This window comes from Acuticoccus sp. MNP-M23 (assembly GCF_031195445.1).
Taxonomy (GTDB): Bacteria; Pseudomonadota; Alphaproteobacteria; order Rhizobiales; family Amorphaceae; genus Acuticoccus.
In genome coordinates this window covers 857,227-912,991 of sequence record NZ_CP133480.1, presented here as the reverse complement: position 1 = coordinate 912,991, position 55,765 = coordinate 857,227, and the positions used below count along the sequence as shown (strand labels likewise).

The 55,765-nt window shown below is 66.3% G+C and carries 55 protein-coding genes (2 of these 55 running past the window's edge); 24 read left to right on the top strand and 31 right to left on the bottom strand.

What is annotated here, in order from left to right:
- A protein-coding gene (locus RDV64_RS04340) for a DUF3108 domain-containing protein (RefSeq protein WP_309198053.1) crosses the window boundary here: on the top strand, nucleotides 1-692 show its 3' portion. Its footprint begins 118 nt before the window's first position; the window shows 692 of its 810 coding nt (coding positions 119-810); its start codon lies beyond the left edge, outside the window; it ends in the stop codon at nucleotides 690-692.
- 33 nt (nucleotides 693-725) lie between these two features.
- Here the strand turns inward: RDV64_RS04340 and RDV64_RS04335 are convergent, their stop codons facing one another.
- From RDV64_RS04335 to mtnK, 3 genes are read right to left on the bottom strand one after another with little or no spacing between them, the layout of a single operon-like run.
- Nucleotides 726-1,400: a class II aldolase/adducin family protein gene (locus RDV64_RS04335; RefSeq protein ID WP_309198052.1), complete on the bottom strand. Its 675-nt coding sequence runs from the start codon at nucleotides 1,398-1,400 to the stop codon at nucleotides 726-728.
- On the bottom strand, nucleotides 1,400-2,512 hold the full coding sequence (gene mtnA / locus RDV64_RS04330; protein WP_309198051.1) for an S-methyl-5-thioribose-1-phosphate isomerase: 1,113 nt from the start codon (nucleotides 2,510-2,512) through the stop codon (nucleotides 1,400-1,402). Before mtnA ends, RDV64_RS04335 begins: the two co-directional genes overlap by 1 nt.
- Complete coding sequence (gene mtnK / locus RDV64_RS04325) at nucleotides 2,509-3,789, bottom strand: S-methyl-5-thioribose kinase (protein WP_309198050.1); 1,281 nt, start codon at nucleotides 3,787-3,789, stop codon at nucleotides 2,509-2,511. Before mtnK ends, mtnA begins: the two co-directional genes overlap by 4 nt.
- Nucleotides 3,790-3,989: 200 nt before the next feature.
- On the opposite strand from mtnK, the gene RDV64_RS04320 reads away from it, so the two are divergent.
- The 3 genes from RDV64_RS04320 to RDV64_RS04310 all read left to right on the top strand — a co-directional run bounded on the left by RDV64_RS04320 (nucleotide 3,990) and on the right by RDV64_RS04310 (nucleotide 7,676).
- Nucleotides 3,990-5,462 carry a sugar ABC transporter ATP-binding protein gene (locus RDV64_RS04320; RefSeq protein ID WP_309198049.1) on the top strand — a complete coding sequence of 491 codons (1,473 nt, stop codon included), beginning with the start codon at nucleotides 3,990-3,992 and terminating at the stop codon, nucleotides 5,460-5,462.
- Nucleotides 5,463-5,565: 103 nt separating this feature from the next.
- Nucleotides 5,566-6,597 carry an ABC transporter permease gene (locus tag RDV64_RS04315; RefSeq protein ID WP_309198048.1) on the top strand — a complete coding sequence of 344 codons (1,032 nt, stop codon included), beginning with the start codon at nucleotides 5,566-5,568 and terminating at the stop codon, nucleotides 6,595-6,597.
- 23 nt (nucleotides 6,598-6,620) lie between these two features.
- Complete coding sequence (locus tag RDV64_RS04310; protein ID WP_375143811.1) at nucleotides 6,621-7,676, top strand: substrate-binding domain-containing protein; 1,056 nt, start codon at nucleotides 6,621-6,623, stop codon at nucleotides 7,674-7,676.
- A 4-nt stretch (nucleotides 7,677-7,680) separates the two neighbouring features.
- Here RDV64_RS04310 and RDV64_RS04305 read toward each other — a convergent pair whose 3' ends face one another.
- Nucleotides 7,681-8,790, bottom strand: a complete 1,110-nt coding sequence (locus tag RDV64_RS04305; protein WP_309198047.1) for an ABC transporter ATP-binding protein — start codon at nucleotides 8,788-8,790, stop codon at nucleotides 7,681-7,683.
- Nucleotides 8,791-8,906: 116 nt separating this feature from the next.
- Here RDV64_RS04305 and RDV64_RS04300 point away from each other — a divergent pair, with 116 nt between their 5' ends.
- The 3 genes from RDV64_RS04300 to RDV64_RS04290 all read left to right on the top strand — a co-directional run bounded on the left by RDV64_RS04300 (nucleotide 8,907) and on the right by RDV64_RS04290 (nucleotide 12,157).
- The gene (locus tag RDV64_RS04300; RefSeq protein WP_309198046.1) at nucleotides 8,907-9,437 is read left to right on the top strand and encodes an SRPBCC domain-containing protein; all 531 of its coding nucleotides are present in this window, start codon (nucleotides 8,907-8,909) and stop codon (nucleotides 9,435-9,437) included.
- Nucleotides 9,438-9,505: 68 nt separating this feature from the next.
- Nucleotides 9,506-10,549: a sugar phosphate isomerase/epimerase family protein gene (locus tag RDV64_RS04295; protein WP_375143789.1), complete on the top strand. Its 1,044-nt coding sequence runs from the start codon at nucleotides 9,506-9,508 to the stop codon at nucleotides 10,547-10,549.
- Nucleotides 10,550-10,573: 24 nt separating this feature from the next.
- A complete protein-coding gene (locus RDV64_RS04290) occupies nucleotides 10,574-12,157 on the top strand; it encodes a 5'-nucleotidase C-terminal domain-containing protein (protein WP_309198044.1) in 1,584 nt (527 codons plus the stop codon).
- A gap of 15 nt (nucleotides 12,158-12,172) precedes the next feature.
- Here the strand turns inward: RDV64_RS04290 and RDV64_RS04285 are convergent, their stop codons facing one another.
- From RDV64_RS04285 to RDV64_RS04260, 6 genes are all read right to left on the bottom strand, one after another.
- Nucleotides 12,173-12,952, bottom strand: a complete 780-nt coding sequence (locus RDV64_RS04285) for an aldolase/citrate lyase family protein (protein ID WP_309198042.1) — start codon at nucleotides 12,950-12,952, stop codon at nucleotides 12,173-12,175.
- Nucleotides 12,939-14,459: a tripartite tricarboxylate transporter permease gene (locus RDV64_RS04280; RefSeq protein ID WP_309198041.1), complete on the bottom strand. Its 1,521-nt coding sequence runs from the start codon at nucleotides 14,457-14,459 to the stop codon at nucleotides 12,939-12,941. The genes RDV64_RS04285 and RDV64_RS04280 overlap by 14 nt, the downstream gene beginning before the upstream one ends.
- Nucleotides 14,460-14,494: 35 nt before the next feature.
- Nucleotides 14,495-14,974: a tripartite tricarboxylate transporter TctB family protein gene (locus tag RDV64_RS04275; protein ID WP_309198040.1), complete on the bottom strand. Its 480-nt coding sequence runs from the start codon at nucleotides 14,972-14,974 to the stop codon at nucleotides 14,495-14,497.
- A gap of 43 nt (nucleotides 14,975-15,017) precedes the next feature.
- Nucleotides 15,018-15,992, bottom strand: a complete 975-nt coding sequence (locus RDV64_RS04270) for a tripartite tricarboxylate transporter substrate binding protein (RefSeq protein WP_309198039.1) — start codon at nucleotides 15,990-15,992, stop codon at nucleotides 15,018-15,020.
- Between the two features lie 59 nt (nucleotides 15,993-16,051).
- Nucleotides 16,052-16,570, bottom strand: a complete 519-nt coding sequence (locus RDV64_RS04265; protein WP_309198038.1) for a GAF domain-containing protein — start codon at nucleotides 16,568-16,570, stop codon at nucleotides 16,052-16,054.
- A gap of 104 nt (nucleotides 16,571-16,674) precedes the next feature.
- On the bottom strand, nucleotides 16,675-17,640 hold the full coding sequence (locus tag RDV64_RS04260; RefSeq protein ID WP_375143810.1) for a polyprenyl synthetase family protein: 966 nt from the start codon (nucleotides 17,638-17,640) through the stop codon (nucleotides 16,675-16,677).
- 193 nt (nucleotides 17,641-17,833) lie between these two features.
- Between RDV64_RS04260 and RDV64_RS04255 the strand changes: the two genes are divergently transcribed.
- On the top strand, nucleotides 17,834-18,049 hold the full coding sequence (locus RDV64_RS04255) for a DUF2007 domain-containing protein (RefSeq protein ID WP_309198037.1): 216 nt from the start codon (nucleotides 17,834-17,836) through the stop codon (nucleotides 18,047-18,049).
- A 16-nt stretch (nucleotides 18,050-18,065) separates the two neighbouring features.
- Here the strand turns inward: RDV64_RS04255 and RDV64_RS04250 are convergent, their stop codons facing one another.
- Nucleotides 18,066-18,998, bottom strand: coding sequence for a 4-(cytidine 5'-diphospho)-2-C-methyl-D-erythritol kinase (locus RDV64_RS04250; RefSeq protein ID WP_309198036.1), 933 nt, complete (start codon nucleotides 18,996-18,998; stop codon nucleotides 18,066-18,068).
- Between the two features lie 15 nt (nucleotides 18,999-19,013).
- Nucleotides 19,014-20,747 carry a tetratricopeptide repeat protein gene (locus RDV64_RS04245; RefSeq protein WP_309199429.1) on the bottom strand — a complete coding sequence of 578 codons (1,734 nt, stop codon included), beginning with the start codon at nucleotides 20,745-20,747 and terminating at the stop codon, nucleotides 19,014-19,016.
- Nucleotides 20,748-21,056: 309 nt separating this feature from the next.
- On the opposite strand from RDV64_RS04245, the gene ppdK reads away from it, so the two are divergent.
- From ppdK to RDV64_RS04220, 5 genes are all read left to right on the top strand, one after another.
- A complete protein-coding gene (gene ppdK / locus RDV64_RS04240; RefSeq protein ID WP_309198035.1) occupies nucleotides 21,057-23,723 on the top strand; it encodes a pyruvate, phosphate dikinase in 2,667 nt (888 codons plus the stop codon).
- A 13-nt stretch (nucleotides 23,724-23,736) separates the two neighbouring features.
- A complete protein-coding gene (locus RDV64_RS04235) occupies nucleotides 23,737-24,687 on the top strand; it encodes a CorA family divalent cation transporter (RefSeq protein ID WP_309198034.1) in 951 nt (316 codons plus the stop codon).
- Between the two features lie 125 nt (nucleotides 24,688-24,812).
- Nucleotides 24,813-25,322, top strand: a complete 510-nt coding sequence (gene dps / locus RDV64_RS04230) for a DNA starvation/stationary phase protection protein Dps (RefSeq protein ID WP_309199428.1) — start codon at nucleotides 24,813-24,815, stop codon at nucleotides 25,320-25,322.
- A 114-nt stretch (nucleotides 25,323-25,436) separates the two neighbouring features.
- Nucleotides 25,437-26,504: a cell wall hydrolase gene (locus tag RDV64_RS04225; protein ID WP_309198033.1), complete on the top strand. Its 1,068-nt coding sequence runs from the start codon at nucleotides 25,437-25,439 to the stop codon at nucleotides 26,502-26,504.
- A gap of 67 nt (nucleotides 26,505-26,571) precedes the next feature.
- Nucleotides 26,572-27,777 carry an MFS transporter gene (locus tag RDV64_RS04220; RefSeq protein WP_309198032.1) on the top strand — a complete coding sequence of 402 codons (1,206 nt, stop codon included), beginning with the start codon at nucleotides 26,572-26,574 and terminating at the stop codon, nucleotides 27,775-27,777.
- Here RDV64_RS04220 and RDV64_RS04215 read toward each other — a convergent pair whose 3' ends face one another.
- Entirely contained in the window at nucleotides 27,778-28,257 is a 480-nt protein-coding gene (locus RDV64_RS04215; protein WP_309198031.1) for a PaaI family thioesterase, read from the bottom strand.
- A gap of 64 nt (nucleotides 28,258-28,321) precedes the next feature.
- Between RDV64_RS04215 and RDV64_RS04210 the strand changes: the two genes are divergently transcribed.
- On the top strand, nucleotides 28,322-28,816 hold the full coding sequence (locus RDV64_RS04210) for a MarR family transcriptional regulator (protein ID WP_309198030.1): 495 nt from the start codon (nucleotides 28,322-28,324) through the stop codon (nucleotides 28,814-28,816).
- A 22-nt stretch (nucleotides 28,817-28,838) separates the two neighbouring features.
- Here RDV64_RS04210 and RDV64_RS04205 read toward each other — a convergent pair whose 3' ends face one another.
- The 5 genes from RDV64_RS04205 to RDV64_RS04185 all read right to left on the bottom strand — a co-directional run bounded on the left by RDV64_RS04205 (nucleotide 28,839) and on the right by RDV64_RS04185 (nucleotide 32,685).
- Nucleotides 28,839-29,393, bottom strand: a complete 555-nt coding sequence (locus RDV64_RS04205; RefSeq protein ID WP_309198029.1) for a hypothetical protein — start codon at nucleotides 29,391-29,393, stop codon at nucleotides 28,839-28,841.
- Nucleotides 29,394-29,427: 34 nt separating this feature from the next.
- Entirely contained in the window at nucleotides 29,428-30,588 is a 1,161-nt protein-coding gene (dapE, locus tag RDV64_RS04200; protein ID WP_309198028.1) for a succinyl-diaminopimelate desuccinylase, read from the bottom strand.
- Between the two features lie 22 nt (nucleotides 30,589-30,610).
- Entirely contained in the window at nucleotides 30,611-30,985 is a 375-nt protein-coding gene (locus RDV64_RS04195; protein ID WP_309198027.1) for a DUF805 domain-containing protein, read from the bottom strand.
- Between the two features lies 1 nt (nucleotide 30,986).
- Complete coding sequence (gene dapD, locus RDV64_RS04190; protein ID WP_309198026.1) at nucleotides 30,987-31,841, bottom strand: 2,3,4,5-tetrahydropyridine-2,6-dicarboxylate N-succinyltransferase; 855 nt, start codon at nucleotides 31,839-31,841, stop codon at nucleotides 30,987-30,989.
- Between the two features lie 85 nt (nucleotides 31,842-31,926).
- Entirely contained in the window at nucleotides 31,927-32,685 is a 759-nt protein-coding gene (locus RDV64_RS04185; protein ID WP_309198025.1) for a pyrimidine 5'-nucleotidase, read from the bottom strand.
- 206 nt (nucleotides 32,686-32,891) lie between these two features.
- On the opposite strand from RDV64_RS04185, the gene RDV64_RS04180 reads away from it, so the two are divergent.
- Nucleotides 32,892-33,767, top strand: coding sequence for a mechanosensitive ion channel family protein (locus RDV64_RS04180; RefSeq protein WP_309198024.1), 876 nt, complete (start codon nucleotides 32,892-32,894; stop codon nucleotides 33,765-33,767).
- Between the two features lie 261 nt (nucleotides 33,768-34,028).
- Here RDV64_RS04180 and RDV64_RS04175 read toward each other — a convergent pair whose 3' ends face one another.
- Nucleotides 34,029-35,408: a glutamine synthetase family protein gene (locus RDV64_RS04175; RefSeq protein WP_309198023.1), complete on the bottom strand. Its 1,380-nt coding sequence runs from the start codon at nucleotides 35,406-35,408 to the stop codon at nucleotides 34,029-34,031.
- Between the two features lie 105 nt (nucleotides 35,409-35,513).
- On the opposite strand from RDV64_RS04175, the gene RDV64_RS04170 reads away from it, so the two are divergent.
- The 8 genes from RDV64_RS04170 (at nucleotide 35,514) to argE (ending at nucleotide 44,364) form a co-directional block, all read left to right on the top strand.
- Nucleotides 35,514-36,893 (top strand): aspartate aminotransferase family protein, encoded by a 1,380-nt coding sequence (locus RDV64_RS04170; RefSeq protein ID WP_309198022.1) that lies wholly within the window; start codon nucleotides 35,514-35,516, stop codon nucleotides 36,891-36,893.
- A 131-nt stretch (nucleotides 36,894-37,024) separates the two neighbouring features.
- Nucleotides 37,025-38,110 (top strand): polyamine ABC transporter substrate-binding protein, encoded by a 1,086-nt coding sequence (locus RDV64_RS04165; RefSeq protein WP_375143788.1) that lies wholly within the window; start codon nucleotides 37,025-37,027, stop codon nucleotides 38,108-38,110.
- Between the two features lie 42 nt (nucleotides 38,111-38,152).
- Nucleotides 38,153-39,334: an ABC transporter ATP-binding protein gene (locus RDV64_RS04160; protein WP_309198021.1), complete on the top strand. Its 1,182-nt coding sequence runs from the start codon at nucleotides 38,153-38,155 to the stop codon at nucleotides 39,332-39,334.
- 1 nt (nucleotide 39,335) lies between these two features.
- Entirely contained in the window at nucleotides 39,336-40,247 is a 912-nt protein-coding gene (locus RDV64_RS04155; protein ID WP_309198020.1) for an ABC transporter permease subunit, read from the top strand.
- The gene (locus tag RDV64_RS04150; RefSeq protein WP_309198019.1) at nucleotides 40,244-41,038 is read left to right on the top strand and encodes an ABC transporter permease subunit; all 795 of its coding nucleotides are present in this window, start codon (nucleotides 40,244-40,246) and stop codon (nucleotides 41,036-41,038) included. The genes RDV64_RS04155 and RDV64_RS04150 overlap by 4 nt, the downstream gene beginning before the upstream one ends.
- Nucleotides 41,035-41,982, top strand: a complete 948-nt coding sequence (speB, locus tag RDV64_RS04145) for an agmatinase (protein WP_309198018.1) — start codon at nucleotides 41,035-41,037, stop codon at nucleotides 41,980-41,982. Before RDV64_RS04150 ends, speB begins: the two co-directional genes overlap by 4 nt.
- A 26-nt stretch (nucleotides 41,983-42,008) precedes the next feature.
- Nucleotides 42,009-43,181, top strand: a complete 1,173-nt coding sequence (locus RDV64_RS04140) for a Xaa-Pro peptidase family protein (RefSeq protein WP_309198017.1) — start codon at nucleotides 42,009-42,011, stop codon at nucleotides 43,179-43,181.
- A complete protein-coding gene (gene argE / locus RDV64_RS04135) occupies nucleotides 43,168-44,364 on the top strand; it encodes an acetylornithine deacetylase (RefSeq protein WP_309198016.1) in 1,197 nt (398 codons plus the stop codon). Before RDV64_RS04140 ends, argE begins: the two co-directional genes overlap by 14 nt.
- Before the next feature lie 4 nt (nucleotides 44,365-44,368).
- On the opposite strand, the gene RDV64_RS04130 is transcribed toward argE, so the two are convergent.
- Nucleotides 44,369-44,959 carry a malonic semialdehyde reductase gene (locus RDV64_RS04130; protein ID WP_309199426.1) on the bottom strand — a complete coding sequence of 197 codons (591 nt, stop codon included), beginning with the start codon at nucleotides 44,957-44,959 and terminating at the stop codon, nucleotides 44,369-44,371.
- A gap of 296 nt (nucleotides 44,960-45,255) precedes the next feature.
- Between RDV64_RS04130 and RDV64_RS04125 the strand changes: the two genes are divergently transcribed.
- A complete protein-coding gene (locus RDV64_RS04125) occupies nucleotides 45,256-46,086 on the top strand; it encodes a 3-keto-5-aminohexanoate cleavage protein (RefSeq protein WP_309198015.1) in 831 nt (276 codons plus the stop codon).
- 3 nt (nucleotides 46,087-46,089) lie between these two features.
- Here the strand turns inward: RDV64_RS04125 and RDV64_RS04120 are convergent, their stop codons facing one another.
- The 11 genes in view from RDV64_RS04120 to RDV64_RS04070 are tightly spaced (at most 11 nt apart) and all read right to left on the bottom strand, a layout consistent with a single transcriptional unit that may run on beyond the window.
- Nucleotides 46,090-47,112 (bottom strand): aldo/keto reductase, encoded by a 1,023-nt coding sequence (locus tag RDV64_RS04120; RefSeq protein ID WP_309198014.1) that lies wholly within the window; start codon nucleotides 47,110-47,112, stop codon nucleotides 46,090-46,092.
- An 11-nt stretch (nucleotides 47,113-47,123) separates the two neighbouring features.
- Complete coding sequence (locus RDV64_RS04115; RefSeq protein ID WP_309198013.1) at nucleotides 47,124-47,888, bottom strand: SDR family oxidoreductase; 765 nt, start codon at nucleotides 47,886-47,888, stop codon at nucleotides 47,124-47,126.
- On the bottom strand, nucleotides 47,888-49,015 hold the full coding sequence (locus RDV64_RS04110) for a mandelate racemase/muconate lactonizing enzyme family protein (protein WP_309198012.1): 1,128 nt from the start codon (nucleotides 49,013-49,015) through the stop codon (nucleotides 47,888-47,890). The genes RDV64_RS04115 and RDV64_RS04110 overlap by 1 nt, the downstream gene beginning before the upstream one ends.
- A complete protein-coding gene (locus RDV64_RS04105; protein WP_309198011.1) occupies nucleotides 49,012-49,764 on the bottom strand; it encodes an SDR family NAD(P)-dependent oxidoreductase in 753 nt (250 codons plus the stop codon). The genes RDV64_RS04110 and RDV64_RS04105 overlap by 4 nt, the downstream gene beginning before the upstream one ends.
- Entirely contained in the window at nucleotides 49,761-50,078 is a 318-nt protein-coding gene (locus RDV64_RS04100) for an L-rhamnose mutarotase (protein WP_309198010.1), read from the bottom strand. Before RDV64_RS04100 ends, RDV64_RS04105 begins: the two co-directional genes overlap by 4 nt.
- 2 nt (nucleotides 50,079-50,080) lie before the next feature.
- On the bottom strand, nucleotides 50,081-50,857 hold the full coding sequence (locus RDV64_RS04095) for an acetoacetate decarboxylase (protein ID WP_309198009.1): 777 nt from the start codon (nucleotides 50,855-50,857) through the stop codon (nucleotides 50,081-50,083).
- The gene (locus RDV64_RS04090) at nucleotides 50,854-51,903 is read right to left on the bottom strand and encodes a Gfo/Idh/MocA family oxidoreductase (protein WP_309198008.1); all 1,050 of its coding nucleotides are present in this window, start codon (nucleotides 51,901-51,903) and stop codon (nucleotides 50,854-50,856) included. The genes RDV64_RS04095 and RDV64_RS04090 overlap by 4 nt, the downstream gene beginning before the upstream one ends.
- Nucleotides 51,896-52,618, bottom strand: a complete 723-nt coding sequence (locus tag RDV64_RS04085; RefSeq protein WP_309198007.1) for a FadR/GntR family transcriptional regulator — start codon at nucleotides 52,616-52,618, stop codon at nucleotides 51,896-51,898. Before RDV64_RS04085 ends, RDV64_RS04090 begins: the two co-directional genes overlap by 8 nt.
- Nucleotides 52,615-53,595 carry an ABC transporter permease gene (locus RDV64_RS04080; RefSeq protein WP_309198006.1) on the bottom strand — a complete coding sequence of 327 codons (981 nt, stop codon included), beginning with the start codon at nucleotides 53,593-53,595 and terminating at the stop codon, nucleotides 52,615-52,617. Before RDV64_RS04080 ends, RDV64_RS04085 begins: the two co-directional genes overlap by 4 nt.
- Nucleotides 53,592-54,650: an ABC transporter permease gene (locus RDV64_RS04075; protein ID WP_309198005.1), complete on the bottom strand. Its 1,059-nt coding sequence runs from the start codon at nucleotides 54,648-54,650 to the stop codon at nucleotides 53,592-53,594. The genes RDV64_RS04080 and RDV64_RS04075 overlap by 4 nt, the downstream gene beginning before the upstream one ends.
- A protein-coding gene (locus RDV64_RS04070; RefSeq protein WP_309198004.1) for a sugar ABC transporter ATP-binding protein crosses the window boundary here: on the bottom strand, nucleotides 54,647-55,765 show its 3' portion. 387 nt of this gene lie beyond the right edge of the window; 1,119 of the gene's 1,506 nt are visible here — the last part of the coding sequence; its start codon lies off the right edge, out of view; it ends in the stop codon at nucleotides 54,647-54,649. The genes RDV64_RS04075 and RDV64_RS04070 overlap by 4 nt, the downstream gene beginning before the upstream one ends.

Sequence of the window (55,765 nt, the reverse complement as noted above, 5' to 3'; positions counted from 1 at the left end):
CGATTGCCGGCTGGGGCCTTGCCCGCGCCACACTCGACCTTTCCGTCAACAACGGAAAATATGTGGCAGACCTTCAGATGCGGCCCAAGGGCGTTGCGCGGATCGTCACTGCCGTGCGGACCGCGGTCGGGGCGGCGGGGCGTGTGCGCGGCAAGGCGGTGGAGCCTTCGTCCTACAGCGTCCGCGCGACGGAAACCGACAAGCCCGTCACAGTGGACATGTCCATGCGCGCGGGCACGGTGACTGGCGTGAAGGCCCGCCCGCCGCTGAAAGAGCGCCCCGGCCGCGTGCCGGTCACCAGCGCCCACAAGCGCGGCATCGTCGACCCGCTGTCGGCCGGCCTCTTTCCGATCAGCCGGCCCGACGCGCGCGATGCCTGCAACCGCACGCTGAAGATCTACGACGGCTGGACCCGTTATGACGTGAAGCTGCGCTACAAGGGCCAGCGCAACGTGTCGACCGAAGGGTTCAAGGGGTCGGTTGCCGTGTGTGCCGCGCGCTGGGTGCCTGTTGCCGGCCATCGCCCGCGCAAGCCCGAGGTGGAGTACCTGCGCAAGAACAAGGACCTGGAGGTTACGATGGTGCCCGTGGGCAATGGTCTTGCCATTCCCTACAGCGTCGCCATCGGTACGCCCAACGGACGCATTGCAATCGAGCCGAGTTCGATGCGGATTTCGCCGAACGGGGTCTGACCCGCACATTGGCAATCTGACCTGGCCGGCGCCTCAGGCGCCGGCTTTCTGTTTTGCCGATGGCTGCTTGCCGTAGTCCTTGAACGCGGCGAGGACCTCGGCCATCGCGTCATCGTCCAGGATGACCGGGTCGCCGATCTGGCTGGCGGCAACCAGCTGTGCCGCAAGCGTCTCGATCTCGCCCGCAAGCCACAGCGCCTTGCCGAGCGTTGGGGCAAAGGCGATCTGGCCGTGGTTGGCGAGAAGGCACGCGCTCCGGTCCTCCAGCGCTTTCAGCATCGCATCGGACAGCGCCTGCGTGCCGAACAGCTTGTAGTCGGCGCAGCGCACATCCGTCCCACCTGCCACCGCCACCATGTAGTGGAACGGCGGAATGCCGCGGCGCAGGCACGAGAGCGCGGTTGCCATGGTGGAGTGGACATGAACCACCGCACCCGCTTTTGCGCGGCCCGTGTAGATGTCCCGGTGCATCCGCCATTCGGACGAAGGGCGCCACGGCCCGTCCGCCCGGCCGTCGTCGCGCACGAAGACGATCTGGTCGGGCGCAAGGTCGCCGTAGGGAATGCCGGAAGGGGTGATCAGCATCCCGCCGCGCACCCGCGCCGAGACGTTGCCGGACGTGCCCTGGTTGAGCCCGCTGGCGTTCATTTCCAGACAGGTCTCGATGATCGCCTTGCGCAGGTTGACGTTGGTGAGCCGCGCCGCCATCAGGCCGCCGCGCGCACGCGCTCGGGGAACAGCGCGGCAATGGCCTCGCGGTTGGCCGCGGCAACGCCCTTTTCGGTGACGAGCCCCGTGACCAGCCGGGCGGGCGTCACGTCGAACGCGTAGTTCGCCACCGGCGAGCCGTCGGGCGTGATCTGCACGGTGGTGATTTCGCCGGACGGGGTGCGGCCCCAGATGTGGCTCACCTCGTCGCCGGACCGTTCCTCGATGGGAATGTCGAAGCCCGAGGAGAGGCCGAAGTCGATGGTGGGCGAGGGGAGTGCCACATAAAACGGCACGCCGTTGTCGTGGGCCGCCAGCGCCTTGAGGTAGGTGCCGATCTTGTTGCAGACGTCGCCGTCGGCGGTGGTCCGGTCGGTGCCGACAATCACCATGTCGACCATGCCGTGCTGCATGAGGTGGCCGCCAGTATTGTCCGGGATCACATGGTGCGGGACGCCGTGGTTGTTCAGCTCCCACGCCGTCAGCGCAGCGCCCTGGTTGCGCGGCCGCGTCTCGTCCACCCACACATGCACGGGGATGCCGGCATCGTGCGCGTGGTAGATCGGCGAGGTGGCGGTGCCCCAGTCCACAGTCGCCAGCCAGCCGGCGTTGCAGTGGGTGAGAATGTTGACCGGCGCGCCATTTTTCCGCGCGGCAATTTCCTTGATGATCTCAAGGCCGTTGAGGCCGATCTGGCGGCAGATCTCGACATCCTCGTCCGCAATCTCACCGGCTCTGGTCCATGCGGCGGCCTCGCGGGCGGCGGGGTCGAGCGGCGTCAGGACGCGGACCATCTCGTCCAGCGCCCAGCGCAGGTTCACGGCGGTGGGGCGGGTGGCATACAGCGTGTCGTAGGCCGCCGTGAGGCGCGCGTCGGACGCGTTGCCATGGAGCGCGAGGGCGAAGCCGTAGGCGGCGGTGGCGCCAATCAGCGGCGCGCCGCGCACCAGCATCGCCTTGATGGCGTGGGCCGCATCTTCCAGCGTCGTCAGCGTGACGGTTTCGAGGTGGTGGGGCAGGCGGGTCTGGTCGATGATGCCGACCGCGCCAGGGCCGCCTGCGGGCGCCGCTTCGACCCAGATGGTCCGGGTCGGTTTGCCGTTGACCTTCATTTCACGTCCTTCAGAATTCGCTCTGCATGTTCCAGCGTGCGGCCAAGCGAGCCGAGCTCCACGCGCTCCACCACCATCATCCGTGCCAGCGCCAGCGCCCGCCGCTCGCAGGCAGCCCGCGTCGCGGGGTCGGCAATGCCCTGCAGGTCCGCCACGCCGGCAAGGCCGATGATCCGGCGCGTCATCTTGGCGCCGGCAAAGCCAAGCGAGTCCATCTCCACGCGGTGGAGAAAGTTGGTGAGCGCGATCTCCGACGCATCGGTATGGTTCTGGTCTTCGAACAGGCTGCGGGCGTAGGCGTCGCCGGTCCGTTCCGTGCGCCAAAGCTCCGAAAAGCGCGACGCGTAAGCGTGGCAGAAGTTTTCGATCTGCTCCAGCAGCCAGTCCTGATAGACGCACGCGCGGCCGGGATAGCCGTCCTGCGCAAACAAGTTCAGAAGAAGGTTGCCGATCAGCGCGCCGCAGTCGAAGCCCATGGGGCCGTAGAAGGCGAACTCGGGGTCGATGATCCGAATGTCTTCGGTGCCGTCCTCGTTCTTGTGCACCATGATCGACCCGGTGTGCAGGTCGCCGTGGAGCATCGCTTCTGTGCGGGTGAGGAAGATGAACTTCAGCTCCTGCACCGCCGCTTTCCACTGCGGATCGCCCTGGACGGCACGCACCGTCTCGTCCAGCTCGGGCGAGGTCCATGAATTCATGGGGTGATCGTAATAGGGGTCGGTGAAGACGAGGTCTTCGGTGATCTTGCACAGCGCGGTGTTGCCCGCGAACATGGCAATCTCCGCCTTCTTGGTCTCGGCGGACAAGGCAAGGTCGGATGTGCGGAAGTGGCATTCGGCGGCAAATTCGCCGACCATTTTTGCGGCCACGTCGTGCTGTTCGCGGTTGATGAGTGCCTTGCGCCAGATCACGTGCGGCGAAAGATTCTCCATCACGATCAGCGCCTGCGGCCCGTCATAATTGAAGATCTCGGGCACGGAGCCGTTGGCCTTGTCCTGCCGCACCAGGGCGGCATGCTCGTAGAAGGAGCGGGACAGGGGGAGCGGCCAGCTCTCACCCACAAGGCGCACATAGGGCAATGCCTGCTTGGCGCAGAGCGACCCGTCCGGCCCCGTAACGATGTAGACGAAGTTGAGGTTGCCGTCGCCCACCTCGCGCACGGTCCAGCTCTCGGGCTTGCCGCCGAGGCGCTCCTGAACGCCGGGGTAGGTGGCGAGACGCTTTGCGACGCTGTCGAGGGAAAGCGGCTTGTAGTCTTTAAAGTCTGGTACGGCCACGATGTCTTCTTTGCGTGTGTGACCCGACGGGATATGACCCATAAGTCCCTCTGACGCTCTACTCTAGAAACCGGAGCTGACGCACTGCCTGACGCAGGGCCTCAGCTCAATAAAAAAAACTCTGCAAAGCAGATTATAATACAAGGCAAAACGTGAACGACGCATACAAATCAAAGGCGGTTTTCTCGGTAGCCGGTCTCGTGAAAATTTTTGGGGAAACGAGCGTCCTCAGGGGCGTTGATCTTTTTCTGACACCCGGCGAGGTCACTGCCTTCATGGGGGCCAATGGTGCGGGCAAGTCCACACTGGTCAAGATCGTTGCCGGCGTCCACCCCGCCACGGCGGGTGAAATGACGCTGGGCGGCGTCGCCTTTGCACCGGATTCTCCGTCGGATGCGCTGGAGAAGGGCGTCGTCGTCGTCCACCAGGCCATCAACGACAACGTCGTCCTCACCATGGACGTCCTCGAAAACCTGATGATCGACCAGCTTTGCCGCGGCGGGTCGATGTGGTTCGGCCGGCGCCGGCTGCGGGCCGACGCGCAGCGGATGCTCGACCGTGTCGGCCTCGACATGAAGCTCGACCGGCCGATGGCGGACCTCTCGCTTGCCGACCGGCAGATGGTCGCCATCGCCCGTGCGCTCGCCCACGAACCCAAACTCCTGATCCTCGATGAGCCGACCTCGGCGCTGTCCGACACTGAGGCGGAGCGTCTGTTCGGCGTGATTGAGACGCTGAAGGAAAGGGGCATCCCGGTTCTTTATATCTCGCACCGGATGGGCGATATCCGCCGTCTGGCGGACCGCATCGTCACCTTGCGCGACGGTGTGATCACCGGCGATTTCCGCCCGCCGCTGGACTATGAGGCGGCGGTGGATGCCATGCTGGGCGCAGCGCTCGCCAAGGCGGGCCACGCGCGCAAAGCGCCGGGCCGGACGATGTTTGCCGCCAAGGGGCTGAAACTGGCGCCGATGAGCCCGCCGATGGACATTGCGCTGCGCGAGGACGAAGTGACGGCGCTGGTGGGCCTTGTCGGCGCGGGCAAGACGGAGTTTGCGCAGGTGGCCTATGGTGTCGCCAGCGCGGCCGGCGGCACGATGGAGCTGGATGGCGAAACCTACGCCCCCCGCGCGCCGAGCGATGCCGTGGCGGCCGGCGTGTTCATGGCATCGGAGGACCGCTCCGGCGGCTCGCTGGTGCCCGACTTCGACATCAGCCAGAACATGACGCTGCCCTTCACCGCGGAATTTTCGGCGTTCGGCATGATCCGCCGCGGGGCGGAGCGGACCCATGCTGCAACCCAGATCGACCGGCTCGGCATTGTCGCGCGGCGCGAGACGGACGCCATCGGCACCCTGTCCGGCGGCAACCAGCAGAAGGTCGTGCTGGCGCGCTGGCTGTCGAAACCGGCGAAGCTCCTCATTCTCGACGAGCCGTTTCAGGGTGTGGATATTGCGGCGCGGCGGGATATTGGCGCTGCCCTGCGCGCAACGGCAGCGGGCAGAGCCACGCTGGTCCTGTGCGCCGATCTCGACGAGGCGATTGAGGTGGCGGACCGCATTGTGGTGATCGCCCACCACACGATTGTAGGCGAACATGCCTCCGATACGCTGGATCGGGACGCGGTGGTCGCGCATATGTCCACCGCGCCGGTTGCGCCAGTCCCTGCCTGACCGGATTGCCCTCTTTCTCGCCGCGGCGAACGGCGTTGACGATCGCCACGTCCCGCGCAACGCTCCACCCCCCCGGCACGACCCCACCGATCCAGGACCTTACATGACTGCCACTGACAACGCGCCGGAGCGCAAGCCCGCCGCACGCCCCCGCACCACGCTGCGCGCCTTTGCCGTGCGCTACGGTCTCGTCGCGCTGCTGGTGGCGATGGTTGCCTTCTTCGGCTTCATGGAGCCGGCGTTCCTGTCCGTGCGCAACATGGTGATCGTGCTGCAGTCGGTCTCCATCGTTGCCATTCTGGCGCTTGGCGTGACCGCAACCCTTGTGGTGGGCGGGTTCGACCTGTCCATCGGCGCCGTCGCCGCCACCGCGCTGATGACGTCGTCCTACGTGATGGTGGTGTTCGATGCCGGCACGGTGCCGGCGGTTGCCGCCTGTCTGGCGCTGGGCGCGCTGGTCGGCTTTTGCAACGGAATGCTCATCGTCAGGTTTCGGGTGCCGGACCTTCTGGCCACGCTCGGGATGATGTTTCTGCTCCTCGGCCTGCAGCTCATTCCCACCGCGGGACGTTCCATCGCAACCGGCATGATGCTGCCCGACGGGTCGACCGCCAACGGCTCGTTCACCGCCGCCTTCCTGGCGCTCGGCCGCTACCGCGTGGCGGATCTGGTGCCCATCTCGGTTCTGGTGATGCTGGGGCTTGCGGTCATCATCACCGTGTTCATGACATTCACGCGCTATGGGCGGATCATGTACGCCATCGGCTCCAACGCGCAGGCTGCCCGGCTCGCCGGCGCCCCGGTGGAGCGCTACAAGATTGCGGCCTACATGATCTCCGGCGTGTTCGCGTCGATCGGCGGCATCTTGCTGGCCGCCCGTGTCGGCCGGGGGGACGTGTCGTCCGGCAACTCGCTCCTTCTGGATGCGGTTGCGGCGGCGCTCATCGGATTTGCCGTGTTCGGCGCTGGCAAGCCCAACGCCATCGGCACGGCCATCGGCGCGCTTTTTGTGGGGCTGCTGCTCAACGGGCTGACGATGATGAACGCACCCTATTATGCGCAGGACTTCGTCAAGGGTGCCGTGCTCGTCGGCGCGCTGATGTTCACGTTCGGACTTTCGGTCCGGCGTTCGTAGAGAAAGAGGGAGGACCAACAATGATCAAAATGACCCGCAGGGGTACACTGGCCGCGCTTGCCGCGACCATCGCGCTGCCGGCTGTCTATGCCGCACCGGCGCTTGCGCTGGACGGAGCACCGGCCCCGTTCGATGGCGACAACGGCCCGCGCGTTGCGCTGGTGCGCTACCTTTCCACCGGCGACTTCTTCCAGGCTTACCTGTCGGGCGTGCAGCGCCAGGCAGAAGCGCTCGGCATCGAGCTTCGCGTGTTCGACAGCCGGCAGGACGCCGCTCTCCAGTCCGACATGATGGACCAGGCCATCGGCCTTGGCGTGGAGGGCATCATCGTCCAGCACGGGCTGACCGAGAGCATGCAGCCGGCCGTGCAGCGCGCGCTGGATGCCGGCATCAAGGTCGTCGCGTTCGACGTGAACGTCGACAATCCGGCGGTGCCGCAGATCGAGCAGTCCGACCGCGACCTTGCCCGGCTCGCCCTGGAGCAGGCCGTGGCCGACAATGGCGAGAGCTTCAAGGCAGGCTACGTCTACGTCGCAGGCATTGCACCGCTCGACCGGCGCGACGAGACCTGGCAGGACTTCAAGGCCCGCTATCCCGGCATCGAGGAAGTCGCCCGCTTCGGCACGCTGGATAACCCGATTGCAAACTCGGTGGCCAACCAGGCGGCCGCAGTGCTGCGCGCCAACCCGAACATCAACGTGATGTTCGCCCCTTACGACGAGTTCGCCAAGGGCGTGAAGATTGCCGTGGACGAGGCCGGCCTCAGCCAGGACATCAAGATCTACTCGGCCGACGTCTCCACGGCGGACATCGCCGCCATGCGCGAGCAGGGCTCGGCCTGGGTGGCAACGGCGGCCACCAACCCCGCGGTTGTGGGCGAGGTCTCTGTCCGTGCGCTGGCGATGATGCTGGCCGGCGAGAACCCCGGTGCCAGCGTTGTGGTCCCGCCCACGCTGATCACGCAGAAGGCGCTCAACGACGGGGACATCACCAACATGGAACAGCTGGCCGAGAAACTTCCGCAGTTCTCCCACGCCGATGTGGCGATGCCGGGATGGATCCCCCAGCCGGCGCGTTGATCCGTCAGGGGCGTGTGGCGTGGTCGGTCGTTGTGCCGGCCGCGCCTTCGCTGCCGGTGGCGGCGGTTGCCGTTTCGTCCGGTTCGTCGGACACCGCGCTCTCGTCCCGCTGCGGCATCTTGGCGATGAAATCGCGGATGAGGCGGTAGCGGGTCTGGGTGAGGGACGCGGAGCGATAATAGTCGAGCAGGTGCTTGGCGGGGTCGGACATGCGCTGGAAGCCGGAAACGAACGCCACGATCGTGCCGATGGACGTTTCGCCCTCAATGGCGAGATAGCCGCCGAAGCTGAGCACGGCGAGCGGCGCCAGCGCATTCAGGCTGTTGACGATGAAACGCGCCACGCTCTTCCACCACGCCACATTGACGCCGAGGGTGCGCAGCGTGCGGCCGCTCTTCAGAAAGCGCTGGTCGTCGTCCTTCATCACGGCGGCGTTGAGGGCGCGGCGCTCCTCCACGCGGTTCTTGGACAAGCGGTTGATCCGGGTCTGAACCATCGGCACCACCAGGGCCTGCGGGATGAGGAACGGCAGCGAGATGGCGGCCAGAAACGGCTCGGTGAAGATCATGTAGAAGACGAGGCCGCAGATGGTGGCAATCTGCACCGCCGCCTCACCGAAAGCATTGCCGGAAAATACCGAGATCGCCTCGATCTCCTGGCCCAGAACGGCCACGCGGGTGCCGCCCTTCTTGCGCTCGCCGACGCTTTCGTCGTCGTCCGAATCCAGCTCGACCTCGGTGTCCGGCGCGCTGTCGCGGTAAAGCCGCGCACGGGCTGCACGCAGAACATCCTCAGCAACGGCGCCCTGAAAGACGCGCAGGACGTGCTTTGTCACCTGGTGGACCGCCAGCACGCCGAGGTACACGAGCGCAAGGCGCACCAGTACGGGGATGGAGCCGGTGTCGATGGCGCCATCCACAATGCGGCGCTGGATTTCCAGCGGGACCACATCGAGACCCGCCACCGTCAGCGCCAGGAGCATGATGAAGATCTGCTGGCGCCAGCTGACGGCCCAGATGAACGAGAAAACGTGGCTGTGCGGGCTGGCGTCCTTGTCCATGTGACCGGCACCGGTGGAGCGGTCGAGCAGTTCTTCACGGGACGGCAGGTTCATGAATCTACAGACTTCCTTTGCAGGCTTAACGCTTTTGGCCGCGGTGAAGTTCGCCAACACATTGCTTATGCACGCGCAACCCATATGAACAGTGTGATCAGCGACGGATGTACATGATGAGTGAGCAAAGCCGAGAGGGCCGTGACGGGCCGGAGATGCCGGCGGGCCGCGGCTACAAAATGACGGGCGCGGGTTCCACCGTCGTTCCGGTCGCGCCGGCTGAACTCTGGGCCATCATCATGGATGAGCGGCGGCTTGCCGCGGCCATTCCGGGGGCCGAGACCCTCCGCCGGGTGGATGAGGGCCAAGGCCGCGCCTATGCAGCGGACGTTGGCATCGGCGTCGGCCGGCTGAAGGGCATCTACCGTGTCAGCGCCGTTTTCGCGGATATGGCGGAGCCCGAGAGTCTCGTTCTTCTGGGCGGGGCCGAGGGGCCGTTCGGACGCTCCAGCGGTGAGGGGTGGATTGATCTTGCGCCGGTGGCGGGCGGCACGGAGGTGCGCTACCGCTACGCGCTGCTCATCAAGGGCATGGTCGCAGCAGCTGGCGGCCGCCTCCTCGACAAGGCCGCTGCGACGCTGATCGAGAAATTCTTCTCCCGCCTGGCCCGAGCTGTGGGTGAGGACGGCGCCACCCCCCAACCTTGACGCGACCCTGAAGCGCTGCGCAGCATCCCGAAAAGAACATCTTGAAGGAACGCTGCGCGATGCCAACCATGAAGGGACCGGGCCTGTTCCTGGCACAGTTTGCCGGCGACGAAGCCCCGTTCAACTCGCTCCCCGCCATCGCCAAGTGGGCTGCCGACTGCGGCTATGTGGCCGTGCAGATCCCGTCGCCTGACGCGCGCCTGTTCGACCTCGCCAAAGCCGCCAGCTCAAAGGATTATTGCGACGAGGTGGCCGGCATCTGCGGTGAGGCCGGCCTCGCCATCACCGACCTCTCGGTCCACCTGCAAGGCCAGCTCCTGGCGGTGAACCCCGTCTACGATACCGCGTTCGACGCATTCGCCCCGCCCGAAGTGCATGGCAATCCCGCGGCGCGGCAGGCGTGGGCAGAGGAGCAGCTGCGCTTTGCGGCCAAGGCCTCGCGCAACCTCGGCCTCGATACTGCGGTCGGTTTTACGGGCGCACTCGCGTGGCCGTTCCTCTACCCGTGGCCGCAGCGGCCGGACGGGCTGATCGACGAGGCGTTCGCCGAACTTGCCAGGCGCTGGAAGCCGATCCTCGACGCATACGACGAGGAGGGTGTCGACATGTGCTTCGAGATCCACCCCGGCGAGGACGTGTTCGACGGCGCCACCTTCGAGATGTTCCTCGACCGGCTGGACGGTCACCCGCGCTGCAACATCAACTACGACCCGTCTCACTTCGTCCTGCAGCAGCTCGATCATGTGGCGTTCATCGACATCTACGCCGAGCGCATCAAGGCGTTCCACGCCAAGGACGCCGAGTTCAACCCGACCGGGCGGCAGGGCGTCTACTCCGGCTTCCAGCCGTGGGCGCAGCGGGCCGGCCGGTTCCGCTCGCTGGGCGACGGGCAGGTGGACTTCAAGGCGGTGTTCTCGGCGCTTGCCACCCATGGCTACGATGGCTGGGCCGTGGTGGAGTGGGAGTGCGCGCTGAAGGACGCCGAGGTCGGCGCCCGCGAAGGGGCACAATTCGTGAAGGACCACATTATTCCGGTCACGGAAAAAGCGTTTGATGATTTTGCCGGCGGATCAACCGATCAGGCCGCCGTCCGCAAGATGCTTGGCCTTTGAAGGCCGTTTGAGAAGGAGTTCTCGATGAAGCTGCGTCACCTTTCCCTTGCACTCGCCTGTGCGCTGCCGACGGCAGCTGCCGCCGAAACCGTCACGATCCTGCATGTGAACGACGTTCACAGCCGGATCGAGCCGATCACCAAATACGACAACACCTGCGCGCCGGAAGACAACGCGGCGGGCGAGTGCTTCGGCGGCACGGCCCGCCTTGCAACCGCCGTCACTGCCGCGCGCGCGGCGGCCGATGGCCCGCTGCTCCTCTTGGACGGCGGCGACCAGTTCCAGGGCTCGCTGTTCTTCACCCAGTACAAGGGCCAGGTGGCGGCCGAGATGATGAACGCCATCGGCTTCGACGCCATGGTGGTCGGCAACCACGAATTCGACGATGGCCCGGAGACGCTGAAGAGCTTCGTCGATGCGGTCGCGTTCCCCGTGGTCAGCGCCAACCTCGACATTGCGGACAACTCGCCCATCGCCGGCGCAGTGCCCCCCTCGACGGTGATCGAGAAGGATGGTTACCGCTACGGCATCATCGGCATCACAGCGCAGGATACCGGCGAACTGTCCTCGCCCGGTGACACGATCACCTTTGCCGACGCCGCCGAGGCGGTGCGCGCCGAAGTCGCAAAGCTGACGGCCGACGGGGTCGACCGCATCATCGTCCTCAGCCACTCCGGCATCGGCCCCGACGAGGGGATCGCCGCAATCGACGGCGTGGATCTTGTCGTTGGCGGGCACACCAACACGCTTCTGTCCAACGCGGTGGACGGCGCCTCCGGCCCTTATCCTGAAATGATCGACGGACCGGACGGGCCGACCCCCGTTGTCCAGGCCGGCGCCTATGGCCGCTATCTCGGCACCCTTGCGCTGACGTTCGATGACGCCGGCAACGTGACCGCGGCCGAAGGCGAGCCGCTGCTGCTGGATGCCAGCATCGAAGAGGACCCGAAGTTCGTCGAGCGGATCAAGGAGCTTGCCGTACCGCTGGAGGAGATCCGCAGCCAGGTGGTCGGCGAGACCGCGTCCGCTATCGACGGCAGCCGCGAGGTTTGCCGGGCGATGGAATGCCCCATGGGCAACCTCGTCGCCGACGCGATGCTCGACCGCACCGCCTCGCAGGGCGTGACGATCGCGATCCAGAACGGTGGCGGCCTGCGCGCATCCATCGATGAGGGACCCATCACCATGGGCGATGTCCTCACGGTGCTGCCGTTCCAGAACACGCTCGCAACCTTCGGGCTGACCGGCGCTGGCGTCGTGGCTGCGCTCGAAAACGGCGTTTCGCAGATTGAGGACGGCGGCGGGCGGTTCCCGCAGGTGGCGGGCATCCGCTACACGGCGGACACGTCGGTCGCGCCGGGTGAAGGCCGCATCAAGAGCGTGGAAGTAAAGGACGGCGACAGCTGGGCGCCATTGGATCCGGAGAAGACCTACATGGTCGTCTCCAACAACTTCATGCGGCAGGGCGGCGACGGCTACTCTGTGTTCGAGACCGATGGAACCGACGCCTACGATTACGGCCCCGGCCTTGAAGACGTCGTCGCCGAGTATCTGACCAAGCGCGGCGCGTTTACGCCGGCAACGGACGGGCGCGTCACCGTCGAGTGACGCGCCGCCGCCCCGTCAGCCGGCGGGGTTGGCGATGAAGGGGAAGTCGGCGCGTGCGTCGACGGCCCCTTTCAGGAAGATGCTGAGGTCGGACGGGCCCGCGATCAGCGTGCAGCCGACCTCCTTCAGCTCCGTCCCGGAGCGGGTCGGCCGGCAGATCGAGCCGAACAGCTTGCCGGCGGCCAGCGTCTCCTTCTCCACGCGCTCGCACAGGGCGAGAACGTCCGGGTGGTCGAGTTCTTCAAGCTTGCCGATGGAGCCGGCCATGTCGTTGGGGCCGAGGAACAGGCAGTCGATCCCGTCCACCGCCGCAATCTCGGCAATGTTGTCGACCGCGTCCTTGTGCTCGATCTGCGCGATCAGCAGGAAGTCCTTGTGGGCGGTGCGCATGTAGGCGCCGTCGGCACCGAAGTAGGAGCCGCGCACCACGGGGGCCGCATAGCCGCGCATGCCGCGGGGCGGATAGCGCGTAGCGTCGGCGATCATCTTTGCGTCGGCGGCATTGTTGATCATCGGCACCATGATGGAGCGGAAGCCGCGGTCGGCGACCAGCTTGAGGTGAGTCGGATCGGACGAGGGAACGCGGATGATGCAGTCGCCGCCGGCGGCCAGGACCGCGCGGTGGATTGCAACGGCCGTATCGAGGTTGCCGACGCCGTGCTCGTTGTCGATGAGGATCGTGGGCCAGCCGCGATGGACCGCCGCTTCGGCGAGATCGGCCGAGCCGGTCGAACTCCACATGGCAACGACGGTCTCGCCGCGCAGCATGGCGGCCTTGATGTTATTTGGCGACATCGGGTCTTTCCTTGGGGGTGGAGCCGGCGCGGCGGAGCTGCCGCAGCGCGCGGTAGAGGAGGAGGGCCCACAAGAGAACCGTGAGCCCGCCCAGAACGCCTGCGACCGGGCGCTCGAAAAAGTCCAGCATCGCGCCCTGCGATTTCATCATCGAGAGCATGAAATTGTCTTCCAGCACCCGTCCGAGAACGATGCCGAGAATGGCGGGGGCCATGGGGATGCCGTTTTCCTCCATGAAGTAGCCGACCACGCCGAGGACAAGCACGATCCAGATGGCAAGGACGGAGCCGGTGATTGCAAAGCTGCCCACGAGCGAGGAGAGCAGGATCAGCGGCATCAGCACCGAGCGCGGCACCTTGAGGATCATGGTGGCGAGCGCAATGGCGAGCGCCCCAGTGAACAGCATCACGATGTTGGCCATGAAGAACGAGCCAAACAGCGCGCCGACCAGAACGGGGTCGTTGGTGAAGATCTGCGGCCCCGGCGTGAGCCCCTTCATCAACAGAACGCCGATGGCGATGGCGGTCACGCTGTCACCCGGAATCCCGAATACCAGGGCAGGCGTCCACGCGCCCGCAACACCGGCATTGTTGGCCGAGCCGCCTGCGGCGATGCCTTCCAGCGAGCCCTTGCCGTATTGTTCGGGCGTCTTCGAGCCTTTTTTCGCCAGCGCGTAGGCGATCCAGGCAGCAATATCGGCGCCGGCGCCGGGGAGAGCGCCGACGAGGGTGCCGAGCACGCTGGATTGCGCGATCACCCGCTTGAAGTTTCGCAGCGACCGGGCCGCCCCCATGAAGGCGCTGCCAACCCCGTCGAGAGCCACATCGAGACGGACCGCGGCCTTGCCCCTCGAAGCGTTGCGCAGCACCTCGGACATGGCGAAGAGGCCGATCATCGCGGGGATGAAGTTGACCCCGTCCATCAGCTCCACATTGCCGAATGTGAAGCGCGGATGGCCCACCGCAACGTCGATCCCGATGGAGGCGACGAACAGGCCGAAGAACAGCGAGGCGAAGTTCTTCGCCACGGTGCCCGTGCCCGCAAAGATGGCACAGGTGATGCCGAGCGTTGCGAGCCAGAAATTCTCGTACGACGAAAAGCCGATGGCAAAACGCGCCAGCTGCGGGGCGCTGACCGCGAGGATGACGACACCCACAAGGCCACCGATACACGCCGTCATCAGCGAGACGAACAGCACCCGCCGCGCTGCCCCTTTCTGGGCAATCCGGAAGGCATCGTCGACGTAGGCTGCGGAGGCGGGCGTGCCCGGCATCCGAAGCAGCGCGCCGGCAATGTCGCCGGCGAAGATGGCGGTGGTGGTGGTGGCGATGATCGCAGAGACCGCCGGCACGGGGTCCATGAAGAACGTGAACGGCACCAGGAGTGCGACCGCCATGGTGGCGGTGAGGCCGGGCATGGCACCGACGAAGGTGCCGTAGAGCGTCGCCAGAAAAATGACGGTGAGATTATCGACCGTGAAGACGGCCGCGAGCGCGTCAGCCGACATGGGCGCACCCCGAGCGATGATGGGTCAAGGCAGCGTCACCATGCATAGGGGGTGAGAATTCCCCACGGAAGAGGAACGCGCAGCACCGAATAAAAGACGGCGTGCGTGCCGAATGCTGCGGCGAGCGCCAGGACAGGCGCCACCAGCGGATGTGCGCCGAAAACGAAGGCCGCGGCCCCGACCGTGAGCACGGCGGCAATATGAAAGCCGAGCACGGGGAGGGCGAGGGCGAAGAAGATGACAACGAGGCAGATGATGAGGGGCCGCAGGAGCGCCCCGCGGGCAGCGCTGCCCACCGAGGCGCCAGACCCGATCACGGGGGCGGCGCGGCTCTTCAGCGTGCCGGTGACGGCAATGATGATGCCGCACACGATGAGGCCCACCGCGGCAATGGATGGAAAGAAGCCGGGGCCATAGGGGATGCCGGCCATCAGCGGGAAAGTGCGCGCGATCAGATAGATCGCGGTGCCCATTCCGACGAGGATCAGCCCGAGGAAGCGGTCGTCGATGTGCATGGCAAAGTGCGAACGGCCGGGGGCAAGCCCCCGGCCGCGCCGCTTATTTTGCGAGACCGACGGCCTGGATCGTCTCGCCCAGCGCTTCGTCGGAGGTTGCCATGTAGTCGGTCAGTTCGGCCGAACCCATCTTGACCACGTCGGCGCCGCGCGACGCCTTGAAGTCAGCCCATTCCTGCGTCTCGAAGGCTTCGAGCGCCGCCTTTTCGTAAGAGCAGACGATGTTGGCGGGCAGGCCTTCGGGGCCGGACATGGAGATCCACGCAGCCAGCGTCCAGCCGGAATCGGTGGATTCCTTGGTGGTCGGCACGTCGGGCAATGCGGCCATGCGGGTGTCGTACATGTAGGCGAGCGCCTTCAGCTCACCGGCATCCACCAGCGCCTTGCCTTCGGACAGGGCAGGGGTCGCAACGTCAACGCCGCCGGCCATCAGCTCCTGCATCGCAGGGGCGGCGCCCTTGGAGGGGATCCAGCGGATTGCGGCAGGGTCCATGCCTTCGGCATTGAGAAGGCCGGCAAGTGCCAGATGCCAGATGCCGCCCTGCGACGTGCCGGAAGCGGTCAGCTCGCCCGGGTTCGCCTTCACATAGGTGAGGAGGTCCGCCAGCGAGTCGAACTCGGAATCAGCCTTGACCAGCACCGAGGACGGCACGATGTCGACCAGCGCGATGGGGGTGATGTTGGTGCGGTCCATCTCGGTCAGCCCGACATGGTGCATGGTGTTGATCTCGACGGTGACAGCGCCGACGGTGTAGCCGTCCGGCTCCGCATTGGCGATGGCCGAGTGGCCGGTCACGCCGTTGCCGCCGGTGCGGTTCACGACGTTGAAGGGCACGCCGAAGTGGCTCTCCAGCATGCTGGCCAGCATGCGCGAGTTTGCATCCGTGCCGCCGCCGGCGCCCCACGGCACCACGTAGGTGACGGCGCGCTCCGGCTTCCAGTCGCAGTCCTGCGCCAGCGCGCCGGTCGTGCCAAGCGCCAGAACGGCCGTGGCCATCATCAGGGATTTGATCGTCATTCTTGTTTCCTCCAGGTTCTTATAATTGCCCAGAGGATTAGCGCAGCGGTGCTGACACTTCAAACGCAGAACCCGCGCGTCGCCAATAAAAACGCCATTGCATCGGCAAGACACCTTATATCAGCCAACGCCTCGTTCGGGGGGGCAGGGCGCGGCCGATAGTCGGCGAAGGTCAGTGTGCCGAGCATTCTGTAGCCGCTGATAAGCGGTACGCCGACAAGGTAGCGGAACATGGGAAACGCCAGAACTTCCGGCAGAAGCTTGAAGCGTTCGTCGCGGCAGGTGTCGCGAATTATCACCACGTCGCGCTTGGTCATCACAGCACGGGCAAGGGTTTCCGCCGCCTGTACGGGTTTGCCACCGCAAAATACTTCGGCCGGGTGGAGCACGTCGTCCACCACGGTGTGGATGAAACTGGTCGGGCATTCGAGGTTGTGACCGCCAATATCGGCAAGGCCCCAGATCTCGGGACGCCTGATTCGCGGATCGAGCGGGTCGGCCTGATCCGGTGGCGGACGGTCGAGTTGCTCCAATGCAACGCCGACCGGCAGGGCTGATTCACCCTCCGGGCGCTTCATGGCGCGGTTAAACGAGGGTAGGGGCGCGTTATCGCATCACAAATTGTTCGCAAATGGATTGAGGGCGGCTGTTCTATTTGCATTTCCGCAACCCATTGAATCCTCTAGTTCAATCTGGATAGCGTAAAATGCACCACTCCTTCAAGTATATCACGGATATCTGACGGCGGCGTGGTCACGAGATCCTTGATGGCCTGCTGCGCAAAGCCACGAGCACGCTCGCGGCAATCATCGAGTGCGCCTGTATCCTTTACGCGCCGGGCAGCGGCCTGAACATCTTCGTCCTGAACGTCACCTTGTTCGATGCAGCGGCGCCAGAATGCACGATCTGCCTCGTTGCCGCGCTCGTAGGCCAGCAGAACCGGCAGCGTTGCCTTGCCCTCGCGCAGATCGTCGCCGACGTTCTTGCCAAGGGTTTCGGCGTCACCTTCATAGTCGAGCACATCGTCGATGAGCTGGAAGGCGAGGCCGAGCTGGCGCCCGTAGGACGAAAGCGCAGCCCGGTGCTCCGGCGCGCCGGCCACAATGGGTCCGGCCGCGGTGGCCGCGGCAAACAGCGCCGCGGTTTTCGCCTCGATCACGGCCATGTAGTGGTCTTCGCCGACCGAGAGGTTCTTTGCCCCGGCCAGCTGGCGCACTTCGCCCTCGGAGATGGTGGCGGCGGCGCGCGCAAACACGTCCAGCGCATCGAGCGAGCCGACCTCGACCATCAGCTTGAACGCCTGGCCGAGCAGGAAGTCGCCCACCAGAACGCTGGCCTGGTTGCCCCAGATCAGCCGCGCGGTGGGTTTGCCGCGTCGCATCCCGCTTTCGTCCACCACATCGTCATGGAGAAGGGTTGCGGTGTGCATGTACTCCACCGCAGTGGCGAGCTTCACGTCGCCCTCGCCGGAATAGCCAAACATTGCCGCCGTCGCGAGGGTGAGCATCGGCCGGATTCGCTTGCCGCCGGAGGAGACCAGATGGTCTGCAATTTCCGGGATCATCGCCACGTCCGAACCGGCATGGGAGACGATCAGCGCGTTGACCTTCGCCATGCGATCGGCCACGCTTGCGATCAGGCGGTCGATATCGCCCGCGGGTGGGGGCGCTGCACTCAGTTGCGCCGTCACAAGAATAGTCCTTCGGGGTCCGCCATGGTGGGGGACATTATGCCGGGCCTCGCGCTGCGGCAAGCGGGCCGAACGCCGCGTCGGTCACATACACGCCAGATGCACCGAATTCCCAGCGTTTCAGCCAAAAAAATTCAACCGGAGTTGTGTTTTGGAAGAGCTTTTGCGGACCAACGACATGGTTTTGATCTCGTTTGTGGAGGCTTTGCTGTCCGATGCCAGGATCGGACACGTGGTGCTGGACCAGCATATGAGCATGGTCGAGGGGTCGCTCGGCGTTCTGCCGCGGCGGATGCTGGTGGAGGAAGGCCGGGCCGATGAGGCGCGGCAGCTCCTGCGGGACGCCGGGGTCGACGGCTCGGTCTGAGCCCGCGCTGCGGCGCTCATGGGTGCGGTGCGCCGTCCGAGCCTTCAAGGCGCGCCGGCTCTATCCACCAGGGCAATACGTGCTTTGCCGCGTGGGCACGGAGCGCGGCGACTGCTTCGGTGCGCGCATCGTCGTCGGCAAACAGGCCGAAGATGGTGCCCCCGGAGCCTGACATTCGGGCAAGTGTGCATCCCGCCTGGCGCCTCAGCACATCCAGCGCAGCGCCGATCTCGGGCGCAAGGGCGATGGCCGGGGCCTCCAGATCGTTGCGCTGCCGGGCGAGAAATGCGGCAAGGGCTTCGGCGCCCGCGGGGGGCGCTCCTGCCGGAAGAGCCGGGTTGGCTTTCGATGTCAGCGCGCGGAACACATCCGGCGTCGAGACGGAGATGCCGGGGTTGACGAGAACGCAGGGGAGCGAGGGCAGCGCAAGGGGCGTCAGCGTTTCGCCGATGCCCTGCATCCGCGCAGGCTCGCCGCGCAAGCATACGGGGACGTCCGCGCCCAGAGAGAGGGCAACGCCGTTCAGCCGGTCGCGGGGAATGCCGCGGTGGTTTGCCACTGCCTGAAGCACGGCCGCGGCATCGGCCGAACCGCCGCCGATGCCCGCTGCAACCGGCAGTGCCTTGGTGAGATGGATGGCGCTGATCCCAGCGGCAACCGCGGCCGCAGCCAGCACGCTGTTGCCGGACCCCGCGGGCACGGCACCGGCAAAAGGGCCGTCCACCGTCAGGCGCGGCGGCCCGTCAGCAGTGCCGAAGGTGATCGTCAGCCGGTCGCCCGTGAGGGGCGGCGCGGCGTCGCTGCCCGCCGCCGCGCCGAGGCTGGCGAAGGCAACGAGACTGTCCAGGAGGTGATAGCCGTCGCCGCGCTGCCCGATGACGTGCAGTGCGAGATTGATTTTCGCCCGCGCCGTCACCGTGACGGACGCGGCGCCAGCGCCCGGATTCATGCCCGCCCGCCGCCTCTACTGTGCGGTGGCGGGTTCTGGTTCGGCGCCGGTATCCTCGGCCACGGCGGTGGCCTTGTGCGGTGCCGCGTCCGCGGCATCCAGGCCGACGGCGAGTTTGGTCAGGATCCGTTGAAGATCGTCCGGCTCGGGGTCGCTGTCGCGGGCGTGGTTCCACTGGAACATGGCTTCGAGCTTGCGGCCGACCTTCCAGTAGGCGTCGCCCAGATGGTCGTTGATGACGGGATCGCCGGCACGCAGGGACACGGCGCGCTCCAGCTGCTCCACCGCGTCCTCGTACCGGCCGAGGCGGTAGTACGCCCAGCCAAGGCTGTCGACGATGTAGCCATCGTCCGGCTGCTGCTTCACCGCGCGCTGGACCATGGAGACCGCTTCATCCAGGTTTTCGCCACGGTCGATATAGGAATATCCGAGGTAGTTGAGCACCAGCGGATGCTCGGGCGAAAGTTCCAGCGCCTTGCGGAAGTCGGCCTCGGCGCCCTTCCAGTTGTCAGTGCGCTCGTTGGCGATGCCGCGATAATAATACAGCGTCCAGTATTCTTCGGGGACGGTGCCGAGATTGTCGATGGACGCAGTGTAGATTTCTCCCGCCTGTTTGAAGTCTTCCAGTTGGCGGTAGACGTTGCCGAGTGCGAGGGCGACCTGCACGTCGGACGGATCGTTGGCCAGCAGCGACTTGAGGGCGGCAATCGCCTCCTCGTGCCGCTCGAGCACGTTGAGGTTCAGCGCTTCCTGCACCTGCGCTTCGCGGTAGAGCGGCGTATCCTGCGGGATGCTGCTGTAAACGAGGATGGCGGCCTCGTGCTGGCGCATCCCTTCCAGAATCCCGCCCAGCGCCATGGCCGGGAAATCGGCTTCGGGCCGCAGGTAAAGCGAGAGCTGGAGGAGCGATGCAGACAGCGTGGTATCGTTGCTGCCGATCCCGCGGCCAAGGCTGTAGAGCGCCTCTGCCATGCCGGCGCGCGCATTGTCTGCCAGCGGCGCGACCTCGCCGTCGCCGGCAACGGCCGTGCGCACCGGGTCGATCAGCTTGACGATGGCGGGAACCTGCTCGGCCAGTGCGTCGAGCACCGCGACGGCGCGGTCGGTCTTGCCGGCGCGGGCAAGCGTGCGGGCATACGCCTCCACGAGGCGCACGTCGGTCGCATCCTGCTCGTAGGCAAGACGCAACCTGTCTTCGCTGATTTCATAAAGGTTGAACTGGTCGGCGATGAGGCCGGCGTGGATCTTCTTGAACGGGTCGATCCAGATGGGGCCTTCCAGATCGTCCAGAAGCTTGATGGCTTCGGCCGGACGGCCGTCACCGGCAATGGTCCAGGCCTGAAGCAGCGAGCCGACGAGTGCCTGCAGCGGGCCGCCAAGGTCCCTCAGCGCCTGTGTGTGCGCGAGGGCCGCTTCGGTGTCACCGGCGCGGAAGGACGCGACGCCGGAGGCCAGCAGGGCAAGCTGGTCGTCCGGCTCGATTTCGAGCAGCGGTTCGGCAAGTTCGGCCGCCTTGGCGATGTTGCCGCTGGCAATGTTGAGGAGAACCGAACGGTCCAGCAGCTCGGCATTGTCCGGGTCGGCCTGCAGCGCGCTGGCGTAAAAGCCTGCGGCTGCCGAAAGGTCCTTGCTGATTCCGGCCTGCCGGGCGGCAAGGTAGAAGCCGGAGAGCGATGCAAGATCCTTCTGAACGATCAGAGTTTCGTCTTGCGCGGCAGGCGCCAGCTCGACGGCACCGGAAGATGCCATTGCCACGGACGACGCCGACGCGACAGCGCAGGCAAGGGCCGCTCGAGAGATGAGCTTCAACAAGGGCAATCCTTCCTCTCTCCAGGCGTGCCGCGGGCTGCCGGCACGGCTTGAGATGCTTCGGTCCTGGGCCATGCGGCTCTCGCGATGCGCTCGCAAGGTCTGCTCGGCATTTTGAAAACGTGTGGTGCTTCGGCGATCGTTGCAAGGCGCCATCTTAGCACAGAACCAACGCAATTCGAGCAAGGACGTTTGCGAACAGCCCCGCGGGCTTTATACATCACATCAGTTTGATGAAGGAATGGTCTAATGGGGCAATGGGTCTACACGTTCGGTGACGGCAAAGCCGAAGGCGATGCAAGCCAACGTGACCTTCTGGGTGGCAAGGGTGCAAATCTTGCCGAAATGTCGAGCCTCGGGTTGCCGGTGCCCCCCGGCATGACGATCACCACCGAGGTCTGCACCTATTATTACGAGAACGGCGAAACCTATCCGCCCGAGCTCGAAGGTGAGGTGGACGCCGCGCTGGAGCAGATTGCCGCATCCACGGACCGGAAGTTCGGCGATCCGGACATGCCGTTGCTGGTTTCCGTGCGTTCCGGCGCCCGCATCTCCATGCCGGGCATGATGGACACCGTCCTCAATCTCGGCCTCAACGACACCACCGTCCCCGCATTGGCGAAAAACGCCGACGACGAGCGGTTCGCCTACGACAGCTACCGCCGCTTCATCCAGATGTATGGCGACGTTGTGCTTGGCGTCCCCATGCGCCTGTTCGACGAGCACCTTGAGTCCATGAAGGACGAGAAGGATGTCGAACTCGACACCGATCTGTCCGCCGCCGACTGGCGCACCCTGATCGAGAGCTACAAGGCCCTCGTGCAGAAGGAGACCGGCTCGCCGTTCCCCCAGGACCCGAGGGATCAGCTCTGGGGTGCCATCGGCGCCGTGTTCGGCTCCTGGCGCAACGACCGCGCGGTCACCTACCGCCGCCTCCAGGGGATCCCGGAGCGCTGGGGCACCGCTGTCACGGTGCAGGCGATGGTGTTCGGCAACATGGGCGAAACGTCGGCCACCGGCGTTGCCTTCACCCGCAACCCCTCCAACGGTGAGAACGCGCTTTACGGCGAGTTCCTCATCAACGCGCAGGGCGAGGACGTCGTCGCCGGCATTCGCACGCCGCAAGACATCACCGAAAAGGCGCGGCTTGAGGCCGGGTCCGAAAAGCAGTCCATGGAAAAGGCGCTGCCGGAGGCGTTCGCCGAGTTCAAGGCGGTCTGCGACAAGCTGGAAGGCCACTACCGCGACGTCCAGGATCTGGAATTCACCATCGAGCGCAACAAGCTGTGGATGCTCCAGACCCGCACCGGCAAGCGCACCGCCAAGGCTGCGCTGAAGATTGCGGTGGACATGGTGGACGAGGGCGTCATCAGCGAAGCCGAAGCGGTTCAGCGGATCGAGCCCGCCTCGCTCGACCAGCTCCTCCATCCCACCATCGACCCGCAAGCGAAGACCGACCTTTTCGCCAAGGCACTGCCCGCCTCGCCGGGCGCGGCGGCTGGCGAGATTGTGTTCTCGTCGGAAGAAGCCGAGCGCATCGCCGGGCTCGGCCGCACCTGCATCCTGTGCCGGATCGAGACCTCGCCTGAGGATATTTCCGGCATGCATGCGGCGGCCGGCATCTTCACCACCCGCGGCGGGATGACCAGCCACGCCGCCGTGGTGGCGCGGGGCATGGGCAAGCCCTGCGTGTCGGGCGCTGGCAACGTGCGGATCAACTATGCCAACGGCACGATGATCGCCGGCGGCCGCACGCTGAAGGTGGGCGACAAGATCACCATCGACGGCGCCACCGGCGAAGTCCTGATGGGCGAAGTGCCGATGCTCAACCCGGAACTTTCGGGCGACTTCCAGCGCATCATGCAGTGGGCCGACGGCGCGCGGCGGATGCGCGTGCGCACCAATGCCGACACGCCGCATGACGCACGGGCCGCGCGCGAGTTCGGCGCCGAGGGCATCGGCCTTTGCCGCACGGAGCACATGTTCTTCGACCCTGCGCGCATCAACGCCATGCGCGAGATGATCCTCGCCGACGACACCGAAGGCCGCAAGGCTGCGCTCGACAAGCTCCTTCCCATGCAGCGGGAGGACTTCACGTCGATCTTCGAGATCATGGCCGGGCTGCCGGTGACGATCCGACTGCTCGACCCGCCGCTTCACGAGTTCATCCCCCACGGCGAGGACGAGATCCTCGAAGTGGCCGAAGCGCTCGGCGTCTCGCCGGACAAGCTGCGCAACCGCTCGCGTGAGCTTTCCGAGTTCAACCCGATGCTCGGCCACCGTGGCTGCCGCCTCGCGGTCAGCTACCCCGAGATCGCCGAGATGCAGTCCCGCGCGATCTTCGAGGCCGCCGTTGCCGCCGCGAAGAAAACCGGCGCCCCGGTGGAGCCGGAAGTGATGGTGCCGCTGGTCAGCCTCAAGACCGAGCTCGATTTCGTGAAAAAGCGCATCGACGCCACCGCAAAGGCCGTTCGCGAGGAGACGGGGGTCGACTTCCACTACCAGGTCGGCACCATGGTGGAGCTGCCGCGCGCCGCGATCAACGCCAAGGCCATCGCCGAATCCGCCGAGTTCTTCTCCTTCGGCACCAACGACCTGACGCAGACCACGTTCGGCATCAGCCGTGACGATGCCGGCGTCTTCCTCGGCGCCTACCTGCGCGAATCCATCATCGACATCGACCCGTTCGTCTCCATCGACGTGGACGGCGTGGGCGCGCTGGTGGAGCTGGCGGCCGAGCGCGGGCGGCAGACGCGGCCGGACATCAAGCTCGGCATCTGCGGCGAGCATGGCGGCGACCCCGCATCCATCTCGTTCTGCGAAAGCGTCGACCTCGACTATGTGTCCTGCTCGCCGTTCCGCGTGCCGATCGCGCGGCTGGCTGCGGCGCAGGCGGCGCTGCGCAAGAAGGGCTGAGGGCGAACGGAGAATGATCTGGAGCCTTGTCGCCGGGCTGGAGGGCCCCTCCCTCAAGGAGGGCCTCGAGCCTGCGGCCTCCTGGATCGATCTCGACAAACCCACCGCGGCCGAGCGGGCCGCGGTGGAGAGCGCGCTGGAGCTGACCCTGCCCAGCCGTGTGCGGATGCGGTCGATCGAGCCGTCCAACCGTCTGGTGGTTGCGCAGGAGTACGTCGCGATGACGTATTCGGGCGCCTCCCGCTGCGAAGATGGCAGCAACGAGCGGGTCACCTGCATCCTTGCCCCCAATTATCTGATCACGCTGCGCACGGCGGAGGACGACGCCATCGCCACCGTGCGCGCCTATGCCGAGCGCACACCGGGCGCCCAGCCGCACGACCTCTTCATCGTCCTCGTTGATGCCACGGTGGGCTATCTGGCAGACCGTCTGGAAGCGCTGGGGGCCGAGATCGACCGGATCTCCGGCGACGTCTTCCACCCCGATCCGCAGGACCGCCGCACCCGGCGCGAAGTGCAGGAGATCATGCGCAATCTGGGGCGCATCGGCACCGAGATCCTGCGCCTGCAGGATGCGCTCACCAGCAACAAGCGGCTCGTCCTGTTCATGGAACAGCACCGCCGGCTGATTGCGCCGGACCTTGACGACCGCAACGCCATCAACGTCCTCGGCTCGGACATCGACGCCATTAACCAGCTTGCCAATGCGCTGGACGGCAAGGTGGATTTCCTGCTGAACGCGCTGCTTGGCCTCATCACCCTCGACCAGAACCAGATCATGATGGTCCTGTCGCTGATTGCGGCCATGTTCCTGCCGGCCACCCTCATCAGCTCGATCTTCGGCATGAACTTCGTCGATATGCCGGGCCTGTCCTGGCACCACGGCTTCCTGTTGTGCGTGGCGGGCATGGTGATGGCAGCCATCAGCGTGTGGCTGATTTTCCACTGGCGGCGCTGGATGTGAACCGGCGCGGGGGGAGGCCATGCGGCTGCCGGCCGGGCGTATAGTGCCATCCAGAAATCTGCGACGGAGCGTCACCCGCAACAATCGGCATGCAACGACAACGCCGGGCCATGCATTGATGCGCCATAACGCGGACGATCACGAAGGACACTTTTATGCATCCGACAAGCCACGACCTTCCCAAGCAGACGCGCCAGGCTGTATGCGGCCTCCTGCAAGCCAACCTAGCCGACGGGATCGACCTGGTTTATCAGATCAAGCAGGCTCACTGGACACTGCGCGGCCCGAACTTCATCGGACTTCACGAGCTCCTGGATGACCTGCACGAGAAGGTCGAGGACAAGGTGGACCTGGTTGCCGAGCGGATCGCCGTTCTGGGCGGCCAGGCCGAAGGCACCGTTGACGCCTCCGCCCAGGCCTCCCGCCTGCCCAAGTACCCCTTGGATGCGGTCAAGATCGACGACCACGTCAAGGCGCTCTCCAAGTCGCTGGCGGCCTACGCCAAGAACAACCGCGACGCCATCAAGGAGGCTGACGAGGCGGGCGACGAGGCCACAGCGGATCTCTTCACCGAGATCGTGCGGATGGCGGACCGGTCGCTCTGGTTCATCGAGGCGCACAAGCCTGTAAAATAAGAAGATAAATTGCGCCGCGCATTTTTTGCGCGGCGCTTTACGTTTCAGCAACCACGACCCTGCACAACGCTTGGGTGCGGCGCCAACGCTGCACTGTGTGGAGTAGAGGCCGCGTTGCGCGTATTCGACCTTCCCCACGGCCTTGCCCGCCGCGGTTTTCTGACCAGCAGCCTTTATGTGCCGCCGGTCCGTCATCACCGTCGCGGCCGCATCCGCCGGATCGCAGCCACCCTTGTCCTGGTGGCCCCCATCCTTGGCATCCTGTCCACAAATCTTGGCGACCTTTCCGGTCTTGCCGCGCTCACGATGGATCGTCCCGCCTGGGCGCTCTCTCTTCGTGCGCCGGAAAGCGGCATGACCCTGTCGCCGCAACTGGGCGGGGCCGGGGATGTTGCGCTGGCGGTCCCCCACGACGACACGCCCGCCGCCAAGGCCGGGAGCCTTGCGCCGCCTCACGGTGGCGTGGAGCGGGCGATGTTCTCGCCGCTGTCCGGTTTTCTCACCGAAGCGACGCCCGCCGCCTTGCCGCGGGTGAGCTTCGTGGCGGCGCCGCGTGCGGCAGGAACGCACCGCGACCCCCGTGCCCCATCCGATACCGCGCGGGCCGCGCTCACCTCCATGCTCTCGGCCTACGCGCCGGACCGGGTCGACATCGACACCCCGTTCAAGCTCCTCCTCGGCGAAGCGCCGCAGCCCGTCGCCACCCCCGGCGTCTCGGGCGGTGGGCTCGACCACTGGTGGTCCGACCGGCCATTGCCGCAGGACATTGCCGGCAAGAAGTCGCTGCGCTGCCTGACCGAAGCAATCTATTTCGAGGCGCGGGGCGAGTCCGAAACCGGACAGCGCGCGGTGGCGCAGGTGGTCATCAACCGCGTGAAGAACCCGGCGTATCCCGATGATGTCTGCGGCGTGGTCTACCAGAACAAGGGGTGGCGCAACCGCTGCCAGTTCACCTTCGCCTGCGACCGGGTGCGTGACGTGGTGCGCAACAAGGACGCCTGGACGCTGGCCGCCACCATTGCCACCGAATATGCCAGCGGCGCGGCGTGGATGAACGAGATCGGCGCGGCCACCCACTACCATGCCAAGCGCGTGAACCCGCGCTGGGCCGGGCTGATGCGCAAGGTCGAAACCATCGACGATCACATCTTCTATCTGACGCGCGGTGGCGGCTGGACCTGAGCCGGCCATACTTGCGCTGGCACCCTTTCGGGCCTAGAGCGTCAAGGCAACTCCGTAAAAGGTGGTCATGATGGCCCGCTCATTCCCCCTTCCGCTGGTGCTTGCCTGCGGTTGCGGCATCGCGATGCTTTCGCTCGGCGAACGCTCTGCATTCGGCCTGTTCCAGGCCGATCTCGTTGCCGCAAAACCCTATGGCCGTGAAGCGTTTGCGCTCGCCTTTGCCTTGCAGAACCTCATCTGGGGGATCGGCCAGCCCATCGCCGGCGCCCTTGCAGACCGTTTCGGCACCATGAAAGTTCTGATGGGCGGCGGCATCCTTTATGCGCTCGGCATTGTGGGCACGGCGCAGCTCGAAAGCGCCTTTGCCCTGCAGATGGTGTTTGGCGTCCTCCTCGGTTTCGGCATGTCCGCCTGCTCGTTCACGCTGGTGCTGTCGGCATTCGGCCGCACCGTCACGCCTGCCAAACGAACGCTGGCGTTCGGCCTTGGTACGGCAGCCGGCTCGCTGGGAATGTTCGTCTTCGGCCCGCTGGGCGCTGTGCTCATTGCCGAGCACGGCTACAATTCGGCGCTGATTGCGTTTGCCGCGCTGTCGTTGCTGGTCATCCCGTTCGCCATTCCGCTGCAGGGCCGCTCGGTGGCCGACCCCGATGCGCCGCCCCAGACCCTGACCGCAGCGGTGCGTGAAGCCATGGCCTACAGGAGCTATGTGCTGCTGGTGATCGGCTTTTTCGTGTGCGGCTTCCACGTGGCGTTCATCATTGCCCACATGCCCGCCTACCTTGTCGACCTTGGCTTCGGCGCGCGGCTCGGCGGGATCGCCATTGCTCTGATCGGCCTCTTCAACGTGATCGGCTCGCTGGGGGCGGGGTGGATCGGGCAGCGCTTTTCCAAGTCCTATTCGCTATCGATCCTCTATCTGCTCCGCTCGGTCGTGATTGCCGCGTTCGTGCTGTTGCCCGTGTCACCGGCGACGGTCATCGTGTTCTCCGCCACCATGGGGCTCCTGTGGCTCTCCACGGTGCCGCTCACCTCCGGCCTCGTCTCGGTGATGTTCGGACCGCGCTACATGGCGACCCTGTTCGGGATCGTGTTCTTTTCCCACCAGGTGGGATCGGCCATAGGCGTGTGGCTCGGCGGCGTGATCTACGCGCGGACCGGCTCCTACGACATGCTGTGGTGGATTGGCGTGCTGCTGGGCGTACTGGCTGCACTGGTGCATCTGCCGATCCGCGATGCCCCGTCGCCGCGCCTGTCGGCGTTGAAAGGCTGATCAGCGGGCAGGCTCCGGCGGCAGGATCATGCAGGTGGACGAGCCGGCGGCGTAGGTCTTGCCGTCCGCCCCCACCAGCTTCGCCTCGCTCACCGCGGTCCGCCGGCCGCGGCTGACAAGGGTGCCCGTGGCGGTGAGCGGCTCCATGCCAGGCAAAAGTGCGCGGGTGAGGTTCACCTTCAGTTCCAGCGTGGCAAACCGCTCGCCGGGGGCAAGGGTGGCGTGAACGGCGCAGCCCATGGCCGAATCCAGAATGCTGGCCGCCCAGCCGCCGTGAATCTTTCCCATGGGGTTCAGCGCATTTTCGCCGGGCGCGCCGACAAGCACGACAGTGCGCGCTGTTGCCTCCACAAGCCGAAACCCCAGCGTTTCCAGCATCGTAGGCATCGGGAATTCGCCGCTGGCAATGCCGCGCAGCTGTTCCAGCCCGGTCAGCCGGTCAATCACATCGTCGGGAAGGCTGGAGGGAAAGCGTAGCAATTTTTGATCCATCGCTCGGTGCATCTTGGATCTTGGGACCCGAGACGCCATGTTATCATCCAACATGACCGATAGCCCGACCGAAGCGATAGAAGCCATCGAAGAGAAGCGGTGCAGCGAGGAGGAGAAATCTCTCCCCTGCACCTGTCTCCGGCTGCGCCGCGTCGCGAGACAGATCACCAGTGTTTATGATGCGGCGCTGGAGCCGCATGGCGTGTCCATCGTCACCTACGCGGTGCTGTCGACGCTGAACCGCGAATCTCCGCTGACGCTGTCGGCACTGGCCGTTGCCGTGGGAACCGACCGGACGACCCTGTCGCGCACGGTCGAGCGGATGCGGGCGGCGGGTTTCATTGCCGCCTGTCCGGGCGATGACCGCCGCGAGCGCCGCCTCAGCCTGACACCGCACGGGATGAAGACCTTCCACGCCGCCCGCCAGAGCTGGCGCGAAACCGCGGACGGCCTCGAAGAACAATACGGCGCGTCGCGCCTTGCCTCGCTGCACACGCTGCTTGCGGATCTGGAAGAGGTGGCCGGCACCGATCTCGCCAGCCACTGATGCGGCGCTGGCGTTGCCAGCCTCAGCCGAACATGCCGATCAGCACCATGGTCACGCAGAAGTCGGCAACCACCAGCCCGATCGACAGCGATACCGGCGTCTTCAACGCCAGCCGTAAGACCCGGAAATGGTAGTAGAGCACCATCAGCAGCGCGATGATGGAAAGGAGGTTGGCGCCTTCCACCGGCAAGAAGCCAGCCCCCTCCAGCACCAGCGGCACGGTGAGGATGGCGGCCGTGATCGGCGCTGCCCAATTGCGGGCGACCACATAGGACACATAATGCGCGGAGACGCCGAGCGGCCGCGCCACCAGCGCCATCACGAGGGGGAAAATCACCCAGTCGAGGAGGAGCAGGGGGATCTGTGACAGGAAAATGTCGCTGAAGGCGCGGTCCGGATCGCCGCGCGTGACGGCGACGACGCTGATTGCCGTCAGCGGCAGCACGAGCACGATCACCGCAAACGAACGCCAGAAGCCGTCGACCGAACGGTCGAGCGCCTGAAGTCCTTCCTCGCGCCCGAGGAACAGGAGCCACGCGCCGCGCAGCGAGCGGTTGATTTCCGCCGCGCTCAGCATGGCACGGCCGCAGGAGCCGCAGCGAACATGGCCCTCATGGGGCCAGAACGCTGGCGATGATTGCCCCGTAGGCTTTGGTGAGCGTTTCCAGCTCGGCGACGGACGTGCGCTCGTCCACCTGATGCATGGTCGATCCCACAGCCCCGAATTCGATCACCGGGCAATAATTCTTGATGAAGCGTGCGTCCGAGGTGCCGCCGCCCGTCGTCGCCTCGGGGGTTACGCCGGTGACGGTTGCAACGGCGCTGGTCACCGCTTCGATCAGGGCGTCATCGCGGGTGAGGAAACAGTCGCTGATGCCGGGTTGCCAGGCGATGCTCATTTTGGCGCCGGGGGCGGCGCGCTCGATCCTGCCGCCAAGCTCGGCTTTCAGCGTGTCGGCGGTCCAGTGGTCGTTGAAGCGCACGTTGAAGCGCAGAGCCGCCTCACCGGGAATGACGTTGAATGCCGTGTTGCCCACATCCATCGAGGTGATTTCAAGGTTGGTGGGGGCGAACGCTGCGCTCCCTTCATCAAGCGGCGCCATCAGCGCAGCGCCGATGGCAACGGCGTGCGCGATGGGGTTTTCCGCGTTGTGCTGGTAGGCGACGTGGCCCTGCTTGCCCTTGATTGTGATGGTGGCGGAGAGGGACCCGCGCCGGCCGATCTTGATGGTGTCGCCCAGAACCTCGCGCGAGGTGGGCTCGCCGACAATGGCGGCATCGAAACTGGTGCGTTCGGCGCACCATGCCATCAGCGGCCGGGTGCCGCTGAGGGCCGGGCCTTCCTCGTCTCCGGTGATGAGGAACGAGATGCGACCCGGTCCGCCCTCGGCGCGCCAGGACACGGCGGCCGCGATCATTGCGGCGACGCCGCCCTTCATGTCCTGCGCGCCGCGGCCATAAAGCGTGTCGCCGTCGGTGGCGGCGCCGAAAGGGTCGTGGGTCCAGGCCTCGGCGGGGCCGGGGGGGACGACATCGACGTGGCCGGCAAAGGCGAGATGGCGGTTGCCGTCGCCAGCGGTGGCAAAGAGGTTCTCGACGGGGCCGCTGCCGTCCTCGTCGAAGAACACGCGTTCCACGGTGAAGCCCGCACCAGCGAGCACGGTCTCGACAATGTCGAAACAGGCCGGGCCGGCCGGCGTCACCGAGTTGACGCGGATGAGGTCTTTGGCGAGGGCGACAGGGTCGACGGTGGCGCTTGGCGTGCGGCTCATGGGAGTTCTCTTCGCCGGCCCGTCAAACCGGTCCGCGTGTGTTGGTGGCAGGCCCGTACTTGTTGGCGCCCCGGTCGCCGGGCAGAAGCCCGATGACGAAGAAGGCAGCAAGGCCCAGAACAGGGATGCCGAACGCCGCGGCGTACCAGCCGGTCAGGTTGCGGTCGTGCAGGCGTTTCACCGCCAACGCCACCTCGGTCCACAACAGGGCCGCAAACACGACCGGCGAGGTCGGCGCCAGAACCAGGGCCCCGGTGTCCGGGTCGAGGGATGGCATCAGGAGCGCGACGCCGATAAAGCCGCAGCCGAAATTGCCCAGCCAGAACACCTCCCGGCTGACACGTCCGTCGAGGCCCAGAAGGGCCCACAATAATGTCGGCTGGCGCGCTCCGGCCATGTCAGTCTCGAAGCAGCTCGTTGATCGACGTCTTCGAGCGCGTGCGCTCGTCCACCCGCTTCACGATGATGGCAGCGGCGAGGGAAAGGTCGTGCCCGCCGCCGGACTTGGTGGCGATGTTGCCCGGCACCACCACGGAGTAGGGCGGCACCTCGCCCATGAAGGTCTCGCCGGTGGCGCGGTCGATCACCTTGGTCGAGGCGCCGAGGAACACACCCATGGAGAGCACCGAGCCGGTGCCGACGCGGACGCCTTCGGCCACTTCGGACCGGGCGCCGATGAAGCAGTTGTCCTCGATGATGACGGGCGCGGCCTGCAGCGGCTCAAGCACGCCGCCAATGCCGGCACCGCCCGAGATGTGGCAGTTCTTGCCGATCTGTGCGCAGGAGCCGATGGTCGCCCACGTATCGACCATGGTGCCTTCGTCGACGTAGGCGCCGAGGTTCACGAAAGAGGGCATCAGCACCACACCGGGCGCGATGAAGGCCGAGCGGCGCACGATCGAGCCCGGAACGGCGCGGAAGCCGGCCTGCTCGAAATCAAGCGCCGACCAGCCGGCAAACTTGGAAGGCACCTTGTCCCACCAGCTTGCGTTGCCGGCGGCGCCTTCGATGGTTTCCATCGGGGTGAGGCGGAACGAGAGGAGGACGGCTTTCTTGAGCCACTCGTTGATCTTCCAGCCGCCGGCACCGTCAGGCTCGGCAACGCGCAGGACGCCGCGGTCCAGAAGGCCGAGGGCCTTGTCCACGGCATCGCGCACGCGGCCGGTGGTGCGGGCTGTCACGGTGCTGCGCTCTTCGAACGCGGCATCAATGGTGGCTTCCAGGCGCTCGCGCTCGGCGGAATTTATTTGCATCGAAAGTCCAAAGGCGTGTGGGTCCGCCGAAGACATAATGGCTCGGCTGTGAAAATCATAGGGCCGGGTGGTGGCGGCCGGCGCTTCAATCCGGCGCGGCGGGCGCGAGGGCGCCCGGAAGACGCTCCAGAAAGCCGGCAAGATCGTCCGTCACATATTCGACGTGCGGGGCCTCGCGTCCCTCAAGCTCCCAGTCCTCGCGGAAAACCTCGCGCGTTCCCTCCGGCACGATCAGCACCGTACGCATCCCGTGTTCAGCCGGCACCACAAGGTTGCGCGAAAGATCTTCGAACATGGCCGAGCGGGCGGGGTCGATCCCGTGCTTGTCCCAGAACCGCGTGTAGGTTTCCGCCGCTGGCTTGGGGATGAGGTCTGCTGCGACAATGTCGAACACGTCCTCGAAGTGGGCGTCCAGGCCAAGGCGTCCGGTGATGGCGTTGGAGTGGGCAGTGGTGCCGTTGGTCATGATGAAGCGGCGGCCCGGGAGCGCCTCCAGCGCCGCGCCGAGGCGAGGGTCGGGCAGCACCTTCGAGTGGTCGATGTCGTGGACGAACTCGAGGAAACCGTCCGGGTTGATCCCGTGCTCCACCATCAGGCCGCGCAGCGTGGTGCCGTAGCGCTTGTAATAGTCCTTCTGCAAAAGGTGGGCGGCGCTGCGCTCCATGTCGAGAAGCTTTGCCACAAAGTCGCCCATCCGCTGGTCGACCTGGGCAAACAGGTCCGTGTGCGAAGGGTAGAGCGTGTTGTCGAGGTCGAAGATCCATGTGTCGACATGGGCGAAGGCGCTGAGGTCGCGCGGGTTCTCCTGCGGCGCCTCGGACGGCAGCGGCGTTGCGTGCGTCATTGCGGGAACCGCGCGGCGCCAGCCTTCACGGGCCGATGGTCTGTCTTGGATGCGCGCGTCAATGCTTCAATCTCCTTGGGGCGGGGAGGGTGCCCCGGCAGGCTTGCCCAAGGCAAGCGCATCCTGTCGCCTGGTCCTGTGACAAAGTGGTGAACCAAGGAGCCGCCCGCGGGTTATTTCCGAAACGGCCGGCTGAGGAAACACCAATGGAACCCATCACGATCCTGGTTCGCGAGATGACGCGGCTGGGGCGCAACGCCATTGAGCTGTTGCCCGAAGTTGCCGCAGCCTTTGCGGTGATCCTCCTCACCTGGCTTATGGCCAAGCTGGTCCACAGGGCGGTCCAGTCGGCCACACGGCGGGCGCGTTTGCGCCAGTCGCTCCAGGAGCTGTTCACGCTCCTTGCCTCCATTCTGACCTGGGTTGTGGGCCTCACCACCGCAGCGGTGGTGCTGTTTCCCACCCTTACACCGGCGTCTGCGCTGGCCGGCGTCGGCCTTGGCTCGGTCGCTATCGGTTTTGCGTTCAAGGACGTGTTCGAGAATTTCTTTGCCGGGATCATGATCCTGTTTCGCGCGTCCATGCGGATCGGAGATTTTGTCGACAGCAACGGGCACGAGGGGTGCGTCGAGCGCATCACCATCCGCGAGACCTATGTGCGGCGGACTGACGGCCAGCTCGTCATCCTGCCCAATGCGATGGTGTTCAAGAACCCGCTGACCGTGATCACCGACCAGGAACAGCGCCGCACCACTTTCATCTGCGGCGTCGCCTATGGCGAGGACGTGGACGCCTCGCGCGACGTGATTGCCAAGGCGGTGAAGGCCTGCAGCACGGTGATCACCGAGGGCCGCCCGGTGCAGATCTTCGCGCAGGAATTTGCCAGTTCGTCGATCAACTTCGAGGTGACGTGGTGGACCGGCTCCAAGCCGGTCGACGTGCGCACCTCGCGCGATGAGGTGGTTGCCGCGGTCAAGCGCGCGCTGGACGATGCGGGCATCGAGATCCCGTTCCCCTACCGCACGATGACCTTCAAGGAGCCGCTGCGGATCGCGCGCGAGGATGGCGCCGACGAAGGCTAGAGCGTTTCTCGCTCGTATTGGCCCACTCGACGTCGTCAGGGCGTTTGCCGGCGAGGCGCAGCGCGCCGGGCGTGCCGGCCGCACGGCCAAGCGCTGCAACGCAGTCCGGCGAACGCCCTGGCGGCGCCCTCCGGGTGGCCCGCTGACGCAGGGTGGACAGCGTCACGCCGCTTGCCGGTACTCCCGCTACCGGCTGCACGACGCTCCTTGCCACCCTGCGTCAGCGGGCCATCGGGTGGGGCAATAGGAGCGAGAAACGCTCTAGACGTTTCGCAGATAGACGGCGTGCTCGACGTCGGTGACGCGGGCACGCAGGGCGGCCGCCTCCTGCCGCTTCATGGCCGCGAACACCCGCGCGAACTCCGTGCCGAAGGTGTTCGCCACATGGTCCGAGCCCTCGAACAGGTCGATGGCCTCGGTCCACGCCTCCGGAAAGCGGTCGCCTTCGCCGAAATCGCTTTCGCAAGGCGCGCTCGGCGTCAGCGCATTTTCCATCCCGTGCAGCGCCCCGGCCAGAACCGTGGCTGCGACGAGATAGGGGTTGGCATCGGCGCCGGCAATCCTGTGCTCCAGCCGGGCGGCCGGGCCTGTGGCGGTGGGCACGCGGATGGCAGCGCCGCGGTTGTCCACCCCCCAGGTGGCGCCGATGGGGGCATAGGAGCCCGGGCGGTGCCGCCGGTAGGAGTTGAGGTGCGGCGCTGCCATCAGGAAGGTTTCGCGCGCGGTGCCGGCCAGCCCCGCGATGGCATGCCCGAGGCGCGGGCCGACGGGGGTGCCCGGTTCGTCGAACACGTTGCGCCCGTCTCCGTCCAGCATGCTGAGGTGGAGGTGAAGGCCCGAGCCCGACCAGCCGGTAAAGGGCTTTGCCATGAACGTCGCATCCAGCCCGTGCGCCCGCGCCTTGACCTTTACGAGCCGCTTCAGCGCAACCAGCTGGTCGCATGCGCGCGCTGCATCGGTGTGGGCGAGGTTGATCTCGAACTGCCCGGCGCCGAACTCGGCGAGGATGGTGTCGGCCGGCAAGCCTAGTCGCGCGGCACTGTCGCGAATGTCTGACAGGACCGGGTCGAACGCCTCCAGAAGGTCGACGTCGAGAACCTGCGAGCGGCCGAGCGGTGTGCCGCGGCTTGGATGGCACGCCGGCGTGTTCGCCTTCGGGTCGATGAGGTAGAATTCGATCTCCAGCGCCATCACGGGCGTCAGGCCGGCGGCGCGGGCGCGGGCATCCTGTGCCAGCAGGATGCTGCGCGGGTCGAGCGGGCTGAGCACGTCCTGGCTCTGGGCTCCGAACATGCCTTGCAGCAGGAACATGGGTGTGGCGCCGAAAGGGGCGACTGCCAGCGTATCGGCCACCGGCACGAAGGCGCCGTCCGGGTCGCCGATCTCCATGGCGATCCGCGCCTCGGCCACATCATCGCCAAACACGTCCAGGCCGGCGAGCGAGAGCTGGAAGCGCAGGGCGCGCGGCCCATCGGCCGCCAGCTTCAGCAAGGTCGACAATGGCACCCGCTTGCCATGGAGGGCGCCGTTGAGGTTTACCGCAAAGATCTCGCCCAGGGCAACGTCCGGATGCTGGGCGGTCATCTGCGCCAGCTTGTCGGCAAAGGGCTGGATGTCGAAACTGTCGGGCGCGCCCGTCATCGTGAATGCCTCTGGCAGGGACCGGGGGATGAGTTGCGCGGCAGTAGACCTTTTGGCGATTGACCGCTAGAGCCGCGCCACACGCCGGTGCGGTGCGAGGGTCCCATGCAGTTCGACAATTTCCGTTCCACCGCAGATTATCAGGCGATCGACGCCGCCCACCACTGGCACCCCTTCACCGACATGAAGGCGCTGAACGCCAAGGGTTCTCGCGTCATCGTGCGTGCCCGCGGGGTCTGGCTCGAAGATTCGGACGGCAACCGGATCCTCGACGGAATGTCGGGCCTGTGGAACGTCGCCGTCGGCTACGGCCGGCAGGAGATTGTCGACGCGGTGGCCCGCCAGCTTGAAACGCTGCCCTACTACAACACTTTCTTCCAGTGCACCCACCCGGCGGTGGCCGAGTTTGCCGAGGCGCTGTGCGCCGTTGCGCCCGAGCACATGAACCGCGTCTTTTTCGCGGGCAGCGGCTCGGAGGCCAACGACACGGTGTTTCGCCTCGCCCGGATCTACTGGGACCTGAAGGGCAAACCCGGCAAGAAGCATTTCATCGCACGCCGCAACGGCTATCACGGGTCCACCGTCGTCGGCGCGAGCCTTGGCGGCATGGGCGCGATGCACGGCCAGTCGGGCCTTCCCATCGAGGGCATCAGCCACATTGCCCAGCCTTACTGGTTCGGCGAGGGCCGGCCGCGCGGGCTGTCGCCGGACGAGTTCGGGCTGGAGGCGGCGCGCGCGCTGGAGGCGGAGATCGACCGGATCGGCGCCGACAACGTGGCGGCCTTCATCGGCGAGCCGATCCAGGGCGCGGGCGGCGTCGTCATTCCGCCCGCCACCTACTGGCCCGAGGTGCAGCGGATCTGCCGCGAACGCGACATCCTGCTTGTGGCCGACGAAGTGATCTGCGGTTTCGGCCGCACCGGCAACTGGTTCGGCTCGGAGACCTTCGGCATCGAACCCGATTTCATGTCCATCGCCAAGGGGATGACCTCCGGCTACATCCCTGCTGGCGGCGTCTTCCTGTCGGATCGTGTAACGGACGTGCTCGCCACCGCGGGCGAGATCTTCCACGGCTACACTTATTCGGGCCACCCTGCGGCCTGCGCCGCGGGGCTGGCCAACCTTGCCATCATGCACCGCGAAAACCTGGTGCCGCAGGTGGCCGAGACCACCGGCCCCGCCCTTCAGGCCCGCTGGGCAACGCTGGCGGATCACCCTCTGGTCGGCGAAACGCGAATGACCGGACTCATCGGCGCGCTGGAGCTGGTGGCCGACAAGGCGACCGGCACGCGCTTTTCCGCCGAAGCCGATGTGGGGAGCCGCTGCCGCGACCTTGCGGTGAAGAACGGCCTCGTGATGCGCGCGGTGGGCGACAGCCTGGTGATTGCACCGCCATTGGTGATCACCGAGTCTGAATGCGACGAACTGGTGAAGCGCGCCCGCCGGACGCTGGACGAACTTGCCGCGGAATTGCGCGCAGCATGAGGATAATCCCGGCTTGATCGTTGCCGGTGCATGGGGAAGAGTGGCCGCAATCAACGCGGCAGACCCTGGCATCCGGCTTGCTGCACAATCGACGGAATGCGCGCCTCAGCGGGCGCCAGAGGGAATTCATCATGAAGCGCACCATGCAGGCGGCCGTTGCCGCCCTTCTCATCGGCGCCGGACCGGCCATGGCTGACGGTGTCGTCAACGTCTACAACTGGTCCGATTACATCGACGACTCGATCCTGGCCGAGTTTACCGAAGAAACCGGCATCAAGGTTCAGTATGACGTTTTCGATTCCAACGAGCTGCTCGAAGCAAAACTTCTCGCCAGCGGTTCCGGTTACGATGTTGTGGTTCCGACCGCCTACTTCCTGTCACGCCAGATCCAGGCGGGCGTGTTCGGTGAGCTGGACAAGGCCGAACTGCCCAACTTCAAGAACCTTTGGGACAAGATCCTGAAGCAGACCGACAAGTACGACGCCAACGCCGAGCACGCGATCCCCTACATGTGGGGCACCACGGGCTTCGGCTACGTTGAAGACAAGATCCTGGAGCGGATGCCGGACGCGCCGGTCGACAGCTGGGACATGGTGTTCGACCCCGAAATCGTCTCCAAGTTCGCCGACTGCGGCGTTCAGCTTCTGGACTCCCCGTCCGACATCCTGCCCGCAGCGCTCCAGTATATCGGCAAGGATCCCAACTCCACCGACCCGGACGACATCAAGGCCGCGGCGGACCTGGTCCAGAAGATCCGCCCCTACGTGCAGAAATTCCACTCCTCAGAGTACATCAACGGCCTTGCGGGCGGTGACATCTGCCTCGCGGTGGGCTGGTCGGGTGACGTGTTGCAAGCGCGCGACCGCGCCGATGAGGCGGACAACGGCGTGACGGTGAAATACGTGATCCCCAAGGAGGGCGCGCAGATGTGGTTCGACATGATGGCGATCCCCGCTGACGCCCCCAACAGGGAAAACGCCCATGCTTTCCTCAACTTCATCATGAAGCCGGACGTCATCGCCAAGGTCACCGACTATGTGAGCTACGCCAACGCCAACGCCGCCTCGCTCGACCTGATCGACGAAGACGTGCGGACCGACCCGGCCGTCTATCCGTCGGACGAGGTGATGGACAACCTCTTCACCGTGAAGGCGCTCGAGCCGCGCGCCCAGCGAGTCGCAACGCGCGAGTGGACCCGCGTTAAATCCGGCCAGTAATAGGAGGCGGGCGCTTCGGCGCCCCCTTGCAAGGCTCAGCCCGTGACCAACCCCCAGACCGCCGCAACGCCCGCCGCCGCCCGCCGTCCGCAGCCCAAGCGGGCGTTCGCGCCGTGGGAAGACCCGGCTGTGGAGCCCCTCATCAGCTTCGAGGGCGTGACCAAGGTCTACGGCGATACCGTCGCCGTCGACGGCCTCTCGCTCGACATTTTCCCGCGCGAGTTTTTTGCACTGCTGGGGCCATCGGGCTGCGGCAAGACCACGCTGATGCGGCTTCTGGCGGGCTTCGAGGCGCCGTCTGCCGGCGACGTGCGGCTGGATGGCCAGAGCCTTGTCGGAGTGCCGCCGCACAAGCGGCCGATCAACATGATGTTCCAGTCCTACGCGCTGTTTCCGCACCTTTCGGTCTGGGACAACATCGCCTTCGGCCTCCGCCGTGACGGGCTGCCGAAAAAGGAGATCGCCTCCCGCGTCGACGAGATGCTGACCCTCGTCCAGCTCACCGCGCAGGGGCGGCGCAAGCCCGACCAGCTTTCCGGCGGCCAGCGCCAGCGCGTCGCGCTCGCCCGTTCGCTCGCCAAGCGCCCGCGCGTCCTGCTCTTGGACGAGCCGCTCGCCGCGCTGGACAAGAAGCTGCGCGGCGAAACCCAGTTCGAGCTGATGAACCTGCAGGAAGACATCGGCATCACCTTCCTCATCGTCACCCACGACCAGGAAGAGGCGATGGTGCTGGCCGATCGCATCGCCATCATGCGTGACGGCAAGATCGAGCAGGTCGCCCCGCCCGGCGACATCTACGAATCCCCCGCCTCCCGCTACGTTGCGGACTTTGTGGGCGACGTGAACCTCATTGAAGGCACCGTCATCGCCGCAGGCCCCGATGGCGTGACGCTGGACACCGGCGAGAGCGCTGCCGCGATCAGCCTGCCGCCGCACGAGCGGGCGCAGAGCGGGATGGCCGGCTGCGCCGCCGTCCGCCCCGAGAAGATGACGATGCGGCGCGAGGACGAAATCGCCCCTGATGCGCCCAACCGCCTCGCCGGCGAGGTCTACGACATTGCCTACATGGGCGACTATACGCTCTACCGGGTGCGCACCGCGTCGGGCGCGCTGATCGAGGCGAGCCGGTTCAACCGCAGCCGCGTGGAAGAAGACCCCATCACCTGGCACGACCGCGTGGCGCTGACGTTCGCGCCCGCCGACGCCATCTTCCTGGACCGCTGAGATGAGCGATGCCGCGCCGAAGCGGCGCAACCTCGGCGCCTTCATCGCAGCGCTGCCGCCTTATGTGTGGCTGCTGCTCTTCTTCATGGCGCCGTTCCTGATCATCCTCAAAATCTCGTTCTCCGAGATGGCGATCGCGATCCCGCCCTATACGCCCAACTTCTCTCTGGAAAACGGCGTTGCCGGCCTCTGGGCCAGCTTCCGCGAATTCACCAGCTACAACTACGAATTCCTGACGTCCGACTCGCTTTACGTGAACGCCTACCTGTCGTCGCTCAGGATCGCCGCCATCTCCACGGTGCTGACGCTCCTCGCCGGCTACCCCATCGCCTACGCCATGGCGCGCGCGCCGGAAGGGTGGCGCACCGTCCTCCTTGCGCTGGTGGTGCTGCCGTTCTGGACCTCGTTCCTCATCCGCATCTACGCGTGGATCGGCATCCTCAAGCGCGACGGACTCCTCAACGAGTTCCTGCTGTCGCTGGGCGTGATCGCCGAGCCGCTGACCATCCTCAACACCAACGTCGCGGTCTATATCGGCATCGTCTATGGCTACCTGCCATTCATGATTTTGCCGATCTACGCCTCGCTCCTGCGGCAGGACCGCTCGCTGATCGAGGCCGCGTCCGACCTTGGCAGCCCGCCCTGGCTTGCCTTCTGGCAGATCACCGTGCGCCTTTCGCTGCCGGGCATCTTTGCCGGCTGCCTGCTCGTCTTCATCCCCGCCGTCGGTGAGTTCGTCATCCCGAGCCTTCTCGGCGGTTCCGAGACGCTGATGATCGGGCAAACGCTCTGGGACGAGTTTTTCCTCAACCGGGACTGGCCGCTTTCCAGCGCCGTGGCGGTGATCCTGGTGCTGGTGCTGGTGGTGCCGATCGCGCTCTTCCAGCGCGCCCAGTCAAGGCAAGCGATGTGAAGCGCTTTTCCGCCTTCAACATCGTCTCGCTGACGGTCGGCTTTGCCTTCCTCTACCTGCCGATCGTCATCCTCATCGTCTACAGCTTCAACGCCTCCAGCCTCGTCACGGTGTGGGGCGGGTTCTCTACCAAGTGGTACGTCTCGCTCTTCAACAACGCGCAGTTGCTGGATGCCGCCAAGGTGTCGCTGCTGGTAGGGCTCACCACCGCGACGCTTGCGACCGTGCTCGGCACGCTCGCCGCCGTCGCGCTGGTGCGCGCCACCCGCTTGCCGGGCAAGACTCTTTTTGCCGCTATGGCCTATGCGCCTCTGGTGATGCCGGAAGTCATCACCGGCCTCTCGCTCCTCCTGCTATTCGTCGCCATCGGCTTCGACCGCGGGTTCTGGACGATCACCATTGCCCACACCACGTTCGCGCTCTGCTATGTGGCCGTCGTCGTCCAGTCCCGCCTGATTGCGTTCGACAACAGCCTTGAAGAGGCCGCGCGCGACCTTGGCGCCCCGCCCTGGCTGGCGTTTCTCACGGTGACGCTCCCCAACATCGCCCCTGCGGTGATTGCCGGGTGGCTTCTGGCGTTCACCCTGTCGCTGGACGATCTGGTGATCGCGAGCTTTGTGTCCGGCCCCGGCTCCACAACCTTGCCGATGCGGATCTTCTCGTCCGTGCGCCTTGGCGTGTCGCCGGAGATCAACGCCGCCTGCACCATCCTCATTGCGCTGGTGGCATCCGGCGTGATGGCCGCCACCCTTGCCGGCAAGTGGCACACCGCAAGGCGTGACGCGCGGTGAGCGGGGAAGGGCAGGACCGCGCCTTTCGCGGCGGTCTCTACGGCACGGACGAGGAAAACTGGTTCGCCGGCGCCACCAGCCTGTTCCGCCGCCGTTACAGCGCCGACGCCACAGGCGCGGACGTCGCCGTCCTCGGCATCCCGTTCGATCAGGCCGTCACCAACCGCCCCGGCGCGAGATTCGGCCCCCGCGCGATCCGCGCCGCCTCCACCAATCTTGCGTGGCCCGGCGGCCCGTGGCGCTGGAGCGGCGACCCGTTCGAGACGCTGGCGGTCGTCGACACCGGGGACGTTGCCATCGTCACCGGCCAGCCGCACCGCCTTGCCGAGATCGTGGAGGCCCGCGCTGCCGAGATCCTTGCCACCGGCGCGCGGCTGCTCTCGCTCGGCGGCGACCACTTCGTCAGCTACCCGCTCCTCAAGGCGCATGCGGCGAAGCACGGCCCGCTCGGCCTCATTCAGTTCGATTCCCACTCCGATACCTGGGTGGACGATGGCGACCGGCTCGACCATGGCACCATGTTCCGGCGCGCCATCCGAGAGGGCATCATAGACCCGGCCCGCTCCGCGCAGATCGGCATCCGCTCCGGCAACGCGGATACCCACGGGATGGCGATCATCGACGCTGACCGCGTTGCCGACGAGACCCCCGCAAGCCTTGCCGCCGCCATCACCAAGCGGGCCGGCGAAGGCCCCCTCTACCTCACTTTCGATATCGACTTTCTGGATCCGGCGTATGCGCCCGGCACCGGCACGCCGGTGTGCGGCGGCCCGTCCACCAACAAGGCGGAGCGCATCCTTTGGGCGCTGGCGGGTCTTCCCATTGTCGGCATGGATATTGTGGAGGTGGCGCCCGCCTACGACCATGCGGAGATCACCGCGCTGGCGGCGGCGACCATGGCCATGGCGATGATCGGCCTCTTCGGCGCAGACCGCGCCGGATAGCGGCAACAACCGAGCGGGAGAGACCCATGGCGCCCCCATTTTCCAGAGCCGAATATGCGGCGCGTGAGGCGAAGGTCGCAGCGGCGGTGGAGGCGGCCGAGCTCGATGCGCTTCTCGTCACCGACCCCTCCAGCATGAACTGGCTGACGGGCTACGATGCCTGGTCCTTCTACATGCCGCAAATGGTGGTGTTCCGCCCCGGCGAGCGGCCCCTCTGGCTGGGCCGCATGATGGATTCCGGCGCCACCAGGTTCACCACCTACATCGACGAAGCGGATGTGCGGCCCTACCCGGACACGTTCGTCCACCGGGACGACCGGCACCCCGGTGACCATATGGCCGGTGAGATCGAAAAGCTCGGCCTCGGCACTGCCACAATCGGCTACGAGAGCGACGGCCACCACTTCACGCCGCGGACGCTGGACGCGCTGCGGACCGGCCTGCCGAACGCCCGCTTCACCGATGCCAACCTCGTCGTCAACTGGTGCCGCCTCGTGAAAAGCCCGGCGGAACTCCGGATGATGCGCGAGGCGGCGACCCTTGCCGGCCTTGCCATGCAAGCCGCTTTCGACCATTTGCGCCCCGGCGTGCGGCAAGCCTCGCTGATGGCAGAGGTTGTGGCGGCCCAGCTCAGGGGGACGGCCGAATTCGGCGGCGACCTCACCGCCGTGCATCCGCTGGTGATGCCCGGCGACCGCGGCTCCACCGCGCATCCGCTGTGGGACGACGAGCCGTTCGTCAACGACCGCACCATCGGGTTCGAGCTGGGCGGCTGCCGCAGGCGCTACAATGCCGGCCTTGCCCGCACCGCCCACCTCGGCAAGCCGCCGCAGACCCTGCTCGACACCGCCGCCGCCGTGGAGGAAGGCATGGACGCGGTGCTGGCGAGCCTCAAGGCGGGCGTGATGGCGCAGGACGTCCACGCCGCCTGGCAGCGGGTGCTAGACAAGCACGGCCTCGAAAAGGAAAGCCGCATCGGCTATTCCATCGGCGTCGGCTACGGGCCGGACTGGGGCGAGCGAACCTTGAGCTTCCGGCCCGGCGCCACGGTGACCGTGCCGGAAAACGCCGTGGTCCACATCATCCTCGGCATGTGGATGGCGGACTGGGGCATGGAAATCAGCGAGACCATCCACGTGCGCGAGAATGACGCCATCTGCCTCACCAGCTTTCCGAGAGACGTGCATGTCGTTGAATGACACCGCGCCCACCGACCACGCCGGCATGCAGGCGGAGGCCGCGGCAATTCTGGCCGATCTCGTGGGGTTTCCCACGGTATCCGGCCTCCCCAACGGCAACATTGTCGACTATATCGCCGCCCGGCTGGAGTGCTTCGGCGCAACGACGCTGATCGACCGCCACGCGGACGGCACGCGCGCCAACGTGGTCGCCACCTTCGGCGACGGCCTGTCCGGCGGCGTGGTCCTGTGCGGCCACATGGATGTGGTGCCGGCCGATCCGGCGGGCTGGTGCGCCGATCCGTTCCGGCTGCGGCGCGACGGTGAGCGGTTGATCGGGCGCGGCGCGGTGGACATGAAGGGCTTTCTGGCCATGTGCCTGGCCGCAGCACCGCTGATTGCAGCCGAGGCCGGGCGGCTGAAGCGGCCGATCCACTTCATTTTCACCTTCGACGAGGAGGAGGGCTGCTTCGGCGCGGCGCAAGTGGGGGCATTTCTGGCGGCCAATGGCATTGCACCGGCCGCCGCCATTGTGGGTGAGCCGACGGGGATGGTGCCGGTCAGTGCGCACCGCGCGCTGCTTGAGCTGACCACCACGGTCACCGGGTCCAGCGGGCATGCCTCCAACCCCACGGGCAAGGTGAGCGCGGTTCATGCAGCCTCCCTTCTGATGGCCGAAATCGTCCGCCGTGCCGACGCGCTGTCGCAAAGCCCGCACGCGCAAACGCCGTTTCTGCCGCCCTACGCCACCATCAATATCGGGCGGGTTGCCGGCGGCGAGGCGCGCAACGCCATCGCCAACATCTGCCATTTTGACTGGGAGGTCCGCCCGCTGCCTTACGAGGACGGCGATGCGATCTTTGCCGGCATCGAGAGCCATGCCGCGGCGCTTGCGCAGCGCCTTCACGCGCGGGACCGTGAGGCCAGCATCAAGACCGAGGTGATTGCGCGCTGTCTCGGCCTCGCGCCGCACGCGAACTGCCGGGCTGCCGATCTTGTCCGGCGGTTGTGGACCGATGAGGCGCCCGGCGTCGTCTCCTTCGGCACCGATGCCGGCTACCTGCAGGCCGCCGGGATCGACACCGTGGTGTTCGGCCCCGGCGAGTTCGCCGCCATGCACCAGCCAGAAGAGTGGATCACCGACGGCCAGATTGCCGCCGGCCTCACGTTCATCGCACGGGTCGTGGACGATTGCTGCCGCTGAACCGTCAGACGGTGGTTGTCGCCTCTTCGAAGGGGATGCGCGGCAGGCGGCGGAACAGCTTGTCTTCGTCCGCATAGCCGAGGTTGATGATGAAGTTGGTCTTGATCGCCGTGCCGGCGAAGAAGGCCGCATCGACCCCGCCCTTGTCGAAGCCGGACATCGGGCCGACGTCCAGACCCACCGCGCGCGCTGCAATCATCAGGTAGGCGGCCTGCAGCGTGCCGTTGCGAAAGCCGTGATCCTCGATCATGGCGTCGTTGCCCTCGTACATCTGCTTCGCCTTCGGCACGGGCGGGAACAGCTCGGGCAGCTTTTCGTAAAAGTTCGTGTCGTAGCCGACGATGGCGACCACGGGGGCTGACATCGTCTTGGCGCGGTTGCCCTCCATCATCAGCGGCTCCAGCTTCGCCTTGGCTTCGGCCGAGCGGATGAACAGGATGCGCATGGGCTGCTGGTTCATGGAGGTGGGACCCATCTTCGCGATGTCGTACATTTCGCGAAGGGTCTCGTCTGCGACCGGGCGGTCCTGCCAGCCATAGTGCGTGCGGGCTTCGGTGAGGAGGAGGTCGAGCGTGTCGGGGTCGGCGCGCGTGATCTTCTTGCGCGTTGCGCGCACGGCGGCACGGGCTTCGGCGTCAAGCCGCTCGGTGTCTTTTGTCTCGGTGCTCAAAGTACGGGTCCATTCGGTTTTTGCGCCGGTTCAGGCAAAGTGAGGCGCAGAACGCCAGGCGACTGTTGGGGGAGAGATTGCGTGTAGTGCCACGCGTTTCAAGGCTTTGTTGGTGCCAGATTGAAATTCATGCCGAAGTGCCTTGAAAAAGGGCGCCGCGCGGGGTTCCTGAGCGGATCGCCCCTTGCCTCCCCCGGACGGCTCAAGAAAGAATGGTCGCCATGACAAATCCCGCCATCATCTGCTGCGCCATCACCGGTTCCTTGCCCACCAAGGAAAACAACCCGGCCGTTCCCATCACGATCTCCGAGCAGATCGAGTCCACGCACGAGGCGTTCGAGGCGGGGGCGACCATCGCCCACTGCCACGTGCGCGACGACGAGGGAAAGCCGACCTCCGACCCCGAGCGCTTCGCCCGCCTGAAAGAGGGGCTGGAGAAACATTGCAAGGGGCTTATCGTGCAGCTCTCAACCGGCGGCCGCTCCGGCACCGGACGCGAGCGCGGCGGGATGCTGCCGCTGTCGCCGGACATGGCGTCGCTGACGGTGGGGTCCAACAATTTCCCGACCCGCGTCTACGAAAACAGCCCCGAGCTGGTGGACTGGCTGGCAGCTGAAATGCTGACCCACGACGTGAAGCCGGAGATCGAGGCGTTCGACCTGTCGCACATCTTCCAGGCGGCGAAGATGGTGGAGGACGGACGGCTGAAAAGCCCGCTCCACGTCCAGTTCGTGCTGGGCGTGAAGAACGCGATGCCGGTGGACCGGGAGGCGTTCGAATTCTTCATCCGCACCACCAAGCGGCTGATGCCGGAGGCGACGTGGTGTGCGGCGGGGATCGGCCGCAACCAGATCATCGTCAACGAATGGTGCGCCGAGCTTGGCGGCCACTGCCGCACCGGCATGGAAGACAACGTGCGCGTCGACCGCAACACGCTGGCGGCCTCCAACGCCGCGCTGGTGGAGCTGTGCAAGGAAAAGCTCGCCAAGTATGGCCGCCGTCCCGCGACGGTGGAAGAGGCGCGCGCGACCCTCGGCCTCACGCGCCACTAGGCGTCAGCCGGTGGGCGCGTCCTCGGCGATCAGCCCGTCGCGCTTGAGGTCGGCCCACAGCTCGGGCGGGATCGGCATCGACACGTTGCGCACGTTGGCCTCGATGTGCGCGGCGACATTGGCACCCGGAATGACCGACGTGACCGCCGGGTGCAGCAGCGGGAATTGCAGCGCCGCCGCTGTCAGCGGCACATCGTACCGCTTGCACACCGCCTCGATGGCGAGCGCCTTCTTCACGATTGGCTCGGGCGCCGGCTCGTAGGCGTAGCGCACGCCGGGGGCGGACGGGTTGGAGAGGATGCCGGACGCCAGTGGCGCGCCGATCACCACCTTGATGCCCCGCTCCACGCACCGCGCCATCGGCCCGTGCAGCGACCCCTGGTCGAGCAGCGTGTAGGGCATCGCGACGATGAAATAGTCCACCGGGATCTCGTCCGAAAAGCGCTCGAACTCCACCGTGCGGTTGACGCCCATGCCGATGGCGCTGATCACCCCGGTGGCCTTCAGCTCCTGAAGATGGGGAAAGCCGGAGCGCATCAGCTCGTCGACGTGGCCTTCCATGGCGTCGCCGTGGTGGGGCGCGTCGAGGTCGTGGATCACCAGCATGTCGATCACCGGCGTGCCGAGACGCAGCTGGCTCTGGGCGATGGAGGCGGAAAAACCGTCGGCCGTATAGTCGAAGTGGCGGGCGAAGTTGAGGCCGCCCTTCCAGGTGATGCGCACGTCCTCGCCCCGCGGCGCGGGCGTGTAGACGCGGCCGACCTTGGTGGAAATCAGCGCATCGGCGCGGTCGTGCTGGCGCAGGAGCGCGCCGAGGCGGTGCTCGCTGATGCCGTGGCCGTACCACGGTGCGGTGTCGTAGAAGCGCACGCCCGCGGCCCACGCCGCGTTGAGGAGGGCGAAAGCGTCCACCTCGGGGATGGGGTCGAACAGGTCACCGAGGGGGGCGCAGCCGAGGCCGAGCTTGGGCCAGTCCTCGGGGAATTTTGGCGCGGGCGGGGCGGTGACGTCGGGATATTGGGGCATTTGAGGCACCTTCAGTACATCAGGAAGCCGCCGCTGACGTTGAGCGTCGCGCCGGTAATGTAGGCCGCCATGTTGGAGGCGAGGAAGACGGTGGCGCCGGCATGGTCCGCCGGCTGCCCGAGCCGCTTCATGGGGATGGAATCGATCAGCGCCTGCACGGACTCGGGCGGCGTCTCGGGCGTCACCAGCATTGGCGTTTCGACGAGGCCGGGCGCCACGGCGTTGACGCGGATGGAGTGCGGCGCCCACGAGCGCGCCATGCCGCGGGTGATGGTGGTCACGCCGCCCTTCGACGCATTGTAGACCACCGAGCCGCCGAACCCGCCCGACATCCACCCCTGCGAGGTATAGTGGATGATCGACCCGCCGCGCTTCTCCTCCACCATCCGCCGGGCCACGGCCTGGCTGAGGAAGAACAGGGCCTTGAGGTTGATGTCGTGCTGCGCGTCCCAGTCCGCCTCGGTGACGGTGAAGAGGTTGTCCGTCCGCTTGATGATGCCGGCAATGTTGACCAGCACGTCCACCGGCCCCAGCGTCTCGGAAATGCGGCCGACCAGCGGGTCTAGGCTCGGGATATCGCGGAGGTCGGCGGCAAAGCCCGCGTGTTCGGGGCCGAGTTCGGCGGCGACGGCGGCGGTGCGCTCTGCGGCAATGTCCACCACCGCGACCCTTGCGCCGGCTTCGGCAAAGCCCTCCGCCACGGCGCGGCCGATGGCGCCGGCCCCGCCGGTGACGATGACGGTGCGGCCTTCGAGACCGAGATCCAGAAGTCCCATTATCGATCAAGCCGCATGTGGGTGACGAGCTCCTCGTTGACGATGATGCCGAGCCCCGGCCCGGCGGGTTTGTTGACGAAACCGCCCTGGTTCCACAGCGGCACGTCCACCAAGTCGCGCTGGGCGGGGCCGTAGACGGGCTGAATTTCCAGCTCGCGGCTGGCGGGGGCGGCGAAGGCGAGCGCGGCACTGGCGGCGCCCACGATGGCGGTGGAGAAATTGTGCGCGTTGGCCTGCCGGCGGTGGAGCCAGCAGATTTCCGCCGCCTTCATGAACCCGGTGATGCCCTCGATGCGGCCGGGGTCCAGCCCCACCACGTCCACCGTGCCGGTTTCCACGATGGTCTGCACCCCGCGCGGGGTGGACTCGCGCTCGCCATAACCGAGCCGCAGCGACGTGGCGGCGCGCAGGGCGCGGTAGCCTGCGGGGTCGTCGTGGCCGAGGGGTTCCTCCAGCCAGTGGATGCGGTAGGGCTCGAAGGCGCGGGCTCTGGCGATGGCGGTCGGCACGTCCCAGAAATTCTTCACGCCGAGGTCGATCATCAGGCGCTTGTCGCCGATGGCCTCGCGCACCGCCTTCACGAACGCCACGTCACGGTCATGGTCGAAGCCGAGGTTCGCGTCGCCGCGCTTGCCGAAGCCGACCTTGATGCCGTGCATCCCGCCCGCAAGATGCTCTGCGATCTCGTCTGCCATCTTGTCGATGCTGGCATGGGTGGCGTGGATCGACGCGACGGCCTCCACTTGCTCGTGGGCCGCACCGCCCAGAAGGTCGAGTACGCTGCGCCCGAGCTCTTTGCCCTTGAGGTCCCACAGCGCGATGTCGATCCCGGCAATCGCCATCGAGGCGATCCCCGCGCCGGTCCCGTACCACCAGGTCTGCTCGCGCATGAGATGCCACAGGCGATGGGTCTCCACCGGGTCGGCGCCGGTGATGAGGGTGCCGAGGGCTTCCACCAAGGGCACCGCCGCGCGAGTGGCTTCGGGGAAGTAGGTGGCGCATTCGCCCCAGCCGGTGCGGCCGTCCTCGTCGGTGATGCGGACGAGGCAGACCGAGCGGTGGCGGTTGTGGTCGTTCGGTTCGGGGTAGGCGATGGGGATCGCTTCGACCGAGCGGACCTTGCTCATGATTGCGGCGGCAGTCCGCAGGCGGCGCGCAGCTCGGGGTCGCGGACGTCCACCTCCTCGCCGCAGTAGCCGTCGGCGGCCGGGGTGCAGAGCCATGCGATGGCTTGCGCCGGTTCGGCGGCGGGGGCGAGCTCTTCGCGCTTCAGCTTGGACACGGGATTGATGCCGGAGGCGCGGATCGAAACCTGCATGTCGGTGTCGACCACGCCGGGCGCGAAGCCGAAGATGCGGATGCCCTTGTCGCCGAACTCCAGATGGACGGAGCGCGTCAGCATCGCGAGACCCGCCTTGCCGGCGCAGTAGGCGCTCCAGCCTTCCATCGCATTGCGCGCGGCGCCCGACGAAAGGTTGACCACCGTGCCGCCGCCGCGCGCCAGCATCGGCGGCAGCGCCTGCTGGATGGCGTGGAATGCGCCCACAAGGTTGGTCTCGATATTGGCCGCCCAGTCCGCGATGGCAACGTCGCCGATGCGCCCGATGGGGCCGACGACCCCGGCGTTGTTGACCAGAATGTCGAATCCCTTGCCGCAGAGCGCCGAGACGGCGGCGCGGTCGGTGGCGTCCACCACCTCGCCCAAGACGCGGTCGCGAACGTCGGAGAGCGCGGCCATCGCCTCGTCCACCTTTTCGGCGGAGCGGGCGGTGAAGGTGACGCTTGCGCCGGCGGCGGCGAGTGCGCGCACGGCTTCGAGGCCGATGCCGCGGTTGCCGCCGGTGACAAGGGCGGTGCGGGTGGAAAGATCGGTCATTTGTTGAGGCTCCACTGCTTGGGCAGGAGGAAGGGGAAGTCCGTCGCGGGGTCGATGTCGACCTCCATGATCGGCCCCATCCATTCGCCCCATTTGGCGTTGGTCTCGCTTTTCGCCAGATACGCCTGCATGGCGATGAGGTCATCCGTTTCGAAATAGCCGAACAGCGTCAGCCCGTGGCGGAAGATGGTGTAGGTGGTGATGCCGGACGCACGCAGCGCCTCGTCCATCTCGGGCCACAGCTCGTCGTGCCGTCGCCTGTATTCGTCCTCGTAGCCGGGACGCACTTTCAGAACCCATGCATAGGGCGCCATGGTCAGCTCTCCGCCAGATAATCGTGAAGGATGGTGCCGGGCACCAGGGTGAACCCGGCGGACCAGAAATAGCCGTCCAGCATCTCCACCACCGGCAGGCGGTGGACCGGCGCCTGCGCGTTCGGCCGCAGCTCCACCGTGGAGGGGCCGCGCCAGCATTCGCTCACCGCAACGTCGGCAAGGCTGCGCGAGGTGAGCTGGCGGATTGCGGGCCGCCCGTCGATATGGTCGACGGCTTTCAGGTTGAAGTTGGTGGCGAACGGGAAGATCGCCGAGAGGTCCGCAATGTCCGCGGGGGTCTGCTTGTAGGCCATGGTGCCGGTGACAATTTCGATGCCGTTGCGCTCAAGCGTCGCGACGATGAGGTCGCCGCGAAAGTCGACGCGCGGGTCGGCGAGCTTTTTCGGCTGGCCGTGGACCTCGCGGCCATGGGCAACGCCAACGTCCGACGACAGGAACAGGTAGGGCGAATAGGAGCCTGCCGGGCCGCCGGGAAGCGTGGCGCCGAACATCACGTTGACCTCGGTGTAGGGGCCCAGCCAGTCGGTGTCGTTCATCTCGTAGAAGTGGATCATCACTTCGGAGCCGGTGGGCTCCAGCGGTTCGGGCAGGAGGCGGCGCATGGCGTCCATGGTGCTGCGGTAGACCAGCGTGACGATCCGGCAGTCGCGGAATTTGAACGGGAAGGGCGGGATGGTGGGCGCATCAAGCGGCGTCGAGAAGCCCGGCGCCCTTATGTGCGCGGTGGTGTTGCGCTGCCAGGTGGGGCGGTCGGTCATACCGCCTCCGTCCGGCCGGAGAGGGCCGAGCGGTACATGGCGTCCAGTACCTCAACGGCGCGCTGGCCGACGAGGCCCGGCGCCTCGCTGGTGGCGGTGTGCCCCAGCGCGATTTCCACCAGCCGTTCGGTGGGCTCGGTGCACGCGTAGGCGCCCGCGCCGGGGGCAATGTCCATCACCGTGTCGCGGCCATCGTCGCGGTGGAGGGCCATGCGCTCGCGCTCCACGTCGAGGAGGAGCATCCCTTCGGTGCCGAAGATGCGGAGGTCGAGCTGGTAGCCGCACTGCTTGGGCACGGTGGCAGCGCCCGAAATGCTGACGGTGGCGCGGTTCTCGCAGCGCAGGATTGCCGCATCGTAGAAGTCGACCCCGGCCGGGGAGTGGCCTGCCATGGCGGCAACTTCGACCGGGGTGAGGCGGGTAACGGCGAACAGAAGCCCCAGCGCGTGCGAAAGCTGGCCCCAGCCGTAGCCGCCGGCCTTGTCCGGGTCGGCCCAGGTGGAGGGCGGCGGGCGGAACATGTGGCCCTCGGTTTCCACCAGCCCCTCGCCGGCGAAGAGGTCGCGCGTGGGGGAGGCCATCTGGACCGCCACATGGCGGATCTCGCCGACGCCGCCTTCTTCCACCAGTGCCATCGCGCGGCGGGTGAAATCCTTGAAGTTCCAGCCGTAGGGGATGATTATCTGGCGCTGCATTTCCGCCGCCAGCGCGACGAGGGTGCGCGCGTCGTCGGCGGATGTTGTCATCGGTTTGTCCACCAGCACATGGCAGCCGGCGGTGAGCGCGTCTTTCGCATGGCTGAAGTGCAGCGGGTGGGGCGAGGTGATGACCACCGCATCCAGCGTCTCGGTGGCCAGCATTGCGGCATGGTCGGTGTAGGCGCGCGGCACGTCGAACCTGGCGCGCACCTCTTCCAGCTCCGCCTCGCCGAGCCGGTTCACCGCGACAATTTCGGCGCGGGGGTTTGCGGTCAGCGCAGGGAGGTAGGTTTCGCAGGCCCACCAGCCTGCGCCGATCACGCCGATCCTTGCTCGTTCGTCAGACACCGACAGTCTCCCTGTAGCCCTTGCGCACGTTGATCATGTGCTGGCGCATTGCAGCACCGGCGGCGTCAGCATTGCGGCTCGCGAGAGCGGCCATGATCGTCTTGTGGTCCGCGATGGACTGGTGGCGCACCATGTCGTGCTGGAGGAAGCTGCGACGGGAGGTTTCGCCCAGCACCTGCATCAGCTTGCCGATCCGCGCCAGGAACAGGTTGCCGCTGGCCGCGACGATGGTCTTGTGAAATTCGGCGTCGGTGTCGAAGAACAGCTCGGCATCGCCGGGGGCGGCCACCTGCGCATCCACCAGCGCGGCGAGGCCCGTCAGTTCCGCATCTGTCAGGCGCGGGGTGGCGAGGACCGCAATTGTCGGCTCGAAGTGGATGCGCGCGTCAAACAGCTCGGCGATGTTTTCGGGACCGAGCGACATGAAAAAGTCGAGCGGGTTGAGGAGGTCCGCGCTGTCGAGCGCCGAGACGAACACGCCGCCGCCATGGTTGATTTCCAGAACGCCGAGGATGGAAAGCGCCCGCAGCGCCTCGCGCACCGTGGGCCGGCTCACGGAAAAGTCTGCGGCCAGCAGGCGCTCGGGCGGCAGGCGGTCTCCGGGGTTGAGGCGGCCGGAGCGGATGAGGCTGAGGATGTGCTGGACAACCTGCTCGGAGATGGCCTTGCGGCCGCCGGTCTCGGGCGGGCTTGCCAGCGGGGGCAGTTCGGTCATGGCTCGGTTCGCTCGCGGGGAAAGAGGCTGCCGAACCAGCGCTGGATGTTGGGCACCAGCACCGAGAGGATGAGGAGGACGCCCAGAACGCCGGTCTGGATATGCCCGGTGATGTTGACCAGCGCCATCCCGTTGCGAAGGTTGAGAACGATGAGGATGGACAGAACAGTGCCGACAATGGTGCCCGTCCCGCCAAAAATGCTGACACCGCCCAGAAGCACGATGGTGATGATGTCAAGCTCGAAGCCCAGCGCAACGTCGCCCCGCACCGCGCCGACGCGGGCGGCAAACAGCAGCCCCGCCAGCGCTGATACCAGGCCCGACGCCACGAACACGGTCGCCTTGATGCGTTTGACGTCCACGCCGGAATAGGCCGCCACATCGGCGTTGGAGCCGATGAAGTAGAGCTTGCGGCCGAACGCCGAGCGCTGGAGGACGACGAACAGGAACACCGCCAGCGCGAAGAACAGAAGCATGGCGAAAGGGAGCGGACCGAGAAGGCCGTTCTGGCCAAGGGCGTCAAACCAGTCCGGAAAGTCGCCGATGCCGCGGTCTTCCACCAGCACGCGCGCAAAACCCCTGAACGCGATGAGGGTCGCCAGCGTCACCACCAGCGACGGGATGCCGGCCACTGTCACGAAGAACGCGTTGAAGGCGCCGCAGAAAACGCCGAGTGCCAGCACCAGTGCGACTGCGACCGAGGCGGGCACGCCGATCTGAAAGAGAAAGCCGAACGCGCACGCCGACAGGCCCATGATCGAGGCGACCGACAGGTCGATCTCGCCGTTGATGATCACCAGCGTCATGATCAGAGCAACAATGACCTTTTCGATGGAGAGCTGGAACAGGTTGATCTGGTTGGACAGGGTGAGGAAGAACGGCGAGGCGAACGCGTTCAGCGTGATGAGCGCCACCAGAACCAGAAGCAGGAACCCTTCCCAGGACACCAGCGCACGGCGGATTGCGGCGACACTCATGGCGCGTCCTTCGCGGCATTTGTTGCAGGCGGTGGCGTTGTTGAAGGTGGCGGCAACGCAGTTTTCGGCCGTGCCAGAAGGCGCTTGGTCAGCAAGGTGTTGAGCGCGACGGCGAGGAGGATGAGAAGCCCCAGCACCGCATCGCGCCAGAATTCGGAGACCAGCTCCCACCGCACCAGCGACGTGTCGAGCAGGTTGATGAGCGTGGCGCCGATCAGAACGCCGATCACCGTGCCGGACCCGCCGAAGATGTTGACCCCGCCAACCACCACCGCCCCCACCGCAGACAGTTCCAGCCCCAGCCCCGCCACCACGGTGATGTTGCCGAAGCGCGAGAGGAACAGGAATGCTGCAAGGCCGGACAGCGCGCCGGAAATCAGAAAGGCGCGCATCACGGTTCCGGCAACGTCGATCCCGGCAAATTGGGCCGCATCCGGATTGGAGCCGACAGCATAAAAGCGGCGGCCGGCGCGAAAGCGCGTGAGGAAGATGTGTGCGACGATCACCACGGCGAGTGCGATCACCACCAGCCAGCGGAAGCGCAGACCGCCGATCTCGAAGGCGTCGATCCGTGCAAATTCCACCAGCCACGGGGGCAGCGAGCCGGTGGTGATGGACGACCCGTCGGAAAACTCCACCAGAAGCGAGCGGAAGATCGCAAGCGTTGCCAGTGTCACGATGATGGAGGGGAGCTTGAACCGGGCGACCAGAAAGCCGTTCACCAGGCCGAATGCCATGCCGAACGCCATGGCAATGAGCGGCACCAGCGGCGCCGGAATGCCGGGGTAGGCCGCCACCAGTCCACCCAGAAAATACGCGACGCAGCCCACGATGGAGCCGACCGAAAGGTCGATGTTGCGCGTCAGCACCACAAAGGCCTGACCCACCGCAATGACGGCGATGATGGCAACCGAGGTGGAGATGCGGTTGAACAGCCGTGCATTGAAATAATTGTCGATCTGCGAGGCGAAGAAGGCGACCACCGCCGCCAGCACCAGGAGGAGGGCAAGGACGCGCACGGTGTCGGGCCCGAGGCGGGCAATCAGGGTCTTCACGCGGCGGCCTTTCCGTCGGCGCCAACGGCCATGCGCATCACGGTTTCGTCGCTCGCCTCGCTGCCGGCAAAGCTGCCGACGAGCCGGCCCTCGCGCATCACGAGCACCCGGTCGGCCAGCGAAAGCACCTCCGGCAGGTCCGACGAGATGATGACGATGGCAACGCCCTCTGCGGCCAGCTGGCGGATGATGCGGTGAACTTCGGCCTTGGCGCCAATGTCGATGCCGCGGGTGGGTTCATCGACAATGAGGATGCGCGGTCCGGTGTTGAGCCATTTGGCGAGCATCACCTTTTGCTGGTTGCCGCCCGAAAGGGTGCCCACCGCAATGCCAAGGTTGCGCGCCTTGATGGACAGCCGGTCGCGGAACCTGGCTGCGTCATCCATCTCGCGCCGCGCATCGATGAGGCCGAGGCGGCTGGCGTAGTCGTCGAGCCGGGCCAGCGTGATGTTGGAGGCGACGGACTTTGCCATGGCGATGCCCAGCTTCCGGCGGTCCTCGGAAACATACGCGATGCCCAGCGCCTTCGCCTCGCGTGGTGAGCGGATGGTTGCCGGCGTGCCGTCCACGGTGATGGTGCCGCTGTCGGCCGGCGCAATGCCGAAGAGGGCAAGGGCAACATCCGTCCGCCCGGCGCCGACGAGGCCGGAGAAGCAGACGATCTCGCCCCGTTCCACCGTGAATGAGACGCCGGCGAAGATGCCCGCCCGGCCGAGCCCCTCCACCTGAAGCGCGACCTTGCCGGTGGCGGCGGAAGGAGCACGCGCAAAGGCGTCCACCATGTCGCGGCCGACCATTTCGGCCACCATCGACTGGCGCGTCACCGCGGCGACGGGGTTGGTGGAAATGTGTTTGCCGTCGCGCATCACGGTCACGGTGTCGGCAATGGCGAAGATCTCCTCCAGCCGGTGCGAGATGTAGAGGACGGCGACGCCGGCATCGCGCAGCGCACGGGCGATGCCGAAGAGGCGCTGCACCTCGTGCTCGGACAGGGAGGCGCTGGGCTCGTCCATCACGAGGACGCGCACGTCGAGCGAGATGGCGCGGGCGATTTCCACGGTCTGCTGTTCGGCCAGCGACAGGCCGGAGGCGAGGCGGCGCGGGTCGAGCGCGAC

Bases quoted from the DNA above. Each gene is read 5' to 3' on its own strand.
- RDV64_RS04335 (WP_309198052.1), bottom strand. From the start codon at position 1,400: ATGGCGGCGCGGCTCACCAACGTCAACCTGCGCAAGGCGATCATCGAG.
- mtnA (WP_309198051.1), bottom strand. From the start codon at position 2,512: ATGAAGGTCAACGGCAAACCGACCCGGACCATCTGGGTCGAAGCGGCG.
- RDV64_RS04315 (WP_309198048.1), top strand. From the start codon at position 5,566: ATGACTGCCACTGACAACGCGCCGGAGCGCAAGCCCGCCGCACGCCCC.
- RDV64_RS04305 (WP_309198047.1), bottom strand. From the start codon at position 8,790: ATGAACCTGCCGTCCCGTGAAGAACTGCTCGACCGCTCCACCGGTGCC.
- RDV64_RS04300 (WP_309198046.1), top strand. From the start codon at position 8,907: ATGAGTGAGCAAAGCCGAGAGGGCCGTGACGGGCCGGAGATGCCGGCG.
- RDV64_RS04295 (WP_375143789.1), top strand. From the start codon at position 9,506: ATGAAGGGACCGGGCCTGTTCCTGGCACAGTTTGCCGGCGACGAAGCC.
- RDV64_RS04290 (WP_309198044.1), top strand. From the start codon at position 10,574: ATGAAGCTGCGTCACCTTTCCCTTGCACTCGCCTGTGCGCTGCCGACG.
- RDV64_RS04285 (WP_309198042.1), bottom strand. From the start codon at position 12,952: ATGTCGCCAAATAACATCAAGGCCGCCATGCTGCGCGGCGAGACCGTC.
- RDV64_RS04280 (WP_309198041.1), bottom strand. From the start codon at position 14,459: ATGTCGGCTGACGCGCTCGCGGCCGTCTTCACGGTCGATAATCTCACC.
- RDV64_RS04275 (WP_309198040.1), bottom strand. From the start codon at position 14,974: ATGCACATCGACGACCGCTTCCTCGGGCTGATCCTCGTCGGAATGGGC.
- RDV64_RS04270 (WP_309198039.1), bottom strand. From the start codon at position 15,992: ATGACGATCAAATCCCTGATGATGGCCACGGCCGTTCTGGCGCTTGGC.
- RDV64_RS04265 (WP_309198038.1), bottom strand. From the start codon at position 16,570: ATGAAGCGCCCGGAGGGTGAATCAGCCCTGCCGGTCGGCGTTGCATTG.
- RDV64_RS04250 (WP_309198036.1), bottom strand. From the start codon at position 18,998: ATGAATCCGGGCGCTGGCGCCGCGTCCGTCACGGTGACGGCGCGGGCG.
- RDV64_RS04245 (WP_309199429.1), bottom strand. From the start codon at position 20,747: ATGGCATCTTCCGGTGCCGTCGAGCTGGCGCCTGCCGCGCAAGACGAA.
- ppdK (WP_309198035.1), top strand. From the start codon at position 21,057: ATGGGGCAATGGGTCTACACGTTCGGTGACGGCAAAGCCGAAGGCGAT.
- RDV64_RS04235 (WP_309198034.1), top strand. From the start codon at position 23,737: ATGATCTGGAGCCTTGTCGCCGGGCTGGAGGGCCCCTCCCTCAAGGAG.
- RDV64_RS04220 (WP_309198032.1), top strand. From the start codon at position 26,572: ATGATGGCCCGCTCATTCCCCCTTCCGCTGGTGCTTGCCTGCGGTTGC.
- RDV64_RS04210 (WP_309198030.1), top strand. From the start codon at position 28,322: ATGACCGATAGCCCGACCGAAGCGATAGAAGCCATCGAAGAGAAGCGG.
- RDV64_RS04205 (WP_309198029.1), bottom strand. From the start codon at position 29,393: ATGCTGAGCGCGGCGGAAATCAACCGCTCGCTGCGCGGCGCGTGGCTC.
- dapE (WP_309198028.1), bottom strand. From the start codon at position 30,588: ATGAGCCGCACGCCAAGCGCCACCGTCGACCCTGTCGCCCTCGCCAAA.
- RDV64_RS04195 (WP_309198027.1), bottom strand. From the start codon at position 30,985: ATGGCCGGAGCGCGCCAGCCGACATTATTGTGGGCCCTTCTGGGCCTC.
- dapD (WP_309198026.1), bottom strand. From the start codon at position 31,841: ATGCAAATAAATTCCGCCGAGCGCGAGCGCCTGGAAGCCACCATTGAT.
- RDV64_RS04185 (WP_309198025.1), bottom strand. From the start codon at position 32,685: ATGACGCACGCAACGCCGCTGCCGTCCGAGGCGCCGCAGGAGAACCCG.
- RDV64_RS04180 (WP_309198024.1), top strand. From the start codon at position 32,892: ATGGAACCCATCACGATCCTGGTTCGCGAGATGACGCGGCTGGGGCGC.
- RDV64_RS04175 (WP_309198023.1), bottom strand. From the start codon at position 35,408: ATGACGGGCGCGCCCGACAGTTTCGACATCCAGCCCTTTGCCGACAAG.
- RDV64_RS04170 (WP_309198022.1), top strand. From the start codon at position 35,514: ATGCAGTTCGACAATTTCCGTTCCACCGCAGATTATCAGGCGATCGAC.
- RDV64_RS04165 (WP_375143788.1), top strand. From the start codon at position 37,025: ATGAAGCGCACCATGCAGGCGGCCGTTGCCGCCCTTCTCATCGGCGCC.
- RDV64_RS04155 (WP_309198020.1), top strand. From the start codon at position 39,336: ATGAGCGATGCCGCGCCGAAGCGGCGCAACCTCGGCGCCTTCATCGCA.
- RDV64_RS04140 (WP_309198017.1), top strand. From the start codon at position 42,009: ATGGCGCCCCCATTTTCCAGAGCCGAATATGCGGCGCGTGAGGCGAAG.
- argE (WP_309198016.1), top strand. From the start codon at position 43,168: ATGTCGTTGAATGACACCGCGCCCACCGACCACGCCGGCATGCAGGCG.
- RDV64_RS04125 (WP_309198015.1), top strand. From the start codon at position 45,256: ATGACAAATCCCGCCATCATCTGCTGCGCCATCACCGGTTCCTTGCCC.
- RDV64_RS04120 (WP_309198014.1), bottom strand. From the start codon at position 47,112: ATGCCCCAATATCCCGACGTCACCGCCCCGCCCGCGCCAAAATTCCCC.
- RDV64_RS04115 (WP_309198013.1), bottom strand. From the start codon at position 47,888: ATGGGACTTCTGGATCTCGGTCTCGAAGGCCGCACCGTCATCGTCACC.
- RDV64_RS04110 (WP_309198012.1), bottom strand. From the start codon at position 49,015: ATGAGCAAGGTCCGCTCGGTCGAAGCGATCCCCATCGCCTACCCCGAA.
- RDV64_RS04105 (WP_309198011.1), bottom strand. From the start codon at position 49,764: ATGACCGATCTTTCCACCCGCACCGCCCTTGTCACCGGCGGCAACCGC.
- RDV64_RS04100 (WP_309198010.1), bottom strand. From the start codon at position 50,078: ATGGCGCCCTATGCATGGGTTCTGAAAGTGCGTCCCGGCTACGAGGAC.
- RDV64_RS04095 (WP_309198009.1), bottom strand. From the start codon at position 50,857: ATGACCGACCGCCCCACCTGGCAGCGCAACACCACCGCGCACATAAGG.
- RDV64_RS04085 (WP_309198007.1), bottom strand. From the start codon at position 52,618: ATGACCGAACTGCCCCCGCTGGCAAGCCCGCCCGAGACCGGCGGCCGC.
- RDV64_RS04080 (WP_309198006.1), bottom strand. From the start codon at position 53,595: ATGAGTGTCGCCGCAATCCGCCGTGCGCTGGTGTCCTGGGAAGGGTTC.